At 47.5% G+C, this 40,557-nt stretch carries 35 protein-coding genes, 1 tRNA gene and 1 rRNA gene; 20 read left to right on the forward strand and 17 right to left on the reverse strand.

Annotation, left to right across the window (positions count from 1 at the left end; translation table 11 throughout):
* On the reverse strand, nucleotides 1-1,916 hold a 1,916-nt coding region (locus tag BUB37_RS21640), incomplete at its 3' end, for a DUF6923 family protein (protein ID WP_170863161.1).
* Between the two features lie 1,085 nt (nucleotides 1,917-3,001).
* Here BUB37_RS21640 and BUB37_RS11710 point away from each other — a divergent pair.
* The 7 genes from BUB37_RS11710 to BUB37_RS11740 all read left to right on the forward strand — a co-directional run bounded on the left by BUB37_RS11710 (nucleotide 3,002) and on the right by BUB37_RS11740 (nucleotide 10,370).
* Complete coding sequence (locus tag BUB37_RS11710; protein WP_072993804.1) at nucleotides 3,002-3,895, forward strand: LysR family transcriptional regulator; 894 nt, start codon at nucleotides 3,002-3,004, stop codon at nucleotides 3,893-3,895.
* A 231-nt stretch (nucleotides 3,896-4,126) separates the two neighbouring features.
* Nucleotides 4,127-4,762, forward strand: a complete 636-nt coding sequence (locus tag BUB37_RS11715) for a peroxiredoxin (protein ID WP_072993807.1) — start codon at nucleotides 4,127-4,129, stop codon at nucleotides 4,760-4,762.
* Between the two features lie 19 nt (nucleotides 4,763-4,781).
* Complete coding sequence (locus BUB37_RS11720; RefSeq protein WP_072993811.1) at nucleotides 4,782-6,602, forward strand: assimilatory sulfite reductase (NADPH) flavoprotein subunit; 1,821 nt, start codon at nucleotides 4,782-4,784, stop codon at nucleotides 6,600-6,602.
* A gap of 41 nt (nucleotides 6,603-6,643) precedes the next feature.
* On the forward strand, nucleotides 6,644-8,344 hold the full coding sequence (gene cysI / locus BUB37_RS11725) for an assimilatory sulfite reductase (NADPH) hemoprotein subunit (protein WP_072993814.1): 1,701 nt from the start codon (nucleotides 6,644-6,646) through the stop codon (nucleotides 8,342-8,344).
* Between the two features lie 296 nt (nucleotides 8,345-8,640).
* The gene (locus BUB37_RS11730) at nucleotides 8,641-9,030 is read left to right on the forward strand and encodes a group III truncated hemoglobin (RefSeq protein ID WP_072993818.1); all 390 of its coding nucleotides are present in this window, start codon (nucleotides 8,641-8,643) and stop codon (nucleotides 9,028-9,030) included.
* Nucleotides 9,027-9,464, forward strand: a complete 438-nt coding sequence (locus BUB37_RS11735; protein WP_072993822.1) for a hypothetical protein — start codon at nucleotides 9,027-9,029, stop codon at nucleotides 9,462-9,464. The genes BUB37_RS11730 and BUB37_RS11735 overlap by 4 nt, the downstream gene beginning before the upstream one ends.
* A gap of 3 nt (nucleotides 9,465-9,467) precedes the next feature.
* Complete coding sequence (locus BUB37_RS11740; RefSeq protein ID WP_072993825.1) at nucleotides 9,468-10,370, forward strand: tryptophan 2,3-dioxygenase family protein; 903 nt, start codon at nucleotides 9,468-9,470, stop codon at nucleotides 10,368-10,370.
* A gap of 371 nt (nucleotides 10,371-10,741) precedes the next feature.
* On the opposite strand, the gene BUB37_RS11750 is transcribed toward BUB37_RS11740, so the two are convergent.
* Nucleotides 10,742-10,817, reverse strand: a tRNA-Lys gene (locus BUB37_RS11750).
* A 139-nt stretch (nucleotides 10,818-10,956) separates the two neighbouring features.
* Here BUB37_RS11750 and BUB37_RS11755 point away from each other — a divergent pair.
* Nucleotides 10,957-11,472 (forward strand): shikimate kinase, encoded by a 516-nt coding sequence (locus BUB37_RS11755; protein WP_072993831.1) that lies wholly within the window; start codon nucleotides 10,957-10,959, stop codon nucleotides 11,470-11,472.
* Here the strand turns inward: BUB37_RS11755 and BUB37_RS11760 are convergent.
* The gene (locus BUB37_RS11760) at nucleotides 11,461-11,961 is read right to left on the reverse strand and encodes a phosphoribosyltransferase family protein (RefSeq protein WP_072993834.1); all 501 of its coding nucleotides are present in this window, start codon (nucleotides 11,959-11,961) and stop codon (nucleotides 11,461-11,463) included. The two genes, BUB37_RS11755 and BUB37_RS11760, sit on opposite strands and share 12 nt — an antisense overlap.
* Nucleotides 11,962-12,017: 56 nt before the next feature.
* Complete coding sequence (locus BUB37_RS11765) at nucleotides 12,018-12,419, reverse strand: RNA-binding S4 domain-containing protein (RefSeq protein ID WP_072993837.1); 402 nt, start codon at nucleotides 12,417-12,419, stop codon at nucleotides 12,018-12,020.
* A gap of 82 nt (nucleotides 12,420-12,501) precedes the next feature.
* Between BUB37_RS11765 and BUB37_RS11770 the strand changes: the two genes are divergently transcribed.
* Nucleotides 12,502-13,353, forward strand: coding sequence for an FKBP-type peptidyl-prolyl cis-trans isomerase (locus BUB37_RS11770; protein WP_139278105.1), 852 nt, complete (start codon nucleotides 12,502-12,504; stop codon nucleotides 13,351-13,353).
* 74 nt (nucleotides 13,354-13,427) lie between these two features.
* On the opposite strand, the gene BUB37_RS11775 is transcribed toward BUB37_RS11770, so the two are convergent.
* The 3 genes from BUB37_RS11775 to BUB37_RS11785 all read right to left on the reverse strand — a co-directional run bounded on the left by BUB37_RS11775 (nucleotide 13,428) and on the right by BUB37_RS11785 (nucleotide 15,939).
* A complete protein-coding gene (locus tag BUB37_RS11775; RefSeq protein ID WP_072993843.1) occupies nucleotides 13,428-14,018 on the reverse strand; it encodes a porin family protein in 591 nt (196 codons plus the stop codon).
* A gap of 49 nt (nucleotides 14,019-14,067) precedes the next feature.
* Entirely contained in the window at nucleotides 14,068-15,021 is a 954-nt protein-coding gene (locus BUB37_RS11780; protein ID WP_072993846.1) for a transketolase family protein, read from the reverse strand.
* A gap of 72 nt (nucleotides 15,022-15,093) precedes the next feature.
* Nucleotides 15,094-15,939: a transketolase gene (locus tag BUB37_RS11785; protein ID WP_072993849.1), complete on the reverse strand. Its 846-nt coding sequence runs from the start codon at nucleotides 15,937-15,939 to the stop codon at nucleotides 15,094-15,096.
* Nucleotides 15,940-16,164: 225 nt separating this feature from the next.
* Between BUB37_RS11785 and tgt the strand changes: the two genes are divergently transcribed.
* The 6 genes from tgt to BUB37_RS11815 all read left to right on the forward strand — a co-directional run bounded on the left by tgt (nucleotide 16,165) and on the right by BUB37_RS11815 (nucleotide 23,359).
* Nucleotides 16,165-17,295, forward strand: coding sequence for a tRNA guanosine(34) transglycosylase Tgt (gene tgt / locus BUB37_RS11790; RefSeq protein WP_072994044.1), 1,131 nt, complete (start codon nucleotides 16,165-16,167; stop codon nucleotides 17,293-17,295).
* On the forward strand, nucleotides 17,295-18,377 hold the full coding sequence (locus BUB37_RS11795; RefSeq protein WP_072993852.1) for an LptF/LptG family permease: 1,083 nt from the start codon (nucleotides 17,295-17,297) through the stop codon (nucleotides 18,375-18,377). Before tgt ends, BUB37_RS11795 begins: the two co-directional genes overlap by 1 nt.
* Before the next feature lie 25 nt (nucleotides 18,378-18,402).
* The gene (locus BUB37_RS11800) at nucleotides 18,403-19,296 is read left to right on the forward strand and encodes a DMT family transporter (protein ID WP_072993855.1); all 894 of its coding nucleotides are present in this window, start codon (nucleotides 18,403-18,405) and stop codon (nucleotides 19,294-19,296) included.
* Between the two features lie 47 nt (nucleotides 19,297-19,343).
* The gene (locus BUB37_RS11805; RefSeq protein ID WP_072993858.1) at nucleotides 19,344-20,297 is read left to right on the forward strand and encodes an acetyl-CoA carboxylase carboxyltransferase subunit alpha; all 954 of its coding nucleotides are present in this window, start codon (nucleotides 19,344-19,346) and stop codon (nucleotides 20,295-20,297) included.
* A 156-nt stretch (nucleotides 20,298-20,453) separates the two neighbouring features.
* Nucleotides 20,454-22,001, forward strand: coding sequence for a replicative DNA helicase (gene dnaB / locus BUB37_RS11810; protein WP_072993861.1), 1,548 nt, complete (start codon nucleotides 20,454-20,456; stop codon nucleotides 21,999-22,001).
* Nucleotides 22,002-22,132: 131 nt separating this feature from the next.
* Nucleotides 22,133-23,359 carry an asparagine synthetase B gene (locus BUB37_RS11815; protein ID WP_094766713.1) on the forward strand — a complete coding sequence of 409 codons (1,227 nt, stop codon included), beginning with the start codon at nucleotides 22,133-22,135 and terminating at the stop codon, nucleotides 23,357-23,359.
* 38 nt (nucleotides 23,360-23,397) lie between these two features.
* On the opposite strand, the gene BUB37_RS11820 is transcribed toward BUB37_RS11815, so the two are convergent.
* The 5 genes from BUB37_RS11820 to BUB37_RS11840 form a co-directional block, all read right to left on the reverse strand.
* Nucleotides 23,398-25,590 carry a PepSY domain-containing protein gene (locus tag BUB37_RS11820; protein ID WP_072993867.1) on the reverse strand — a complete coding sequence of 731 codons (2,193 nt, stop codon included), beginning with the start codon at nucleotides 25,588-25,590 and terminating at the stop codon, nucleotides 23,398-23,400.
* Between the two features lie 4 nt (nucleotides 25,591-25,594).
* Nucleotides 25,595-26,092 carry a DUF2271 domain-containing protein gene (locus BUB37_RS11825; protein WP_072993870.1) on the reverse strand — a complete coding sequence of 166 codons (498 nt, stop codon included), beginning with the start codon at nucleotides 26,090-26,092 and terminating at the stop codon, nucleotides 25,595-25,597.
* Nucleotides 26,093-26,099: 7 nt separating this feature from the next.
* Nucleotides 26,100-27,602 (reverse strand): ankyrin repeat domain-containing protein, encoded by a 1,503-nt coding sequence (locus tag BUB37_RS11830; RefSeq protein WP_072994045.1) that lies wholly within the window; start codon nucleotides 27,600-27,602, stop codon nucleotides 26,100-26,102.
* A gap of 84 nt (nucleotides 27,603-27,686) precedes the next feature.
* Nucleotides 27,687-29,078, reverse strand: a complete 1,392-nt coding sequence (locus BUB37_RS11835) for a hypothetical protein (RefSeq protein ID WP_072993874.1) — start codon at nucleotides 29,076-29,078, stop codon at nucleotides 27,687-27,689.
* Between the two features lie 21 nt (nucleotides 29,079-29,099).
* Nucleotides 29,100-31,514 (reverse strand): TonB-dependent receptor, encoded by a 2,415-nt coding sequence (locus tag BUB37_RS11840; protein WP_072993877.1) that lies wholly within the window; start codon nucleotides 31,512-31,514, stop codon nucleotides 29,100-29,102.
* A gap of 122 nt (nucleotides 31,515-31,636) precedes the next feature.
* On the opposite strand from BUB37_RS11840, the gene BUB37_RS11845 reads away from it, so the two are divergent.
* From BUB37_RS11845 to BUB37_RS11855, 3 genes are all read left to right on the forward strand, one after another.
* Nucleotides 31,637-32,602, forward strand: a complete 966-nt coding sequence (locus BUB37_RS11845; RefSeq protein WP_072993880.1) for a helix-turn-helix domain-containing protein — start codon at nucleotides 31,637-31,639, stop codon at nucleotides 32,600-32,602.
* Between the two features lie 30 nt (nucleotides 32,603-32,632).
* Nucleotides 32,633-34,675, forward strand: a complete 2,043-nt coding sequence (locus BUB37_RS11850) for a hypothetical protein (protein WP_072993883.1) — start codon at nucleotides 32,633-32,635, stop codon at nucleotides 34,673-34,675.
* Nucleotides 34,676-34,755: 80 nt separating this feature from the next.
* The gene (locus tag BUB37_RS11855) at nucleotides 34,756-35,076 is read left to right on the forward strand and encodes a hypothetical protein (protein ID WP_139278106.1); all 321 of its coding nucleotides are present in this window, start codon (nucleotides 34,756-34,758) and stop codon (nucleotides 35,074-35,076) included.
* Nucleotides 35,077-35,090: 14 nt separating this feature from the next.
* On the opposite strand, the gene BUB37_RS11860 is transcribed toward BUB37_RS11855, so the two are convergent.
* Complete coding sequence (locus BUB37_RS11860; protein WP_072993890.1) at nucleotides 35,091-35,891, reverse strand: HAD family hydrolase; 801 nt, start codon at nucleotides 35,889-35,891, stop codon at nucleotides 35,091-35,093.
* A gap of 98 nt (nucleotides 35,892-35,989) precedes the next feature.
* On the opposite strand from BUB37_RS11860, the gene BUB37_RS11865 reads away from it, so the two are divergent.
* Complete coding sequence (locus BUB37_RS11865) at nucleotides 35,990-36,412, forward strand: secondary thiamine-phosphate synthase enzyme YjbQ (protein ID WP_072993893.1); 423 nt, start codon at nucleotides 35,990-35,992, stop codon at nucleotides 36,410-36,412.
* A gap of 53 nt (nucleotides 36,413-36,465) precedes the next feature.
* On the opposite strand, the gene rplT is transcribed toward BUB37_RS11865, so the two are convergent.
* From rplT to thrS, 4 genes are all read right to left on the reverse strand, one after another.
* Nucleotides 36,466-36,810: a 50S ribosomal protein L20 gene (rplT, locus tag BUB37_RS11870; RefSeq protein ID WP_072993896.1), complete on the reverse strand. Its 345-nt coding sequence runs from the start codon at nucleotides 36,808-36,810 to the stop codon at nucleotides 36,466-36,468.
* A gap of 89 nt (nucleotides 36,811-36,899) precedes the next feature.
* Nucleotides 36,900-37,097 carry a 50S ribosomal protein L35 gene (gene rpmI, locus BUB37_RS11875; protein ID WP_072993899.1) on the reverse strand — a complete coding sequence of 66 codons (198 nt, stop codon included), beginning with the start codon at nucleotides 37,095-37,097 and terminating at the stop codon, nucleotides 36,900-36,902.
* A 106-nt stretch (nucleotides 37,098-37,203) separates the two neighbouring features.
* Entirely contained in the window at nucleotides 37,204-37,758 is a 555-nt protein-coding gene (gene infC / locus BUB37_RS11880) for a translation initiation factor IF-3 (RefSeq protein WP_094766703.1), read from the reverse strand.
* Between the two features lie 31 nt (nucleotides 37,759-37,789).
* The gene (thrS, locus tag BUB37_RS11885; protein WP_072993905.1) at nucleotides 37,790-39,730 is read right to left on the reverse strand and encodes a threonine--tRNA ligase; all 1,941 of its coding nucleotides are present in this window, start codon (nucleotides 39,728-39,730) and stop codon (nucleotides 37,790-37,792) included.
* A gap of 730 nt (nucleotides 39,731-40,460) precedes the next feature.
* Between thrS and BUB37_RS11890 the strand changes: the two genes are divergently transcribed.
* Nucleotides 40,461-40,557, forward strand: a 16S ribosomal RNA gene (locus tag BUB37_RS11890); the annotation flags it as partial.

Genomic DNA, 40,557 nt, shown 5'->3' on the forward strand with positions numbered 1-40,557 from the left:
TCCGTATCGGGATCGTTGGGATCCGTACCCAAAGTCGCCTCATCGCCATTGCTGATTCCGTCGCCATCGCAGTCGCTTGTAGCTAGGGGAGTTCCGCCTGTGGAATCACAATCGTCCAAAGGATTGGTACCGTCGGATACTTCCTGTCCGTCGGGGATACCGTCGCCGTCCGTATCAGGGTTGTTGGGATCCGTACCCAAAGTCGCCTCATCACCATTGGATATACCGTCGCCATCGCAGTCGCTTGTAGCTAGGGGAGTTCCGCCTACGGAATCACAGTCATCCAAAGGATTGGTACCGTCCAAGGTCTCTTGGTCGTCAGAAATACCGTCACCGTCCGTGTCCGCAAGCACGTCAATAGAAACAGTGGCCGTATCGCAATATACCGGGGTATCGGTAGTACATACCGAATAGGTAAATTCATCCGTACCTGAATAACCGGCATTTGGAGTATATTCGATCTCTCCGGTTACAGAATCAATGGTTAGGGTTCCATTTGATGGGGCACTTGTTATGGTTACGCTTGAGACATCCAAATCTCCCATATTGCCATCGTTGTCCAATACATCGATCAATACAGGGGCATCCACCAGTGTAGTAGCGGAATCGTCCCCGGCCTTGCACGTGGTGCAGGGAGTTAAACAAAATTCTGTAGGGTCGCCTAAATCCAAGGTATTCGGGTCATCACTCGTTACCGTTGTAGAACCATTGGATATACTAGCTTGATTGGTAAAGCACTCGATAGGAGACGCATTCTCCGAAATTTTAAAGGAAACGGTAAACGAAAAAGGTACGCCACTGGTCGATGCGATGGGGGGAATTGAAATTCCATTGATGTTCAGGGTTTGCCCCGTAATGTTAACCGTACCTCCCCCGGGCGATGTGGGAGTCACGGAATTGGCCACCCAACTGAGGTTTGAGGAAATAAGTGTGTCCTCAAAATCAAAAATTTGTGTCGAGGGAAAATTATTGTAGATGGTAAATTCAACATCTACAATGTCTCCTGCGTGTACCCCTTCCGTTGGTACGTCCACCTCCTTTTCGAAGGAAGTTGGGTAACATGCCGTTGCATCGAAGGTGGAATATGCTGTAGCCCCGACCAAATCTACAAGTTCATTGATGCTTGGGTCGTACCTAAATAACCTATTTTCTGTTTCCGCCGTACTGTTATAATAGAAGTAGACCCTTCCTTGGGAATCGTTCCAGGCACCACCGGCAGAATACAATAATGTGGGGGAACCTGCCGGAAGGCTTACATAGGACTGATGCCCGGTGCCCGGGTTTATTTTTACGATCTTTTCCTGTCCCCTCACGGTTCCATAGAGCATACCGTCATACGAAGAAAATGCCAGGTCGGCCACTAAGGAGGCTACACCAAGGGACAGCTCTTTTGTGGTATAGGTCATGGCAACCAAATCGACGGCTACTAGGTAGGCTTTGGAATCATCGGTACTCGCAAGACAATAGAACAAATTAGCGCTTCCCACAACCCCAGAAGCCATGTTCACGTAACCTCCATTGGCATTTACACTCGGATCGGACGTCCACGAAGGCAGGCCATCACTTTGTCCTGCAACCGGCGTGGGTACGCCCATGTTCACTACGTTTCCCAAGGCGTCTATCTGTACAATGTCGCCGGGGTCGTTGACAGCTGCATCGCCACTAACAATACCGTAGATAAGATTGTCCAGAAAATTGTATCCTATGGCATTGTACCTATCCGGTATGGAAGGAGAAATCGTAGCCAAGACGGTACTAGGGTCCGTAGCCTCCACGATGCTTAAAATCGAAGGGTCTGTTCCCGAAGGAGAGGAAACAAGATAGGCCGAACCATCACATTGAAAAGGTTCTTGTGCATAACTTATCTGTGCGGCAAAAATTAGGAACAGTATGCCTCTTAAATATTTATTGTGCATTATGTATTTACTTTTGGGAATATTCCTGAAAGCTGATTGTAAACAGTAAAAAGTACCCATGGCAATAGTGCACCACTTGCTTAGAATCAACCTTTTCAAATTGAATTTCTGATTAACGGTAAGGGTTTTCCGTGATTTTTTCGATGGATGTGGGTAAATGAAACCCGGGACCCATTTAGGCCGCGTATTGTTCTCGATGCGAGAAATATATAACCGCTTCGCCTATGAAGTCCGTAAACATCAATAAACCAACTTTATAAAGAAAATTATACGCCTAATGTAGATCGACTAGTACGATGGGCTAGCCTCACTTGCATCGGTATTTTACTGGCAACCGACATCGAAATAGCTTTCGAAGGCCAATATCCCGACAGAACTGCCGTAGGTGGCTTGGGCCGTGTGTGGTGTGGTAGGTAATAACTTCAAAATCGGGGAAATAAATTTCGTTCTTTTAAAATTAGGTCTAAAGAAATAATTTAAAGACGAAATTTTTGATAAAAGAATCATGCAGTTTGTATTAAATGGTTAGATGCACAAATAAAATAATTCCTACAATAAGGGTCATATTTTTGTTGTGAATTTGCAATTGTTGTTGGTGAAGGCAGAAAAACCTGATCTTTCTTTTTGGCGGTCGACTTATTGGAAGATTCAAAAAGGAAATGTGCCCTACAATAGCATTTAGGGTCGTCGTTTTTGATTTGGCGGATAGGTATTACCGGAAGTAGGCGATGCTTGGGTTGTTTTTCCAAGGCCTTGTTTTTGGGATAAAGGATGTTGTATTATAACTACTTATTAATTGAACTGTTAAAAGAATTGTTTTATGCCAAAACTTGTCAAAGTTTCTATTATTGTAGGAAACCCAAGGGTGACAAAAGTTAGGTGTCGATTGAACTACAAAGATCAGAACTTGATCGTACTTGAATCCTATGTGCGCCAAGGGTGATATTGCACAAAGGTTAGGCCCTAAACCTAAGTCGGTCCGCTTTCAAGGTTGGTGGGGTGGGAGTGGATGAAAAGCAAGGGACTACAGTCCCCAAATTGAATTCTTTAGGTTTTACGTTGAGGAAATATACGTATTATTGTACATGTTCGATTTTCGCTTAAAAGTTTTTTATACCGTTGCAAGAAGGCTCAACTTTACCAAGGCGGCCGAGGAGCTGCTGATATCGCAACCCGCGGTAACCAAGCATATCAAGGAATTGGAAAGCGGTTTCAACCTGGCGCTTTTTGACCGAAAGGGCAACAAGGTCGTGCTCTCCCCCGCAGGGGAGGTATTGCTGAAACATACCGAGGATATCATGGATATCTACAGGCAAATCGAATTTGACCTGAACCAGTTTAACCAAACCCTTAAGGGGGTATTGCACATAGGTTCAAGTACCTCCATTACCCAATACATCCTCCCGCCCTTGTTGGCCCGGTTCCACAGTATGCATCAAGACGTAAAGGTGGAGTTGCTCAGTGGTAATTCCGAACAGATAGAACAGGCCCTCTTGAACAAGAATATAGAGCTTGGGGTCGTCGAGGGAAAATCCAAAAGGCGTGAAATCCACTATACCCCGTTCTTGAAAGATGAGATCGTTTTGGTGTGCAGTAGCAAGAACCATCTGATCAAAAAAGAGGAGATCCGTCCCGAGGAACTAAAAAACATCCCCTTGCTTCTTAGGGAACCGGGTTCGGGAACCTTGGAAGTGATCGCCAATGCCCTAAAGGAAAAGGGGATTCGTTTGGCCGACCTGAAAATTGAAATGCAACTGGGCAGTACCGAAGCGATCAAGTCGTACCTACAGCATTCCGATTGCATGGCTTTCCTGTCTTTGCATGCCGTCCTCAAGGAGCTTGAGGGCAATGAGCTGAAAATAATAGAAATCAAAAAAATGCCCATTCCCAGACATTTTTACTTTATTACCCCACAGGGTCCCGAAGGCGGCTTACCGGCCTTGTTGATCCAGTTCTTGATCCGAAATCACAAATTGTAAAAGCCCATAGTTGAACCGGGCCTAAGCAAAAGCTTGTCGCGTTCAAGGGCTTCTTCCCTAGATTTTATCATAACTATTTTATTGGAAATCTTGTATTGGTATAACCTAAGGTTATTGTGAATCAAAATTTGCTATGGGCGATTCATCGGGCTGGCGGTTACCTTTGTCTTCACGGAAAGCTAGAACCGATAGGTTCGATGCCTTATTGTATAACCTAATAAAAGTAAAAAGATGAGTTTAAGAATTGGAGACGACGCGCCTAATTTTTCGGCCCAGACCACGCTAGGGGAAATTGATTTTCACCAATGGTTGGGAGATAGCTGGGGAATCATATATTCCCACCCCGCCGACTTTACCCCGGTTTGTACCACCGAGCTTGGCCGTACCGCACAGCTAAAGGACGAATTTGAAAAAAGGGGCACCAAGGTAGCCGCCATAAGTACCGATGATTTGGATTCCCATATCGGTTGGATCGGTGATATCAACGAAACCCAAAATACTCAGGTTGAGTTTCCTATAATTGCCGATGCCGATAAAAAGGTAGCTACGCTCTACAACATGATCCATCCTAATTTTTCCACTACGGCAACCGTACGTTCGGTGTATTTTATAGACCCCGACAAAAAGATACAGGCCGTTATTACCTATCCGGCCTCCACGGGAAGGAACTTTACCGAAATTTTACGCGTACTCGATTCCCTACAGCTTACGGCAGCGCACAGTGTGGCCACACCTGTAGATTGGGAACCAGGGCAAGATGTCATCATTTCCCCTTCGGTAAAACAGGAAGATGTCGAGGCTAAATTCCCAAAAGGACATCGCGTTATAAAGCCTTATTTGAGGTATACGCCCCAGCCTAACAAATAACCTGAAATTATTATAAAGCATGGAACTGAAAAAGGGATTGGAAAGGGGGCCGTTCAACGATCGGCAGGCGGAAAAACTCAGCGAAGCGCTGTCGGGACTCGATACGGAACAGCTTTCTTGGCTTAGCGGATATTTTTCGGGTCTTGGCCAAACCTTGGCGGCAACTGCGGTTTCGGCCGATACGAATGAGGGCATTCCCGCCCAGGCCCTTGCCGAAGCGAAGCCTGAAAAACTGAATATTTTGTTCGGCACCCATACGGGAAACAGTGAGGCCCTGGCCCAAAACCTTGCCCTACAGGCCAAGGAAAGGGGGGTGGAAGTCGAGGTTTCCGATATGGCTTCCTTTAAGACCCGCGAGCTGAAGAAAATCAAAAACCTGGCAGTAATCGTGAGTACCCACGGATTGGGCGAACCACCTGTACAGGCCGAGGACCTTCATAAATACCTCCACGGTAAAAAGGCACCCGATCTTTCCCACCTCAATTTTTCGGTTCTGGCGCTTGGCGATAGCAGTTATGTCGATTTCTGCCAGACCGGTAAGGATTTTGATGCCGTTCTGGAAAAGTTGGGGGCAAAGCGACTCGCACCGCGTCAAGATTGCGATGTAGATTATGGGGAAACGGCGGAGGCGTGGCAAAAAACACTTTTGGACTGCCTTGTCAACTTAACTCCCGAAACGGGCGCCCCAACTGCCCCGAGCAATGAAACCGCAACGGGCGGGGAGGTGAAGTACTCCCGGAAAAACCGCTTTGAGGCGACGGTTTTGGAAAAGATAAACCTTAACGGAAAAGGCTCCTCAAAAGAGACGGTACATATTGAATTGGACCTGGAAGGTTCGGGCCTTAAGTATGAGCCTGGGGATGCTTTGGGCGTATACGGCAGCAATTCCCCTAAACTTGTCCAGTCCGTTTTAGAGGCAACAAAGCTATCGGGCGAAGAACTGGTGGAAAGCCATGCAGGTGAAAAAACCTTGCGCGAAGCCCTGAGCTACGATTATGAGCTCACGCCCTTGTCCAAAACCACCCTATCGAAATATGCCGAGTTGACCGACAGTGCGCGATTAAAGAACATCTTGGCAGACCCTGCCTCGGTTCCTGAATACCTCCAGGGGCGCGATATCTTGGATCTGATAAAGGAGGAAACCCACGGTTTTTCGGCCAAGGAACTGATCTCGGTCTTACGGAAAAATACCCCGCGTATGTATTCGATCGCTTCCTCGCAAGAGGCCGTAGAAGACGAAGTGCACCTATTGGTGTCGGTAGTGCGCTATCAAGCCTATGGGAGGGATAAGGAAGGACTCTGTTCGACTACCATTGCAGACCGCTTGGAAGTGGGCGACAAGGTGGAGGTATTTGTGGACAGGAACACCCGTTTTAAGCTTCCGGAAAACCCCGATGCCCCTATTATAATGGTAGGGCCGGGTACGGGGGTTGCACCTTTTAGGGCCTTTATGCAGCAGCTTGAGGTTTCAGAAAAAAGAAGGCCTTCGTGGCTTTTCTTCGGGGACCGGAATTTTACCACCGACTTCCTCTACCAAACCGAATGGCAACAATACCTGAAGGAAGGGGTGCTGACCAAGGCCGATGTGGCCTTTTCCCGAGATCAGGAACAAAAACAGTACGTACAGCACAGGATGTTGGAAAACAGCAAGGAATTGTTCGATTGGCTGGAAAACGGCGCCCATTTTTACGTTTGTGGCGATGCCCATAAAATGGCCAAGGACGTAGACCTCGCCCTAAAACAGATCATTCAGCGGCAGGGAGGCGTAACCCTTGAAAAAGCGGAGGAGTATGTTAAAAACCTTCAATTGTCAAACCGGTATCAAGCGGATATTTATTAACTCGGTCGGGTATTGCCGGCAACGGCCCGAAAAATTCATATATGGACAAACAATTTGCACAAGATAACCTGTCGGAAGACGAACATATCAAAGATAAAAGTGATTTCCTTAGGGGAAGCATAAAGGAAAGCCTTAAGGATCGTTTGACCGGGGCCCTGGACCCCGACGATGTCAAGCTTATCAAATATCACGGGTCGTACCAACAATACGACAGGGACCTCGAGAGCGAGCGGAAGCAACAAAAGTTGGAACCCCTATACCAGTTCATGGTCCGGGTAAGGGCCGCCGGTGGGATTACCACCCCAGGGCAATGGCTGGCCCTCGACAAACTTTCCGACGAACACGGTAACGGTACCCTGAAATTGACCACAAGGCAATCCTTCCAGTTTCACGGCATATTAAAGCGAGGCCTTAAACCAACGATCCAAGCAGTTAACGAGGTATTGTTGAGCACCCTGGCCACCTGTGGAGACGTGAACCGAAATGTCATGTGCAATCCCAACCCCTACCAATCGGCCATACACCAAGAGGTCTATGCGCTCGCCGGTGAGATAAGCGATTATTTTCTTCCGAAGACCACGGCCTATCACGAAATCTGGCTCGACAAGGAAAAAGTGGCGGGAACGCCCGATTTTGAACCCCTGTACCACCACACCTATTTGCCCCGAAAATTTAAGATCGCCCTGGCCATTCCGCCCCATAACGATATCGACGTTTTCGCCAATGACCTCGGGCTGATTGCCATTGGGGAGGGCGGCAAGCTGAAAGGCTTCAATATTTGTGTCGGAGGCGGACTCGGAAGTACGCTAGGGAATAAGGCTACTTACCCGCGGCTGGCCGATGTCATAGGTTTTGCACCTAAGAACAAGGTTATGGAGGTGGCGGAAACCATAATCGGTATCCAAAGGGATTACGGGAACCGATCCGACCGCAAATTGTCCAGGTTGAAGCACACCATAGACGATCGGGGACTCGAGTGGTTCGTAAACGAGCTGAACACCCGATTGGGGTGGAAGCTCCAGGGTTCGAAACCCTATCGGTTTGTATCGAATGGCGATACGTATGGCTGGCTCAAAGGGGTCAACCAAAAATGGTTCTATACCCTGTTCGTAGAACACGGAAGGGTCAAGAACGAAGAAGGCTATACCTTAAAGGAGGCGCTAAGGGAAATCGCCCACATCCATAAGGGGGACTTCAGGCTGACGGGAAACCAAAACCTGATCATTGGAAACGTCGAAGAAAAAGATAAGGAAGGCATAGAGGCCATCTTGAGGAATCACGGGATCAAAGACCACAGAAAGCTTACCGGCCTCCGAAAAAACTCCATGGCCTGTGTGGCCTTGGGTACGTGCGGACTCGCCTTTGCCGAATCGGAACGCTACCTTCCGTCCTTGATAGACAAGCTCGATGTAATCATGCAAAAACACGGGCTTGGGGAAGACGAGATCAATATTCGAATGACCGGTTGCCCCAATAATTGTGCCCGATCCTCCCTCGGGGAAATCGGTTTCGTGGGCCGTGCCATTGGACGTTATAACCTGTACTTAGGGGCGAGCCACAATGGCGATAGGCTAAATTCGCTCTATAGGGAAATGTTGTCGGAAGAGGATATTCTCAGGGAACTGGAACCTATTATAGCGGCTTATGCCCAGGAACGGGAAGCCGAGGAAACCTTTGGCGATTTTGTGATCCGAAAGGAAATCGTTGAAACCAGCCATCGCCCCTTACAGTTGCTTCAGTAGGGCCGGGACCATACCGGGAGGGCGATGAAATAATGGGATGCCCTAGGGAAGCGACTGGGAAATTCTTTATTCAGATAATTTTGTCCGAAATATAAAAGCGGTTACCTTTGTCCCATCAATAGGTAAAATGCTCTTTAAGACATGGGCCTACGCTATAAGGGGCCGAACCTGTATCGTACTGGGCTCGATGTGTACAGAAGGGCGGGCCTGAGAAGGATTTCCCAAGAAGCCGTTTGTCGTCAGGGGGCTCTTGGGGGCCGTCGGCACTTAAAGGAGGGCCCATAAATATAAGATGGATGAAGACGGAAATTAAACAGCTGGATGATATTCGATTGTTGGTCGATGCTTTTTATGCCAAGGTCAGGCAGGACGATTTGTTGGGACGCATCTTTGATCGGGTGATCCAAGACCGATGGCCCCAGCACCTCGGTAAAATGTACACCTTTTGGCAAACGGTCTTGTTGGGGGAGCATACGTATTATGGCAATCCGTTTGGGCCCCATGCCGAACTTCCCGTAGAAAGAAAACACTTTGAACGATGGCTCGAACTGTTCCACCAAACCTTGGACGAACATTTTGAAGGGGAAAAGGCCGATGAGGCCAAATGGAGGGCTTCGAAAATGGCCGAAATGTTCCAGTTCAAAATCGCCTATTTCAGGGATTCAGGGCAAAAACCACTGGTATGAAGGTCAAACTAAAATATCCCGTAGCCTTGGCATCCGTATTCCTCTGGATCGGTTTTGTAGGGGCCATTAGTTTTATGGAGGCCTGGCTAAAATTCCGTGCCCCGGGGGTTACCATTCCATTGGGACTCGGTATTGGGCGCTTGGTCTTTAATGCGCTGAACAAGGTCGAATGGGTTTTGGCCTTGGCCATACTGGGCAACTTGTTATGGGAGGGCGGCCGGCCTTTCCCGTTTAAGAATATCCTCTTTGTTATTCCCCTCCTGTTGTTGGTCTTGCAAACGTTCTGGCTGCTACCGGGATTGGATGCCCGGGCCGAACAACTGGTTCAGGGCATAGACCCCGGACCTTCATCGCTTCATTTTTATTATGTGGGGTTGGAGGTGGTTAAAACGGTTTGCCTCTTTATCTTTGGCATCAAACTTTTTAAAAGATAGAAAATGTCCGATATCGGCGATAAGATCAAAAGGAAATACGAAGACATGGGTGAGAACCCCGAAGCCTACCTAGAGGGACTTCTGCATGCCAAACCCATCAATTATTGGGATTATATAGAGGTAGACACCTTGCTTTCCCTTCAAAGGCCACGTACCCGGTTTAAGGACGAGACCATCTTTATCATGTACCACCAGGTAACCGAGCTTTTGCTCAAGATGATGCGCCACGAACTGGAACAGATCGTAGAGGAAACGAAGCTTGACGAAGCCTTCTTATTGACCAAGTTGGGCAGAATTAACCGCTATACCACCATGCTGATCACATCCTTCGATATCATGAAAGAGGGCATGGACTATGACGATTACAATCAGTTTCGTAAAACATTGACCCCGGCCAGTGGTTTTCAGAGCGTTCAATTCCGGTATATCGAAATCTATTGTACCCGCTTGGAGAACCTGATCAACGATGAAGGCAAAAAAAGGCTTCCGCCCAAACCCTCGGTAGAGGATTATTTCGAACAGATTTATTGGAAGGATGCGGGACTCGACCGAAAAACGGGCAAGAAGACCTTGACCATGCAGGAGTTTGAGGCAAAATACCTCGAAAGCCTTATGGACTTGGCCAAAAAGGTGCAGGGGCAAACCCTTGAGGACAAGGTAATGCAATTGAAGGACCCTTCCGACGCGTTGACCGAAAAACTAAGGGAGTTCGATAGGCTGTACAACATAGAATGGCCCTTGGTCCACTTGAGAACGGCCGAACACTACCTGAACGGCAAAGGGGAGAACAAGGCGGCGACCGGGGGGTCGGAATGGAAAAAATACCTACATCCCAAATACCAGCAGCGCAAATTTTTTCCAACCTTGTGGTCAGAGGCCGAAAAGAACAATTGGGGCGTCATCTAAGGTGCGGTACAGCCCCTTTCGGAGCTTGTTTATAGATGTCGTTCCTTCACCGAACGAATAGGGGAGAAACGCATCTTTTTCTATCTTTTTGGGTAGCGATGTATTGGCTCGGATCGGTGCAAGGAAAAACCTAAATCCCGTTGCGATCGCCCAGTCACCCCAAAAATCCTTTTTCGATGGCCAAGGCCTGTCAGGCATTCTTTTGGCCGTTCTGTTCCTTCGGTTCGTGTAATCTGCCATGGTCAGGTAGGCGCTTCCGACGTTCAAATACCTGCTTTGTGGGAAGCGGAACCGGGAGAGGGCCTACCCTAACCAATACCCTAACCAAAAAGCATAAAAAAACCCTGACGTCTGTCAGGGCCTGTTTTTACTGGTGACTTGGCTGGGGCTCGAACCCAGGACCCTCTCCTTAAAAGGGAGATGCTCTACCAACTGAGCTACCAAGTCGAATCGCTTTAGATAATTATCCCTTAGCGGCTGCAAATATAAGATCATTAATTAATTTCACAAGCCCTTTTGAAGAGAAATTTAGATTTCTTTTTGAAATCATTTATAATTGCCTGATTTTTACACAAAATAGAAAATGATGAAAATAGTGCTTTTGGGCTATATGGGGAGTGGAAAATCCACAATCGGGAAATTACTGGCCCAAAATATGAAGCTTCAATTCTTGGACTTGGATGATTGCATAGAAGAAGGAGAGGGGATGGATATTCCGGAAATATTTAAAAGTAAGGGTGAGCTCTATTTTAGAAAAAGGGAATTCCATTACCTCGAAGAGGTGCTTAACGGAAAAGATAATTTTGTTCTTTCTACCGGCGGGGGCACTCCTTGTTACGGAAAAAACATGGAAACGATATTGGGGGCGACCAATAATGTGGTCTATCTCAAGGTTTCGATACCGGGACTCGTGGCACGCTTGTCAAAGGAAAAATCGGAAAGGCCCCTTATAAGGGATATTCCCGATGAAGAGTTGCCCGAATTTATCGGCAAGCATCTTTTTGAAAGAAACGCTTTCTACAACCGGGCCCATTGCATTGTGGTCGGCGACAACAAGACCCCGGACGAAATAGCCCTTGAAATCGAAGGCTCAATCCTCTAAATAGACGACGTCGTTCTGGTCCTGAAATTCGACATGAACGTGTTCTTGCAGGGATGTTGACAGCGAAATGCCTTTAAAATCGGCCTTGACGGGATATTTTTTGTGGTTTCGGTTGACGAGCACGGCGGTTTTAAGGCGTTTTAAAGGGGTTTTTAGAAAATGGTGCACCCCATAGATCAACGTCGTGCCCGAGTTGAGGACATCGTCTACCAACACCACGGCCTTGTTCGTGTATTCCGCCTCGTCGAGGGAGGTGCTTACCCCGCTCTTCAACGGGTTTTGCTTGTCCATATACACCGTGCAAAGGGTAATCTTCGCCTCGGTTATTTCCTCGAGCGCCTTTTGTATTTTTTTGGCAAAATTGAGTCCGCCCCCATCGATACCGGCAATTACGATTTCTTCCTCGGCAACGTTGGTTTCGTAGATTTGGTAGGCAATGCGCCTTATTTTGTGTTGTATTTGCTGGTGGCTGAGTATGCTGTTGTTCATTTGTTTCGGGTTTTCATTCCAAATATAAAGAACAAGCCTTTATACAGGGGCATAATTTATATTTCGTTAAACGGCTTTTCGGAAGGATCTTCAGGCTCGTCGAGATAATCTTCGATGGCACGCCTATCTTTTTTGGTGGGGCGTCCGGTTCCTTTTTTGCGGTAATAGTCCTTGCTTTGTTTTAACAGTTCGCTGTGCTCGAAGGCCTCCTTGGGGGTCGTATCCTTTCGATATATATTTACCAACTTCGCCCCGACACGGCTTTCCGGTATATCGAGAACGGTCAGTTGGTAATTGATCTGGTTCTTACGGAGCGATATCCTGTCCATGGGGTAAACTTCCCTAGAGGGCTTTACCACTTGGTCGTTGATCTTTACCTGCCCTTTTTTGCAGGCGGTGGTGGCTATATTCCGGGTCTTGTAATATCGGGTGCTCCAAAGATACTTGTCGATACGCATAATATTAAAAATCTTTGTTAAGTGCTTCTGCAAAAATAGGGGAAAATTGTATCTTGCCGCCCTTAAAGACAGATAGATGATTGTGAACCGATTTGTAGTTCTTTTGGCTTTTGTAGGTGTGTTGGCGTCGTGTAGCGACGACGACAACAGCATAACGATCGAGCCGCCCAGGGCCCTAAGCGAGGTATTGGCCGAGAACGAGGCCGAAATCCAGGAATACCTTAGTACCCATTACTACAATTATATGGACTTTCAGGATCCGCCGGAGGATTTCGACTATAAGGTCGAGGTAAAGGAAATTCCCGAAGACGATACTACGGGGATCAAGCCCTTGGCCGAGTTTGTCGAAGCCTTGGAGATCGATGTGCCCTCAAGCCATTTTTTGATCGAGGAAAAGGAGGAGACCGTTACCCATAAACTGTATTACGTCATAGCCCGACAGGGCGTAGGCGATGCCATTACCGTGGCCGACTCCGCCTTTGTACGTTACCAGGGCCAATTGCTGTCCGGTGATGTTTTTGACGACAGTCGGGTCAATTCGCCCATATGGTTTAACCTACCTAGTCTTCAGGCCTCGGCCACATCCCTTTTTTCCGGAACTCCGGCGAGGGGCTTTGCCGAAGGCGCAAGCCTGTTAAAGGGAGGATCGGAGCCCGTAGATAATGGCGACGGAACCTTTACTGTTGAAGATTATGGGGTGGGGCTCTTCATTTTTCCCTCGGGCCTCGGGTATTACAACAGCTCCCAATCGATTATAGGAGCTTATAGCCCTATGGTCTTTATGATAGATTTGCTGGCCGTTAAGGGTGAAACGGATCATGATGGCGATGGCACCCTTACCATAGATGAGGACACCAATGGCGATGGCTATTTTTACAACGACGATGCCGACGACGACGGCTTGGTCGACTACTTGGATGCCGACAGTAATTAAATTAATGTTATAGTAATAAAAAGACCCCGTACTTAACGAAGTACGGGGTCTTTTTTTGTGGTGTTTGTTGCAAATTATAGTTTCAGCGATACACTTACGATCAATTGATCGGGCCGGGCATCGATCCGGCTGGGCCCGATAGTAGTTATGTTGTCGTTGATAAAGGTGGCTTCGTTGTCGTTAAAGCCCCTTTCGTACCGTATATCCACTCCCAATCTTCCAAAATCGAGTCCGGCCCCGATATTGGCCCCAACACTAAAATCGTTTTCGATATCGTTGATGCCGATGCCGTCGAATTCGGTATCGAGAATGTACTGAAAGGCCGGTCCGGCAAAGACGTGCAGGGGCCCGATTACCTTGACACCGACCAATAAGGGGGCGTCAAGTTTGCTTATGTCGAACTTGTTGCCCTGGTAATCCGATTTGGTCTTGGTGTATACCAGCTCCGGCCTAAAGTAAATCCGGCTCACCGCTATTTTTCCATAGAGTCCGAGATGGTACCCCACATTTCTGTCGGGTTCACGGGCGGCATCGCCGATGGATTCAAAATAATCGCCGTTGGCGCTGTAGTTGAGTCCGGCCTTGATACCTATTCCGGAGTCGTTCTGCGAAAATGCGGCAAGGCCCATAAAGGCCAAGACCGCTGTAAGAAGCGTTTTTTTCATAGTGTCTCGTTTTTAATACGGTGATAGGGTATCAAAAACGATACCACTATCACTTTCTTTTCATTACCCTTAAAACGGCGTTTTCAATCGCTTTATTATTGAGGCCGTATTTCTCCATCAACTGTTCGGGGGTTCCGCTTTCGCCAAAGGTATCTTTGGTGGCTACGAATTCTTGGGGCGTAGGATGCTGACTGGCAAGCAGTCCGGAGATGCTTTCTCCCAATCCTCCCAAATAATTGTGCTCTTCGCAAGTGACGATACAGCCTGTTTTTTTAACGGACTTTAACACAGCTTCCTCGTCTAAGGGTTTGATCGTATGTATGTTGATCACCTCTGCGGAAACGCCTTGTTGTTCAAGGGTCTCGGCGGCTTTCAGGGCTTCCCATACCAAGTGTCCGGTAGCTACAATGGTAACGTCGCTACCTTCGTTGAGCATTAGGGCCTTACCGATTTCGAATTTTTGGTCCACCGGGGTAAAGTTGGCTACTTTTGGCCGCCCGAAGCGCAAATAAACGGGGCCGACATAGTCTGCTATGGCCAAGGTGGCCGCCTTGGTCTGATTGTAATCGCAAGGGTTGATTACCACCATTCCCGGCAACATTTTCATAAGGCCGATATCTTCTAGAATTTGGTGGGTGGCGCCATCCTCACCTAAGGTGATGCCTGCGTGCGAGGCACAAATTTTTACGTTTTTGCCCGAATAGGCGATCGACTGACGGATCTGGTCGTAAACCCGGCCTGTGGCAAAGTTGGCAAAGGTACTGGCAAAGGGTATCTTACCGCCGATCGTAAGTCCGGCCGCTATCCCCATCATGTTTGCCTCGGCGATACCGATTTGAAAGAACCTATCTGGGTTCTCGTCTATAAAAGGCTGGATTTTCAATGATGCTACCAGGTCGGCGCATAGGGCTACAACATTGGGGTTGCTTCTTCCCAATTCGGTCATGGCCGCACCGTAACCGCTTCTCGTATCGTTTTTACCTTGATCTATATATTTTTTCATATTGTTGCCGAAACTCCCTTTGTAGGAAGTCGAATTTTAATTAACGCTGAATTTCAATTGGGTTGAATCCCTCTAATAGTCTCCTAAGGTCTCGGGATTTTGTGATAGGGCAGTAGCCAACTGCTCATCGTTCGGGGCTTTGCCGTGCCACGCATGGGTGTGCATCATAAAATCGACCCCGTGGCCCATAACGGTATCGAGCATGATACAGACCGGTTTGCCCTTTCCTGTCCTGCTCTTGGCTTCCTTTAGGCCGGCGATAACGGCTTCAAGGTCGTTGCCTTCGGCGACTTCGACTACATCCCAGCCAAAGGCCTCGAATTTTTGGGTCAAATCGCCCATAGGCAATACCTTACTGGTAGGGCCGTCGATTTGCTGGCCGTTTCTATCGATAGTAGAGATCAGGTTGTCGACCTTGTTTCCTGCGGCGTACATAATGGCTTCCCAGTTTTGGCCTTCCTGAAGTTCGCCATCACCGTGCAAGGTATATACCAAATGGTCGTCACCGTTCAGTTTTTTGGCCAAGGCGGCACCAATGCCTACCGACATTCCCTGTCCCAGCGAGCCCGAAGCTACCCTGACGCCGGGTAGGCCCTCATGGGTGGTCGGGTGCCCTTGTAAACGGGAGTTGATCAGCCTGAAGGTGCCGAGTTCCTCTACCGGAAAATAGCCCTTTCTGGCAAGTACGCTATAAAACACCGGTGATATGTGCCCGTTTGATAGAAAGAAAAGGTCTTCGCCCTCTCCGTCCATGTTAAATCCTTCTTTCAGCTCCATAACCTCGTTATAGAGTGCGACAAGAAATTCGGTACAGCCCAAAGAACCCCCGGGATGCCCTGAATTTACGTTGTGTACCATACGTAGGATATCCCTTCTGGTCTGTACTACGATATCCTGTAATTCTTCTAGTTTTGCCATTCTTAGACGTTCGTTAATAGTAGGTTTCAAATGTAATCGCAATCTTTTGGCTTTACAAGTTGCACCCAAATTATTTTTGCCTCTTTTTGTGAAACTTTGATGGTTTTATAACGCCAAGGCCCAAGAAGGTGAAAGTGGATGCGGTCGGGCAAGGCAACAACTTTATTTTTTCCTTAAGGCTTTCGTGCCTATGAGATGATTATCTTTGCGGGCATAATTTTTAGTTTGAAGTTTACATTACATCACACCGATCCGAAAAGCAAGGCACGTGCCGGTACCATGGTTACCGACCACGGGGCTATTGAAACACCCATATTTATGCCGGTGGGCACCGTGGCCTCGGTCAAGAGCGTGCACCAGCGCGAATTGAAGGAAGACATCAACCCCGATATCATCTTGGGCAACACCTATCACCTTTTTCTTAGGCCGAAGACCGATATTTTAAAAAAAGCGGGCGGCCTTCACAAGTTTATGGGCTGGGACAGGAACATTCTTACCGATAGTGGGGGCTATCAGGTGTATTCGCTATCCGGCACTAGAAAGATCAAGGAAGAAGGGGTCAAGTTCAAGTCGCACATCGACGGATCTACCCATCTCTTCACACCGGAACGCGTTATGGAGATCCAGCGGGTGATCGGGGCCGACATAATCATGGCCTTTGACGAATGTACGCCCTACCCTTGCGAGTACAAGTACGCCGAACGCTCCATGCATATGACCCATCGTTGGTTGGATCGCTGTATCGCACATTTGGAAAAAACGCCCTATGAGTACGATTATACCCAAAGCTTCTTCCCGATCGTACAAGGTTCTACCTACACCGATTTGAGGAAGCGCTCGGCCGAATACATCGCCGGAGTGGGGGCCGAGGGCAATGCGATCGGCGGATTGTCGGTCGGGGAGCCCGCCGAGGAAATGTACGCGATGACCGAAGTGGTGTGCGACATCCTGCCCGAAGACAAGCCGAGGTACCTGATGGGCGTGGGGACGCCCATAAATATCTTGGAGAACATTGCCCTGGGTATCGATATGTTCGATTGCGTAATGCCGACCCGTAATGCGCGAAACGGGATGCTCTTTACGGCCCACGGTACCATAAATATCAAGAACAAGAAGTGGGAAGACGACTTTTCCCCCATCGACGAAATGGGTATTACCTATGTCGATGTCGAATATTCAAAGGCCTATCTTAGGCACTTGTTCGTGGCCAACGAATATTTGGGAAAGCAAATAGCGACGATACACAACCTCGGTTTCTATATGTGGTTGGTACGTGAGGCCAGAAAGCATATTTTAGCAGGGGATTTTGTGGAGTGGAAAGACCGAATGGTAAAACAAATGGATAAAAGATTGTAGTGCTTACTATACTCGATAAATACATATTAAAGAGGTATCTGGTCACTTTTGCGGTGATGATCCTGTTGTTCATTCCCATTGGCATTATGGCCCATTTGGCCGAACAGATAGGAAAAATGCAGGCCAATGAGGCGCCCTTGGACGAGATCATTGTTTATTTCGGGAACTTTACCATTTATATAGGAAGTCTTTTGTTCCCGATATTCCTGTTCCTTTCCATCATCTTTTTTACCTCCAAATTGGCCGGAAACACCGAAATCGTCGCCATTTTGAGCTCGGGCGTTTCGTATTCCCGCTTTTTGAGGCCGTATTTGATCGGGGCATCGATCATTGCGGTAATCATGTTCGTAATGGGTATGTTCGTGGTGCCATCGGCCAGCAAGGGCTTTAACGAATTCAAGTACAAATACCTGAAAAAAGGTAAGCAAGACCGGGTAACCAATAACATCTTTACCCAGTTGAACAAGAACGACTTTATCTATGTGAGCAGTTTTGACCCCAACAGGCAGATCGGGTATAATTTTACGTTTGAACGCTTCGATGACGACAACCAATTGGAATTTAAGATATCGGCCGCCAATATTAGGTGGATCGAAAAGGACAGTTTGTATCGCTTGACGACCTATAAAAAACGGAGACTGTTGAACGATACGGCCCTTGTGGAGACCAAACGCAGGTTAGATACCCTCTTCAATTTTAAAATAGGCGACCTTACCCCGGTGTCGTACGTGGCCGAGACAAAAAATATCTTTGAGCTCAACAGTTTTATAAGGGATCAAAGGGCGAAGGGGGCTTCGAACATCAACGCCTATGTGCTTGTCAAATACAAACGTTGGGCCCTGCCGATTACGGCCTTTATACTTACCATTATCGCCGTTGCGGTATCTTCGGTAAAGCGTCGGGGCGGTATGGGGGTCAACCTGGCCTTTGGTATTATAGTGGCCTTTGTTTTCGTCTTTTTTGACAAGGTTTTCGGTACCTTGGCCGAACAGTCGGGCCTGTCGCCTTTGTTGGCGGTCTTGTTGCCCAATGCCTTGTTCGGTATTCTAGCAATTGTTCTCTTACAAAAAGCGAAGCGATAGGCTCTCTTCGCACCTGGTTTGCCCTATGGATCCTAAATTGAAAAACTACCTGCACCTACACTTCATTGTCTTTATTTGGGGCTTTACGGCCGTCTTGGGCAAGTTGATTACGCAAGACGCACTTCCTTTGGTCTGGTACCGCATGTTGTTGGCCACCTTGTTCGTTTTTGTATTTGTTGCCTATAAGGGCTATACACTGAAGGTATCAAAACGGATGTTGGCGGAGTTGGTTGTGGCGGGCGTTGTGATTGCCCTGCACTGGTTGACGTTTTTTGGGGCCATCAAGGCATCGAATGTTTCCGTAGCCTTGGCGACCATGTCTACCGGGGCCTTTTTTACCGCCTTGATCGAGCCTTTTTGGTACAAAAGAAAGATGGTGGGGTATGAAATCGCTTTTGGCCTTGTCGTCATTTTTGGACTGTTCCTTATATTTCAGGTAGAGGGCCGTTATGTACAGGGGGTGGTATTGGCCCTCGTGTCCGCCCTGCTGTCCGCCGTCTTTTCGTTGATGAACGGCAAGCTCATACAAAAGGGAAGGCCCTCGGTCATTTCCTTTTACGAACTGTTGGGCGGACTGGCTTTTTTGAGCTTGTACATGGGGTGGAAAGGAGGTTATGTTTCCCAAATATTCGAGGTGACCTGGTCCGATATGCTCTATATCTTTATATTGGCCTCGATTTGTACCGCATACGCCTTTATCGCTTCGGTAAAACTGTTAAAGTATATAAGTCCGTATACGGTAATGTTGACGATCAATCTCGAACCGGTGTACGGTATTGTCTTGGCGTTTTTTATTTTTGGTGAAAGTGAGAAAATGGGGCCCATGTTTTATTTGGGGGGCGCGATCATCGTTTCTACGGTAATTGCCAATGGAATAATGAAAAACAGGAGAAGGATAAAAAAAGGCGCCATCGAATAAGCTTAATGTTTTATATTTGCCCATTAAATCAATCCTACACTACTTATATGGAATATCTCGATTTTGAACTACCGATCAAGGAACTTGAAGAACAGCTCGACAAGTGCATGGTAATCGGTGAAGAAAGTGATGTTGATGTCAGCGAGACCTGTAAGCAGATCGAAAAGAAGTTGGCCGAGACGCGGAAGGAAATTTATAAGAACTTAACGGCCTGGCAAAGGGTCCAGCTCTCCAGGCATCCCAATAGACCGTATACCTTGGATTATATCAATGCCATTTGCGGGGATACCTTTTTGGAGCTTCACGGCGACCGCAATGTCAGGGACGACAAGGCCATGATCGGTGGTTTGGGCAAGATAGGCGACCAGAGTTTTATGTTTATCGGTCAGCAGAAAGGATACAATACCAAGACCCGGCAGTATAGAAATTTCGGTATGGCCAACCCTGAGGGCTACCGAAAGGCACTGCGCCTTATGAAATCGGCCGAAAAGTTCGGTTTGCCCGTGGTCTGTTTCGTAGACACGCCCGGTGCCTACCCGGGGATCGAGGCCGAGGAACGCGGCCAGGGAGAGGCCATTGCCCGTAACATCTTGGAAATGACCCGCCTCAAGGTGCCCATTATCGTGGTCATCATAGGGGAAGGAGCTTCTGGCGGAGCCTTGGGCATAGGCGTCGGAGACCGCGTATTGATGTTGGAAAACACCTGGTACTCGGTTATATCGCCCGAATCGTGCTCGTCGATCCTATGGCGCAGTTGGGAATATAAGGAAGTGGCGGCCGAAGCCTTGAAGCTTACGGCGACCGATATGAAAAAACTCAAATTGATCGATGAAATCGTGCGCGAACCGGCAGGGGGCGCCCACGCGAATCGGGAAAAAACCTTTACAACGGTAAAGAACAAAATAACGGCCCATTTTAAAGAACTCGAAAAGTTATCCCCAAAAGATTTGGTCGCCCGCCGTATGGACAAGTATGCCCAAATGGGGGTTTATAATGGATAATTGACCATTTTATCAAGCTCACGAAAATCTGGAGATTGTTTTCTCCGGATTTTTTTTGTTATCAACACAAAATCGTAACTTATCAACATGCAATTGTTGAATACCTGTGAATTATAGTTGCACGGACGAGACAGTTAATTGTATATTTTCGTAGTCATGGAAAAAATTAACCCGATAGTAGGTCGCAAGATAGATAAGTCCACCCTTATCAACTTGGAGCGTGGGAAAATTCCTCCTCAATCCGTTGATTTAGAGGAGGTTGTGCTTGGTGCTATGATGATCGACAAGAAAGGGGTCGATGAGGTCATCGATATTTTGCATCCCGATGTTTTTTATAAGGATGCCCATAGGTACATCTACGAGGCCATCTTCAAGTTGTTCGAAAGTTCCGAACCGGTAGATTTATTAACCGTTTCGTCCCAGTTGAAGAAGGACGGCAAGCTGGAGGCCGTCGGGGGGGATTTTTACTTGATAAAATTGACCCAGAAAGTAGCCTCTTCGGCCCATATCGAGTTTCACGCCCGGATCATCCTGCAGAAATACATCCAGCGGAGCCTTATCAAAATCTCCAACGAGATCATCGAGGAGGCCTACGACGAGGCTACCGATGTGTTCGACTTGTTGGACAATGCCGAGGCCAAGCTGTACGACGTGACCCAGGGCAACCTAAAACGCTCCGCCGAAACGGCGCAGAACTTGGTGATCCAGGCCAAGAAACGGATCGAGGAGATATCGAACAAGGAAGGGCTCAGCGGTATTCCCTCGGGCTTCGATAAATTGGATAAGTTGACTTCGGGCTGGCAGCCCAGTGATTTGATCATCGTGGCGGCCAGGCCGGGTATGGGTAAAACGGCATTGACCCTGTCCATGGCGCGAAATATAGCGGTCAATTCGGGTATCGCCGTGGCTTTCTTTTCCTTGGAGATGTCCTCCGTTCAGCTGATCACGCGTTTGATATCCTCGGAAACGGGACTCTCTTCCGAAAAGTTGCGTACCGGCAAGTTGGAAAAGCACGAGTGGGAACAGTTGAACGTAAAGGTAAAGGCCTTGGAAAAGGCGCCCCTCTTTATCGACGACACCCCCTCGCTATCGATATTCGACCTTCGGGCCAAGGCCAGGCGCCTTGCTTCCCAACACAATATCCAGATGATCATTATCGATTATTTGCAGTTGATGACGGCCGGGGGAAGCCAAAAAGGAGGGAACAGGGAACAGGAAATCTCTACCATATCGCGTAACCTGAAGGCCTTGGCGAAAGAACTGAACGTACCCGTAATCGCGCTTTCCCAGCTTTCCCGTGCGGTCGAGACCCGTGGAGGAAGCAAACGCCCCGTACTCTCCGATTTGAGGGAATCGGGGGCCATTGAGCAAGATGCGGATATCGTTTCCTTTATCTATAGGCCCGAATATTACAAAATCGATGAATGGGACGACGAGGAACGAAGTCCTACCCAAGGCCAGGCCGAGTTTATTGTGGCCAAACACCGTAACGGTGGCCTCGAGAACATTCGGTTGAAATTTATCGGCCAACTGGGTAAGTTCGACAATCTCGACGATTTCGATTCGCCTTTCGAGTTCCAGTCCAAGATGAACGATAACGACGAAAATCCTTTTATAACCAAAAACTTGCCCAACGCCGATCAGGCCTTTGGCAGTTCGATGAACGACAATCTCCCTCCCGGTGATGACGATGTACCGTTTTGATTTTTTATAATTTTTAATAAAATGTTTAACGTGCCCTAAAATGGGGCACTGCTTGTTTTCCACTATCTTTGAATATGATCAAGGGTATTTTATCGAATAGGTTCTTTTTGTCGGTCTTCCTGGCTTTGTCCATGTTCGTCGAATTATCGGCTTCCGCCATACTTATTCCCATGGATGCCGATAGTCAGGAAAACCACCTCAAGGCCTACGGAATAACGTATTGGGTACTGACCAAGCAACAAAAGGTACAGTGGTTGTTGAACTATCGGGGAGGCTCCTTTCTTTTGCCCGACGGCGATGCCATTCGAAAGGAATGTCAGATCCGGGGCGTATCCTTTGAGATTTTGTCCGACGGCCAGGCCCAGGCCATTTTGGACGAGATCGGCAGTCCGTCACAGAACCAAGAGGCCGTTATTTTGGAGAAGGCCCCGAAAATTGCGGTCTATTCCCCCAAGGGCAACCCACCTTGGGACGATGCGGTGACCATGGTATTGACCTATGCCGAAATTCCTTATGTAACGGTTTACGATGAAGAGGTGTTGGCCGATAAACTGGCCATCTACGATTGGCTGCACTTGCATCACGAGGACTTTACGGGACAATACGGTAAGTTCTACGGGGCCTACCGAACCGCTCCCTGGTACATCGAACAGAAACAGGAAGCGGAAGCCCTGGCCCGTAAACTGGGCTTCTCCAAGGTGTCGGAAGAAAAAAGTGCGGTCGCCCAAAAAATACGCAACTATGTCATTGGCGGCGGCTTTATGTTCGCCATGTGCTCGGCTACCGATAGTTTTGATATTGCCCTGGCGGCCGAAGGGGTCGATATTTGTGAGCCCATGTTCGACGGCGATCCCTCGGATGCCAATTACCAAAGCCAGATCGACTACCAAAAAACATTCGCCTTCACCGATTTCACCTTGGAGCGAAACCCTTTGAAATACGAATTCTCGTCGATCGACATGACGAACAAAAGGGGGAATGTCCCAAAGGAAAACGATTATTTTTCGCTGATGGATTTCTCGGCCAAATGGGATCCCGTCCCTACGATGCTCTGCCAAAACCACACGGCCCTGGTAAAGGGGTTTATGGGGCAGACCACGGCCTTTAACAGGGACGAGGTAAAGCCTACCGTCATGGTTCTGGGCGAAAACAAGATAAACGGGGAGGCACGTTACATCCACGGCATCAAGGGCAAGGGCTTCTTTACCTTTTACGGGGGGCACGATCCCGAAGATTATCAGCACAGGGTAGGGGACCCCAAGACGGAATTGGAGCTGCACCCCAATTCGCCGGGCTACCGTTTGATCTTGAACAACGTGCTCTTTCCGGCCGCCCGAAAGAAGAAGCAAAAGACCTGATCGGTATACTTAGGTGCCCCGATCCATGTCGCGGTCGTTCAGTAACAATCCATTTTAATCTGCTTGCGGTTTTGGTAATGGCTAAGATCTTTGCCGAGATGTTCCTTGCTCAGCACCTGAAGTTCCCGTAAGACTTCCTTCTGCATGGCTATGGAGCCGCAAATCATAATACACCCTTTGCTTTTTAAGACGTCCAAAAACAAGGTTTTGTCTTGGCGAACCAAGTGCTGCACGTATGTTTTTTCCCCATTTTCCCGGGAATAGGCGGTTTTAAAGGCGGTTAGTTTCCCCTCTCGCCGGGCCGTTTCAATATAATCTTTGTATAGATTGAAAGCCTCCCTTTTTCGCGCTCCCCAGTACAAATGGATTTCCCTTTTTTTCACATTCTCCTGTATCATTCCCAAAAAGGGACCAATGCCCGTTCCCGTTGCTATGAACACGGTCTTTTTGGCCTGCTTTGGAAAATGGAAGTTTCTATTGTCTACGACACGGGCGGTGAGTTTTTCGCCCTGTGCCAGCTGGTGAAGATAGTTGGAGCATAATCCTTTTTCGTGTCTTCGGATGCTGATTACCAAGGTGTCGTTGACCTTGCCAATGGAATACAATCGCTCACGGGCACCTTCGGCCGGTATTACGGATAATAGATCCCCGGAAACAGGCCTAGACCCGTTTAGGTTTTTTAGACTTAAAAGGAAGGTGTCGTCTTCGGGAAGTTCGATTTTATCGATTACCTTAAAGGTAGATTCCGGTTTTGGACCTAGGGTCGATTTTGGTTTTTCCAGATGGAGGGTGACTCCCACTTCTTTAGACCATGTATCGGACCAGTTGTTGAAGGCCTCGAAAGATCGGTCGTTGACGGTAAAGACCTCTTGTAGGGCAGTACTGTTCGCAGAGTCGTTCAGGGCCTCGTGGGCTTCGTAGGCAAACTGGCAGAAATTGGGATAGGCGGTAGAGCCAAAACCGACCACACTAAAGTCAAAAGCCTGTCTCTGTCGATGTTTTCCGACCCGTTCGATGAATTTTTCCGCCGACGCAGGGGCTTCCCCTTGTCCATAAGTAGCTGTAACGACTACCAAATGTTCCATTTTTTTAAAATGGCCGTAGGCGTTCATCAGTGCCAAATGGCTTTTTTTTCCGGCCGCCAACAGTTGTTTGTGCAATTCTTGGGCAAATTGTAGGGTCGTACCCCCCTCCGTACCTACCAAGACCATATATTCGCTTTCATGTTTCCCGTATGCATTTTTAATCTTGGTTTTAGGCCTTTTGAAGTATACGATAAAGCCCGTTACGGTTAAAAAAGGGATGGCCAAGCTTCCGAAACCGAGTACGATGGACCAAATGATACTTCCTTCTCCCGTATGCAAAACCCTTGCCCACGAAGTCATGACCTGAAGGGCTGGGTATTTTTCTTCGGCAAGAACTTCCCCGGTAATTTGGTTGAGATATACCTCCCTGTCCTTTAACCGGATGATATAATAGTCTTCTACAAATTCGGAAAAGGGATATTCCAGTTCACGAAGTTCGGATAGGGGCGTGTTTTTGAACAGGTCGAATTGCGTGTATTCTTTTACAGGTTCCTCTTGAATGGAATCAAAATCAACTTGCAACGAAACGTTGGAATTGGGTATAACATCAAACCGGAGCAAGGAAAGGTATACTCCCGTCAGCGCTAATATTAAAAGCGGGATTAGGGCCCATCTTGCGTATACCACATGGTGGTATTGGGAAAAGTTCTCGCGAACAACAGGCGCAAAGAATTGCTTGTAGCCCCCTTGTCTCTTTGCAATGAGCACTATACCCGAAATACTGATGAGAATGAGTAAAAAGGAGGCCAGTCCGATGAGAAAGCGCCCGGTCGATTTCAAGAAGAGCGAACGGTGCAGGTTGGTGGCAAATTGGAAAATCGGTTTTTTATGGATAAGGTCGCCCAATTTTTCACCTGTAAATGGATCGATGTAAAAGGTTTGGTTTTGCCCCTCGACAATGGCCGTAACGCTTACAAAACCGTTTCGGTCACGCATGACTGCCAATACCTCCCCATAGTTCTCGTTGATATGGCCCAAGGTCTGTGCCAATGAAAGTTCATCGGCCCCGGGAACGCTGTAGGGTTCCATTTTGTTGGAAATGGGTTCTACGGCAAGAATAACCCCGGTGATCGATGCGACCAAAAGAAATACAGAGGAGGCAATGGCAAATAATAAATGGCTATACCTCCATACCGATACCATCATAAAACTATCTGTTAGGCACCATTCTTATATAGCGGATGTAACCTTGCCCCTCTACTTTTTCGGTAAGGGTGGCCGAATTCAGTTCGATTTCGGCATCAACGGCATAATATTCCTGGTTCTCTACGGCCGACTCAAAACGAACTTTGTAGCCCGCATCGATATGCGAGGCGCTAAAGCCCAAGGAAATAATGTTTCGTTCCCCGTTGCCAATGGTGGCCCCCGATAATGCATCCACATTCTCACCGGAGCCATTGCTGAACTTCCACCAGTTTTTTAAGTCGGGAAACCATTCCCGATCATCGCCCTGAATGTAAAGCGTCTTTTCGTATTCCCCTTCAGGGTTGATCAAGGAGACCACGACATAGGCCTTTTCGCCCGTGTAGTTGGTCATTTGGATCATGCATTTATAACTGACCTCCGGTTCTTTTACAAAGGAAAACAGGCCTAGGACCAAGGTGGTCAGTACTAGAACGGCAGCTAATTTGAATATTTTGGGTTTCATGGAATATTTAATTTAAAAATTGAAGGTTCACCTTGTTTTTGGCCAACAACTCGTTCTCGCTGGCCAGGTCGTATGCGGTTTCACCAAATTCGGTAGTGGACTTGAGGTCGGCCCCCTCCGCTATCAAATACTTTAAGATTTCCGCGTTTTCCGTCTTCATGGCCGCATAGTGCAAGGGGGTGTTTCCGTCTTTGTCCTTGCCGTTGATATCGGCGCCGAATGCACTCACTTTCTTCAGTACTTCGAGGTTGTTTTTTGAAACGGCCAAATGCCATATCGAGCTATTGTCGGCCTGTAAGCGGGTAAAATCGAAGCCTTTGTCTTTCAATGCGGCCACCTTGGCGTCAAAATCACGTGGTTTTCCCCGGCTGCCCATAAGATAGGAGGCCAGGTTGTTGCCTTTGCCATCCTTGACATGAACATCGGCACCTTTGGAAATCAGGTAAGACACAACGTCGGCGGAGTTGTTTTGGAGGGCTAGGGCCAAGGCCGTTTGCCCTTTGCCGTTCGAATGGTCGATGTCGTTCGACTTTTCGGCAAAATAGCTTACGACTTCAAGATTGTTTCTTTCGGCAGCGATCAACAGGGCCGTATTGCCGTCGGCGTCGACAGCGTTTGGATCGACCCCTTTTTCTACGAAGTAATCAAAGGCTTTCAGGTCTTTCGAGGATCTGGCCAGGTTGTGCAAGGGGGTAAGGCCTTCCTTGGTCCTTACATTGGCGTTCAGCCCCAGGCTTTCCAAGTATTGGTACAATTCGATCGAGATGTCCCTGCCCTTGCTTGCGAAGAAAATGGCATTCTCGCCCGTGGCCTCGTTTTTTTTGGTTGGAATACCGCGTTCGACCAGCTGCTTGAGCACATCGATGTTCCCACCTTGTGAGGCATAGTGGAAAATACCGTTGCCATGGTCGTCCGTGCTATTGATATCCAAACCTTTACCGATAAAGTAATCTATCAATTTAAGGTCTTTGGCCCTTCCTGCAGCTACCAGCAGCGCATTTTTGCCGTGGTGGTCCTTTTCGGTTATATCGGCACCCCCTGCGATAAAGGCATCGTAGATGGCGGTGTCCTGTTGCCCGGTCGCGGCTGCAAAGGAAATTGGACCGTAACCGTGGGAGTCTACCAGGTCTAATTTCGATCCTTTTTCGATCAGGTACCGTACCAAATCAAGATGGCCGCTCGATGCCGCCCAAAAAACATAGGTACGTGAATCGTGGGTCCTTTTGTTGATGTCGTTGCCCTGGTCCAATAAAAATTGAACGGTAGGGATCGGGTTTTTTGCAAAAATGGCAAAGGTAACCGCATCAAACCCGCCCCTGTTGGCTTGGGTTACCGAATGGCCTTCCTTCATGGTGGCCTGAATGGCCTCAAGGCTAGGTTGTTTTTCCCAATAGTCCCTATTCAAAAAAGGATTGGGGTCTCGCGGGGCGTTGCGCTGTGCCATGCCACTTACGGAAACAAGGGCGAGGCCGAGCACCAAGGCAAGGGTTCTGACGATAGTTGTTTTCATGTTCATAGTATTAAGGCTTTAATGGATAAAACCATTACCGGGCCGTAGACCCGATAATGGTTGTGATTATAATGTTGGATCGCATTACCATGTACCGATAAAGTGGCTTCCTTCCGCATTGATCAGTTGGGCCCCCTTGGTCACCTCACCGGTTTCGGTATCCACGATGTAAATGTTTCCATCTTTTCCGACGGGTGCCTGCGTAAGGTAGATTTCGTTTCCGTCCACGGCAAAGCCTTGGTATTGGAACAACTCAAAATCTACTTCATAAGGGATATCGTCTATTTTGGTTGCGGTTTTTGCGTTTAAATCCACTAAGGCAAAAAAGCTTTGTCCCCTACCGGAAATACCTTCTTCCGATCCATCATGGCGATAGGCCAGAACGCCCTTTCCGTTCCCTGCCGGCCTCCAGGCCAATATATAGGCACCTTCGACCCCTAGGGCGTCATCCAAATTGAATACATACGAATCGTCGTATTGGTTGTCCGATCCAATTTTGAGGATATGGGAACCTTCGGGATCGCCCTGGTTGGCTTGGTAAACGCTTCCGTCATATAGAAAAGCATTGATGCTACGGTATCCATTTGTGTTTCCATGGCCTACGGTTGACGTAATTATAGTAGGGTTTAACAAGGAAGGATAATCCAAGACAATGGTTTTTGAACCCAAAATTTCAAAGTCACTATCGCTTTCCAAGGTTTCGGGGTCTACCTTGCTGACACGGGCGCCGATATAGAGTTTGTCCCCGGCTTCATTGAGAACGGGCATATCGATCCTCGATATATAATAACCGGCAGCTGATTCTTCTTCGCTTAGGGTAATAACATGCTCTTGAAAGTTGTTGATTTGAGAATCTACCAAGTCTAAGGTAACCACGCCAATGGTCGAATTTGTATATAGGTAGTTGTCGTCGGTTACATCCTTAGGGGTATCGTTGTCGTCCACTTGATGTTCCGTCGACACATAAACGGCTGCCCCGGTTTTGTCCCCATCGAATAATTTGATCCATCGTGGGGCGGTACCTACGTAAGGGGCGATGCTGATCTCGGAACCGGTCGGTTCGAAATCATTGCCGCCGTTTACCAAGTATTTCGTGTAATTGCCTCCTGTATCGCCTGCATAGCTGATGTTGAAGATGGTATTGCCGTCTTCCGAAGCTTGTAATCTTGCGGTTCTATTGGAAGGGGCCACAAAGCCGTTGTTAAACGGGTCTATTTGTACTGTTGGGTCTTTGGCCTCTTCGCTGGTTACGGAATAAATTAAGGTTCCACCATTTCCATCACCCGGGTTTTCGCCCATTTTGGCCCCGGCAACGGTAATCCATCTTGAATCTGCCGCTTCCTCCTCGTTTCCTTGCTCTTCCTCTTGTTCTGGTTCCGGAGTTACGGAGTTATCATCGCTGCTACAGGCGGTCATTAGACCTATGGCAAATAACGCGGTGGCGTACGATTTTAAGTTGAATAAAGGTCGTTTCATAATAGAATCTATTTTGGATAATTAAAAATTATTTATTGTGTAATTCAGTTTTAGGTAAAAGGCCCTTCCCGGTTTTTGTACCGACAAGTTGTCGTATACGGCTTGGTCAAAAATGTTCTTGACATCAAAGCTCAATACAAAGTTCTTTTTGGGGAAGGTGTAGCTCAATCCAAAGTCGTGGGCAATCTGTTCCGGAATTAGAAATTCCTCTTCCCCTGCAGTATTGGTTCCTGCCGAGAATTTGTAGCTAAACTCATCGGTATAGTAGGCGTTATAGAACAGGTTCAGCTGTGATTTGGCCTGAATAAAGTCATGCAGGCTATATCGCAAGCTGGCGTTCATGGTAAACAAGGGCACATTTGGTACATCGGTTTCTATCCCGGAGTTTACCGTGGTCAGGCTCATTCGGGTAATGTTGAAGTTAAACCCAAGGTTATTGCCGTAGGAATAGTCGAACTCTCCCTCAATTCCCTTCGATTCGGCCGTATTCTCCAAATTGGTATATTGTACAAATTCGTCGCTGTCCCTAAGGGCATCGGCATTGGCGGGCAAGCCAATTCTATTTTCAATGTTTCTCGCAAAGAAGTTGGCACCTAGGGTAAGGCCATGTTTGTTTATGTTGAACTTACCAAGTCGAAATCCTATATTTAGGTTGTCGCTTGTTTCCGGCTTAATGCCCAGGTTGGGAAGCAAGTTGTCCCCCGCATCCCCAAAGACTTCATTTTCACTGGGCAAACGGATGGCCTTTTCGGCCGAGGCCAATAAGGTGACGGTGGGCACAAGGGTGTAGGAAGTGGCAAAGCCATATCCGGTATAATCTACCTTGCTATTGTAAACTTCGTCTATAACCTCGGTGTTGTCTTCGTTGAACACAGGTTGTGTGTTTAGAACCTTTTGGAGGTAGTGTTTGGCAAAGGCATTGAGTTTTAGCTTATCCTCAAAGGCATTGAGTTCGTAGCTTAACGATATGATGTTTTTATACAAATCGCTTGTTTGCTGAAAGGTGTTCTCGAGCAAGGAGATCATTTCGTCGCTATCCTCCCGGTCAATACCGCTAAATACGTGGTTTACCAGTATTTTGTGATTGTCGTTGATGGCGTACGATAGACCCGAACGAACCGAGGATACCTTTCTTTCTATTTTGGCGAGTGTCGGGCCGTTTTCATTTTGGGAGTCCCAGATGTAATCGAGGTATTCGCCATCAAACCCGATTCTTCTTTCCCCGGTCCAACTATAGGCCTGGGCAACGGTATCGTTTACGATGCGGTTGCGCTTACCGTACACCCCGTTGATGTTGAGCTCAAGTCCCTTTACAAAAAGATCCTTCTTTCGGTAGGTCAGATTGCCCAGCAGGGCATCCGATTCCAAAAAGCGGCCCTTGTAAGGCAGTTTGGTCACAAAGGTACCGTGTTGTACTTCCTTGTATTCATCGGAGGCAGTAACACCGACCAAGAATTGATCGGCCCACTTGACATCGGTATAGCCGACTTGGGCCATGCCCCCGGTTGACCGGTAGGCATCATAAAACCTTCGCGCCACGATGGGGGTTTCTACGCCATTGGGTGCAATATCGACAATGGTCCTACCTGAAATTTTATAGTCGTTGTCGGAGTAATTGTGAAAGGCGGAGGCCTTTACGGTAAACCCCGATTTCTCCATGCGGTAGGTGGCGTTCAAATGGGTCTGTAAGGTGTTGAACGAACCGTATGAAAGGGAGGCGTTCAAGTTGTTCTCGGCCCCCTTATGAAGCACGATGTTAATGGCCCCGCCTACGGCATCACTGGATAAATGTCCTGGCACAACCCCCTTGTATACCTCGATATTCTTGATCATTGATGGGGGAATGCTGTTTAGGTTAAAGGAGGAGCCGTAAATGGAGATGGGAATGCCGTCTATAAATATACTTACAGATCGACCCGATAGGCCGTTTAAGCTGTATTGTACCTCAGATCCCAGCCCCCCGTTTTGCCGTATTTTTACGCCCACGGTGGTGTTCAGCAATTCGTTGGTTTGGATATTTCGTAAACTGGCTTCTTTGGTGGTTATGGCGTTTACGGCAAAACCTTTGGTCTCCAGTTCCGTTTTGTGCGATTTTCCGTTTACCGTTACCTCGTCGAGGTTTTCAACGTTTTCCTGAAGGGTAAAATCAATTTTGACGGTGCGCGCTTCTTCGCCAAGGTCGACCGTCGTCGAGCGCTTGCCGTAACCTATAAAGGAAACGGCCAAGGTATGTCTGCCAAAAGGCACCTTGTCAATGGTATAAAAGCCACTATCGTCAGTCAGTACTCCCAGATTCAGGCCTTCTATCACTACATTGGCATAGGGGAGGGGATTTCCCGAGGTGTCGCTTACCCTGCCCGATAGGGTGCCAAAAACGTCTTGGCCTTGGACAGAAACGAGCGATATGAGGGTGATAAGCGTAAAAATGTTCTTCATAGTCGTAAAAAAGCCGGTTGTTTTTATTAAGATTTAGTCTAAATAAATAACTTTGCAAATCTAATCTAGGATTTCGGGCTGCAATAACGCAAAAGGAAGTTTTAGCAACGAAAAAGGAACAAATGAAGACAGGCCCAACGAGCACGATCGAACATACCGTAAACGGGGTTGCAAAGACATCGGCTATCGGGTATCGATACGAAACCGAGACCGGGGCCGTAGAGGGGGAGCACTACGAGGTACGGCTAGAGGGGGCTACCGTTTACGTACGGCGACTTCTGCCCGAACACAATGCAAGGATGGCCTTGGTAACCCCCGATGCGTGTTATGGTGTTCATTTTGTTTTGGAAGGTAGCTGTACCTACGTCCGGGAAGGCGGAGGCTACCCGGTGGTTTTGCAAGAGGGTGCCTATAACCTGCTGCAATGGCCGGCCAAAAAGAAGATTCAGACCTTTGGGGAAGACAGGGTCGTCTTGGTAGAGGTGCTGTTTACGAGGTTGTTCGTAGAAGACCTGCTGGGCAAGTCACAGGAATCGGTATATGGACAATTTTTCGAGTTTCCCGGGAAGAGGGCGGATGTGCTGTGGAAAACGAGCCGGTCGATTTCCCGGGAGATGAAGAAGGAACTCTTCGCAATCCTTGACTGCCCGCATCGGGATCGGGCAAAGTGCAATTACCTGGCTTCGAAGACCAAGTTGTTGCTGATCGACCTGTTTCTGGGTAGGGGGAAGGCTGGCGCCGACGAAATGAAGGAACAACTGTCGCCATCGGACCGGGAGGCAATGGAAAGGGTGGTGAAGCATATCAAAAAGCATCTCAAAAAAAAGCTGACGATCAAAGAGTTGTCCGAGATAGCCGGTTTTAATACCACAAAACTAAAAAGTACCTTTAAAAAAGTACATCGGACCACTGTGTTCAAATACATTACCCGAACGCGTATGGAAAAGGCCAGTTCATTGATTCTTGAGAAAGACTATTCGATTGCCCAGGCTTCCTACGAGGTAGGGTATTCGAATCCCCAACATTTTACGGTGGCGTTCAAGAAAACGATGGGCTACCTGCCAAGTGCCTTGCTCTCCTCACAATAACTGGTAGGGCAAGCCCGATGAGGGCTCCTAATGGAGGGCAAAAAGGGCTATAAGATAAAGGCGGCGGGCCCCATCCTTCAATATTTTTATTCCTTTTCCGTTTTTATTGAAAACGGAATTATTTTGAAGAAAAACATCGCTTTTTATCTGTTGCTCTTAATGGGGTCTTTTGCTTCCTTGGGGCAAAACCCCAAACAAAGGGCGATCTACTATTACGCTTGGAACTATCCCTTAATACGTACCGCATCTAATAAAATCGGTTTTTCGATCGATGAGAAACCCCTGACTATATCTGCGGCCTTGATGTATGGGAATGGGGATAAGTTGGTTTTTTTGAAATCGGACAAGGGCAAAATCACCATTCCTTCAGGTTTGGTAAAGGCCCTCGATCTGTGGTCGTATCAAACCGTTCCGATACATGAGGCGGGTATAAAGGTCTTTCTTGCCCCTGAGCCCAGCGTTTTGGAGATTTCGACATTTAGGAGTAAGGAAGGCCCAGGCAGTGAGGAGTACAGGTATAAGGGCGAGTTAAAACTCCATAGCGGTATAAAAATCGAAATTACCGATGCCCGGGGGCGGCTTTTACACGAGAAAATACTGGAAGATTATTACACCTTATATACAATTAACGTCCACAACAATAAATCCATTACAAGTGAAAAAAAGGCTTTGGAATTGACCAAGGCCCATTTTATGGACAATGTGGAGAACTATATGGCCGAAGCGAACGGGGCCGTTTCCGGACCCCTACGCTATAAACTTGTGGCGTATTTGCAGGATGTCCTCGATTTGAGACGTAAAAAGGAGTCGCTCTATGTCTATACCTTCAAGAAGAAAAAAGGTTTTGATTTTAGCGGTATACAAGCTTCGATCGAAGATTTAAAAAGCTTGTCCGATGTAGAATTGGGAGCGGATTATCAGAAGGATATGGAGGACTTGCTGCTTCCAAAAATCGATTTTTGGCGTAAAGAGATATCGAAATACGATCGCCGCGACAAAAGGCAGGTAAAAGTGGTTTGGGGCCTATTGGCCAATATTTGTGGGGCTTACCACGCGCTTGGCGCCTATGAAAAGGCACTTGGCGTATACAAGGAAGTTGAAGGTTTGGACTATAGGGAAAATTACAAATATCTGAAGCAACTTCCCGAAGAAAAAATGGCTGCGCGAAGGGCATTTTTCGGAACCGATACACCTGGGCCCTTGGACGAAGTCGGGTTTCGGGGTACACATAACCCGGATCATGTGCACTACGAAAACTATCGCCCACACCTTCTTGGGACCAATAGGGCGAGAATACCGGAATCCAGTCTTCAATTACGGCAGAACCGCGCCTACCTATTGAGTAAAATTTTGGGGCATTATCAATATTTGGAAGAGCTAAGGCGATTGGGGCATAAGTTTAGTGAAAGGGGCAATGCAGATGTAGGTTTCGAGCGGACGGACGCGTATTACGTAGAGGTATTCAATCGTGCGGCAAAGGAGTCCGAAGAACTCAAATACCTCGATTTGGCCGTACTTCAAGAAGATGAGAAGGTCTTAGCGACAAAAATAGCGCAAGACCTTATCGATTTCTATGATGTGTATAACAAGGAAGTATCGCTGAACAAGGAGTCCTACAACGACTGGGACGAGATGCAGAAGATTTTGGATAAGCTTTTGGTCGTCATGCACAAGTGGCATGGCGATGAAAAGGAAGATAAGAGGGCACTTGACAAGAATATGGATTTGCTCTGCGATAAGATGCTGCTGGTCAATGACGAAACCCTTATAAGCCTTCCTTTGTTGGAAACCTTGCTCGACGAGCTTTCTTCGGGGGACAAGGTGTGTTATGGGGCCAACCCCAAGTTGTTTAAACAGCTCTTCAAGAAATATCAGAAAACCTATATATCCCTCTTTGTTGCCGATACCTCAATAAAACGGCATCTTCATCACAGTGCCCTTCAATCCTTGAATAAGGAGATAAAGGTTTATTATGAACTGTACAGGGCCGATGAAGATGAAATAGGGGCAAGGTACGGTAATTTGCACGATGACCGGAGAGTGGCCAATATTTTGGCCTTGTTTGTCAAATGAGGAGGTTTCGATACATATGGGGCCTATTTTGGGCCGTGGCAATGAATGCTTGCGGGACCTTGGTCTACCAAGGGTATGAGATGTCTCCAACACACCACGACACCCAATCGGTGGACTTTGAATTGGAGGTGGGGGTTTTACACGTACGGGAAGTGCAAGGGGAGACGAATTCAATAAAGGTAGAGTACGAAGTAATGAACCGGGGAGGTGATATCTTTCTGCCATCGGCCCAAACCCATAATGTCTTTTTTATGGTGAAGACCCAAGAAGGTCGCGAAATCGGCCATTACGAACGGATCTATAGGAAAATAGCCCCAAACTCGAGTATAATACTGGAGGAGACCATAAATCTATCCGTCTACAACTATGCGTCCATCGAGGCAAGTATTTTTGTGGAATAACCTGGGTTCGGGCATCAACGGGCATTTATCAGTTGTTCAAGAATGCGTTCCACCCCAAAATTATCGTTGTTTGTGGTAAGGTAATTGGCGGCCTCCTTTACGTTGGGGTGCGCGTTTTCCATGGCAAAACTGAACTTGGCCAAGGCCATCATCTCCAAATCGTTGTTGTAATCGCCGAAAACCATGGTTTCTTCCGGACTTATTCCGTTCAGTTCCTGTACTTTTTTCAGGGCATGGCCCTTATGGGCGTCGGGACTGGAGATGTCGACCCAGTTTTCTCCCGAAACCTTTACCTTTAATTCGCCTTCGAGGTGGGCCACTTTTGGGTAGATGTACTTCTCCGAGCTCTCGTTGTGGTATATGGCTATCTTTAAGATTTCGGCCTGGTGCCCGCTAAGGCTGTCAAGCACCTCGTACTCGGCGTAGTATTCCTTGAGCTTGTTCTCGAATGCCTTCGAGTCGTTTCTGATATAGGCCTTGTCCTTCCCACAGAGGACGGGGTGTATGTTTTCGATCTGGGCCAGTAGGTCGAGCACCCTTTCCTTGGCCCTGTTTTCCAGGGGAGTTGATACCAAGACATTGCCGTTTTGGAGGGCGAAGCCCCCGTTTTCGGCGATGACGACGATCTCGTCCTTAATGGGTTCGAGTTTGTCTATGATGCTGTGGTATTGCCTGCCGCTGGCCGCAACGAACAAGATGTTCCTTTCGCGCAGTTTTTCGAACAGTTCGAAAAAAAGCGCACTTACCTCATGATTGCTGTTTAACAGGGTGCCGTCCATATCGGAGACGACCATTTTTATTTGGGATAGGTCCATTAAATTCAATTTTGAAGCCACAAAGGTATTTTTTATCAGGTGATAATAACGTAGTTTTATGAAGTTTTACGGTTTCTTGATATAAAGAAGGGTTTCGTATGAAGTTTTATCAAAGACAAATTTCGCTTAAGGCCAAGAAACGGGGTTTCCATTTGATTACCCACGAAATATTGGATGCCCTCCCAGAGATCAAAGAGATAGATATGGGGATGTTGCAGGTCTTTATCAAGCATACATCTGCCAGCCTTACCATTAACGAAAACGCAGATCCTTCCGTACGGGTAGATTTTGAAAGCCATATGAACGAAATGGTGCCTGAGAACGCCCCGTATTATATACACACCTATGAAGGTCCCGATGATATGCCGGCCCACATAAAAAGCTCCTTGATGGGGGCTTCGGTGCAAATACCGATAACCAAGGGTAGGTTGAACCTCGGGGTTTGGCAGGGAATTTACCTGTGCGAGCACCGAAATGGGGCCTGGTCGAGAAATTTGGTGATAAGTGCGTATGGGGTATAAAAAAATCCGGCTCGTTTGAACCGGATTTTTAAAGTGAGATAATGTTCTTAAAACTATTTTACCTTGTCTACGATGGCTTTGAACGCTTCCGGGTGGTTCATGGCCAAATCGGCCAAAACCTTACGGTTCAATTCAATTCCATTGGCTTTCACCTTGCCCATGAATTGGGAGTAGGAGAGTCCGTGTTGACGTGCACCCGCATTGATACGTGTGATCCATAGGGCGCGAAAGGTCCTTTTTTTGTTTCTTCTGTCCCGGTAGGCATAAAGCATCGCTTTCTCTACCGCGTTTTTGGCTACTGTCCAAACGTTTTTACGTCTTCCAAAGTAACCTTTGGCTTGCTTCATCACCTTTTTTCTTCTGGCTCTTGAAGCAACTGCATTTACTGATCTTGGCATAATGTTTAAATTTTTGTAGCAGGCGGTGTATTGATTACACACTTTGTATAAGGCCCGACTCCATGGTTAATAAATTACCTGACGAACAATTATTTTAAGCACAATTGTTCTTTGATACTGTTCTCGTCCGATTTATGGACAAGGGTATCGTGTGTTAACTTTAGCTTGCGCTTTTTGGTCTTCTTCGTAAGAATGTGACTTTTAAAAGCGTGCTTTCTTTTGATCTTTCCGGTACCGGTAAGCTTAAAACGCTTTTTGGCACTGGACTTCGTTTTTTGTTTAGGCATTTTTTCCTATTTATTGATTATCTCACTTTTCATGCTAAACGCCGCCCGATGGTTATGGGCAGCGTTCAGTATATGGTCATACGATCGACCGGTCGGGGCCGCTTCGTTATTTCTTTGTCTTTGGGGCGATGAACATCGTCATTCGCTTTCCTTCCAATCGGGGCAATTGTTCTACTTTTCCCAGTTCTTCCAAATCTTGGGCCAACCTTAAAAGCAGGATCTCGCCCTTGTCCTTATAAACTATCGAACGTCCCTTGAAAAAAACATATGCCTTCAATTTTGCACCTTCCGACAAAAACTTCTCGGCATGCTTTTTCTTGAACTCATAGTCGTGGTCGTCCGTATTGGGGCCGAAGCGTATTTCTTTTACGACTACCTTCGAGGCCTTGGCCTTCATGGCCTTTTCCCTTTTTTTCTGTTCGTAGAGAAATTTTTTGTACTCCATGATCTTGCACACGGGGGGTGCAGCCTTGGGGGAAATCTCTACCAAATCCAATCCCATTTCAGTCGCTATATCAAGCGCTTTTCGAATGGGGTAGATGCCAACTTCAACATTGTCGCCCACCAACCTGACCTCGGGAGCGAGTATTTTTTCATTGATATTATGGGGATTCTTGTTCTCCCGTCTAGGTTGGGGCCTAAATCTTTTTCGTATTGCTATGACTTATGCTTTTTTAGTTAAACAATTTTTTTTAAAACGACTTTAAGGTACTATTTATTTCTTTAGTTACCAAGTCGGTAAAGGTTTCAATGGAAATGGAACCCAAATCCTCTCCTCCATGCTTGCGAACCGAAATCGTGTTTGAAAGTTCTTCATTTTCCCCTACGATCAGCATAAACGGTATCTTGTTCATTTCCGCTTCCCGTATTTTCTTTCCAACAGTTTCGTTTCTGTCATCAATGAGGGCGCGAATTTCGTTATTTTCTAAGGAATTTAAAACTTTTTGTGCATATTTTTCATGTTTCTCGCTCACGGGCAATACGATAGCCTGTTCGGGAATGAGCCAAAGCGGGAAATTTCCTCCCGTATGTTCCAATAAAAGGGCGATAAAGCGCTCCATGCTGCCAAAGGGTGCCCGGTGGATCATTACCGGCCTGTGAAGCTCGTTGTCACTGCCCTTATAGGTAAGGTCAAAGCGTTCGGGTAGGTTGTAGTCGACCTGAATGGTACCTAACTGCCATTGCCTTCCAAGGGCGTCCTTGACCATAAAGTCCAATTTGGGCCCGTAAAAGGCCGCTTCGCCTTCTTCGATTATATAGGAAAGGCCCTTTTCCTTGGCCGCATTGATGATGGCGGCCTCCGCCTTTTCCCAGTTATCGACCGAGCCTATATATTTTTCAGGGGTTTTCGGGTCGCGTACCGAAACTTGGGCCGTAAAATCCTCGAAGCCCAAAGATCCCAGAACGTAGAGCGAAAGGTCGATAACGGCCTTGAACTCTTGGTCGAGTTGTTCCGGGGTGCAGAAAATGTGGGCGTCGTCTTGGGTAAAACCGCGAACCCGCGTTAGTCCGTGCAGTTCGCCGCTTTGCTCATACCTATATACGGTGCCGAACTCGGCATAGCGTTTTGGGAGTTCGCGATAACTAAAGGGTTTTGCGTTGTAGATCTCGCAATGGTGCGGACAGTTCATCGGTTTCAACAAAAACTCTTCGTCTTCCTTGGGCGTGTGGATGGGTTGGAAACTGTCTTCGCCGTATTTGGCGTAGTGGCCCGAGGTTACATAAAGTTCCTTTTGGCCTATGTGTGGGGTAACCACCATTTCGTAGCCGGCCTTTTTCTGTGCCTTTTTCAAAAATTGCTCCAAACGTTCGCGCAGGGCGGCTCCCTTGGGCAACCACAGGGGCAAACCTTGTCCCACTTTTTTTGAGAAGGTAAAAAGCTCCAGTTCCTTGCCCAATTTTCTGTGGTCCCTTTTCTTGGCTTCCTCGATCATGGCCAGGTATTCGGTCAGTTCCTTTTGCTTGGGAAAGGATATGCCGTAGACCCGGGTAAGTTGCGTGTTGTTTTCGTCGCCTCTCCAGTAGGCACCGGCAACGTTCAGTATTTTTATGGCCTTTACGATGCCCGTGTTGGGAATGTGGCCGCCCCGGCACAGATCGGTAAAGGTGTCGTGGTCGCAAAAGGTAATGCTTCCGTCTTCGAGGTTCTCTATTAACTCTACCTTGTATTCGTTTCCTTGCTCCTTATATAATGACAGGGCCTCGGCTTTTGAGACGGGCCGCATTTTAAAATCGTGTTTGCCGCGGGCAATTTCCAGGGCTTTTTTTTCGATGGCCGGAAAGTCTTTTTCCGAAATGGTACGGTCGCCAAAATCAACATCGTAGTAGAAACCGTTCTCGATTGCCGGGCCAATGGTCAGCTTGATACCCGGGTATAGTTCTTCGAGTGCCTGGGCGACGATGTGCGACGAAGAGTGCCAGAACGCCTTTTTGCCTTCGGGATCGTTCCAGGTGTACAGGATCAAGTGCCCGTCTTCGGTCAATGGTGTGACGGTTTCCACAATGGTATCGTTGAACTTCGCGGATATTACGTTGCGGGCGAGTCCCTCGCTTATGCTTTTGGCGACATCGATCGGTCTGCTGCCGCTTTCAAATTCCTTGGTTGTGCCGTCGGGCAAGGTAATGTTGATCATGGTGTTTTTGTAAAAATAGGAGGCAAAGATAGTATTCCCTTGTTAGGCGTACAATATGAAGTGCTGTTTTAATGGATTGATTTCGATACTTCTTCCTTTATTATACTGATGTTGCGCTAAAGGTGCGGTATTTAATGGTTTTTCCGATTGGCCGGTAGTCGTTGCGGGCAGGACTTGGATATGCCTTGTTCGGAATGGCCTTGCCTTTGCTTCCTTGGGCGGTATGGGGTACACTGTCGTACACGGATCGGGAGGGGAGGGGGAGTGTGTCCGGACAACTTGGGAACTTCTTGTTGGAAGCATTCCGATAAAATAATTTGCCCAATTGAATTTTTAGAATTATATTTAATGCTCTTTTCGAAAAAAAATAATTTTTATAATTGCCTTATTGATAGTGGGTTGTCGGAAAGGGGGTAAAAAAAGATCAAAAAAAATCGCGTTTGCTATTTTTTATTCAAAAAACCCTCTTATATTTGCACCCGCTTTGAGAGACATACGGCATACAAATGTCGGTCGATCGGGTAAGATTGGGGACCGGGAAGGTCCTTTGAAAAAGAGAATAAGAAGTTCATTGACATACTGTAGAGACGATAGCGAGCCGATATCCGTTTTGAGGGATATACAGGCGAGCTACCATATAAGTATTTTGGAACAAAAAGAATGGAACACAGATAGAGAGACGGGGCCGGGAGGACTTTATCGGCGTTGGCGCGAAATTATATACGAATCAACGATGAAGAGTTTGATCCTGGCTCAGGATGAACGCTAGCGGCAGGCCTAACACATGCAAGTCGAGGGGCAGCGGGGAGTGCTTGCACTCCGCCGGC

The organism is Pseudozobellia thermophila (assembly GCF_900141855.1).
Taxonomy (GTDB): Bacteria; Bacteroidota; Bacteroidia; order Flavobacteriales; family Flavobacteriaceae; genus Pseudozobellia; species Pseudozobellia thermophila.

Coding starts and splice junctions, on each gene's coding strand:
- BUB37_RS11710 (WP_072993804.1), top strand. CDS start 3,002: ATGTTCGATTTTCGCTTAAAAGTTTTTTATACCGTTGCAAGAAGGCTC.
- BUB37_RS11715 (WP_072993807.1), top strand. CDS start 4,127: ATGAGTTTAAGAATTGGAGACGACGCGCCTAATTTTTCGGCCCAGACC.
- BUB37_RS11720 (WP_072993811.1), top strand. CDS start 4,782: ATGGAACTGAAAAAGGGATTGGAAAGGGGGCCGTTCAACGATCGGCAG.
- cysI (WP_072993814.1), top strand. CDS start 6,644: ATGGACAAACAATTTGCACAAGATAACCTGTCGGAAGACGAACATATC.
- BUB37_RS11730 (WP_072993818.1), top strand. CDS start 8,641: ATGAAGACGGAAATTAAACAGCTGGATGATATTCGATTGTTGGTCGAT.
- BUB37_RS11735 (WP_072993822.1), top strand. CDS start 9,027: ATGAAGGTCAAACTAAAATATCCCGTAGCCTTGGCATCCGTATTCCTC.
- BUB37_RS11740 (WP_072993825.1), top strand. CDS start 9,468: ATGTCCGATATCGGCGATAAGATCAAAAGGAAATACGAAGACATGGGT.
- BUB37_RS11755 (WP_072993831.1), top strand. CDS start 10,957: ATGAAAATAGTGCTTTTGGGCTATATGGGGAGTGGAAAATCCACAATC.
- BUB37_RS11760 (WP_072993834.1), bottom strand. CDS start 11,961: ATGAACAACAGCATACTCAGCCACCAGCAAATACAACACAAAATAAGG.
- BUB37_RS11765 (WP_072993837.1), bottom strand. CDS start 12,419: ATGCGTATCGACAAGTATCTTTGGAGCACCCGATATTACAAGACCCGG.
- BUB37_RS11775 (WP_072993843.1), bottom strand. CDS start 14,018: ATGAAAAAAACGCTTCTTACAGCGGTCTTGGCCTTTATGGGCCTTGCC.
- BUB37_RS11780 (WP_072993846.1), bottom strand. CDS start 15,021: ATGAAAAAATATATAGATCAAGGTAAAAACGATACGAGAAGCGGTTAC.
- BUB37_RS11785 (WP_072993849.1), bottom strand. CDS start 15,939: ATGGCAAAACTAGAAGAATTACAGGATATCGTAGTACAGACCAGAAGG.
- BUB37_RS11800 (WP_072993855.1), top strand. CDS start 18,403: ATGGATCCTAAATTGAAAAACTACCTGCACCTACACTTCATTGTCTTT.
- BUB37_RS11805 (WP_072993858.1), top strand. CDS start 19,344: ATGGAATATCTCGATTTTGAACTACCGATCAAGGAACTTGAAGAACAG.
- dnaB (WP_072993861.1), top strand. CDS start 20,454: ATGGAAAAAATTAACCCGATAGTAGGTCGCAAGATAGATAAGTCCACC.
- BUB37_RS11815 (WP_094766713.1), top strand. CDS start 22,133: ATGTTCGTCGAATTATCGGCTTCCGCCATACTTATTCCCATGGATGCC.
- BUB37_RS11820 (WP_072993867.1), bottom strand. CDS start 25,590: ATGATGGTATCGGTATGGAGGTATAGCCATTTATTATTTGCCATTGCC.
- BUB37_RS11825 (WP_072993870.1), bottom strand. CDS start 26,092: ATGAAACCCAAAATATTCAAATTAGCTGCCGTTCTAGTACTGACCACC.
- BUB37_RS11830 (WP_072994045.1), bottom strand. CDS start 27,602: ATGAAAACAACTATCGTCAGAACCCTTGCCTTGGTGCTCGGCCTCGCC.
- BUB37_RS11835 (WP_072993874.1), bottom strand. CDS start 29,078: ATGAAACGACCTTTATTCAACTTAAAATCGTACGCCACCGCGTTATTT.
- BUB37_RS11840 (WP_072993877.1), bottom strand. CDS start 31,514: ATGAAGAACATTTTTACGCTTATCACCCTCATATCGCTCGTTTCTGTC.
- BUB37_RS11845 (WP_072993880.1), top strand. CDS start 31,637: ATGAAGACAGGCCCAACGAGCACGATCGAACATACCGTAAACGGGGTT.
- BUB37_RS11850 (WP_072993883.1), top strand. CDS start 32,633: ATGGAGGGCAAAAAGGGCTATAAGATAAAGGCGGCGGGCCCCATCCTT.
- BUB37_RS11855 (WP_139278106.1), top strand. CDS start 34,756: ATGTCTCCAACACACCACGACACCCAATCGGTGGACTTTGAATTGGAG.
- BUB37_RS11860 (WP_072993890.1), bottom strand. CDS start 35,891: ATGGACCTATCCCAAATAAAAATGGTCGTCTCCGATATGGACGGCACC.
- BUB37_RS11865 (WP_072993893.1), top strand. CDS start 35,990: ATGAAGTTTTATCAAAGACAAATTTCGCTTAAGGCCAAGAAACGGGGT.
- rplT (WP_072993896.1), bottom strand. CDS start 36,810: ATGCCAAGATCAGTAAATGCAGTTGCTTCAAGAGCCAGAAGAAAAAAG.
- rpmI (WP_072993899.1), bottom strand. CDS start 37,097: ATGCCTAAACAAAAAACGAAGTCCAGTGCCAAAAAGCGTTTTAAGCTT.
- thrS (WP_072993905.1), bottom strand. CDS start 39,730: ATGATCAACATTACCTTGCCCGACGGCACAACCAAGGAATTTGAAAGC.